The organism is Motiliproteus sp. MSK22-1, assembly GCF_001968815.1.
Lineage (GTDB): Bacteria > Pseudomonadota > Gammaproteobacteria > Pseudomonadales > Balneatricaceae > Motiliproteus.
The window spans coordinates 57,672-115,342 of record NZ_MIEQ01000022.1 but is presented as its reverse complement, the minus strand read 5'-3'; the positions used below and the strand labels follow the sequence as shown (position 1 = coordinate 115,342).

The 57,671-nt window shown below is 47.9% G+C and carries 50 protein-coding genes and 8 tRNA genes (1 of these 58 only partly in view); 15 read left to right on the top strand and 43 right to left on the bottom strand.

The features are described 5' to 3' along the window. Positions 1 to 810: the 5' portion of a phosphodiester glycosidase family protein gene (locus tag BGP75_RS03705; RefSeq protein WP_076715270.1), read on the bottom strand. 15 nt of this gene lie to the left of the window's left edge; only the first 810 of its 825 coding nucleotides appear in the window; the start codon lies at positions 808 to 810; its stop codon lies beyond the left edge, outside the window. A gap of 591 nt (positions 811 to 1,401) precedes the next feature. On the opposite strand from BGP75_RS03705, the gene BGP75_RS03695 reads away from it, so the two are divergent. Then, the gene (locus tag BGP75_RS03695; RefSeq protein ID WP_076715264.1) at positions 1,402 to 1,593 is read left to right on the top strand and encodes a YqaE/Pmp3 family membrane protein; all 192 of its coding nucleotides are present in this window, start codon (positions 1,402 to 1,404) and stop codon (positions 1,591 to 1,593) included. A gap of 118 nt (positions 1,594 to 1,711) precedes the next feature. Here the strand turns inward: BGP75_RS03695 and luxS are convergent, their stop codons facing one another. The 6 genes from luxS to hemA all read right to left on the bottom strand — a co-directional run bounded on the left by luxS (position 1,712) and on the right by hemA (position 6,891). Next, positions 1,712 to 2,224 carry an S-ribosylhomocysteine lyase gene (gene luxS / locus BGP75_RS03690; RefSeq protein ID WP_076715262.1) on the bottom strand — a complete coding sequence of 171 codons (513 nt, stop codon included), beginning with the start codon at positions 2,222 to 2,224 and terminating at the stop codon, positions 1,712 to 1,714. A 61-nt stretch (positions 2,225 to 2,285) separates the two neighbouring features. Then, complete coding sequence (locus BGP75_RS03685; protein ID WP_076715259.1) at positions 2,286 to 2,708, bottom strand: CoA-binding protein; 423 nt, start codon at positions 2,706 to 2,708, stop codon at positions 2,286 to 2,288. A gap of 38 nt (positions 2,709 to 2,746) precedes the next feature. Further along, positions 2,747 to 3,493: a molybdopterin-synthase adenylyltransferase MoeB gene (moeB, locus tag BGP75_RS03680; RefSeq protein WP_076715256.1), complete on the bottom strand. Its 747-nt coding sequence runs from the start codon at positions 3,491 to 3,493 to the stop codon at positions 2,747 to 2,749. Between the two features lie 164 nt (positions 3,494 to 3,657). Beyond that, positions 3,658 to 4,524, bottom strand: coding sequence for a peptide chain release factor N(5)-glutamine methyltransferase (prmC, locus tag BGP75_RS03675; RefSeq protein ID WP_083704604.1), 867 nt, complete (start codon positions 4,522 to 4,524; stop codon positions 3,658 to 3,660). Positions 4,525 to 4,534: 10 nt separating this feature from the next. After that, positions 4,535 to 5,617, bottom strand: a complete 1,083-nt coding sequence (gene prfA, locus BGP75_RS03670) for a peptide chain release factor 1 (RefSeq protein ID WP_076715253.1) — start codon at positions 5,615 to 5,617, stop codon at positions 4,535 to 4,537. Further along, complete coding sequence (gene hemA, locus BGP75_RS03665) at positions 5,617 to 6,891, bottom strand: glutamyl-tRNA reductase (RefSeq protein ID WP_076715251.1); 1,275 nt, start codon at positions 6,889 to 6,891, stop codon at positions 5,617 to 5,619. Before hemA ends, prfA begins: the two co-directional genes overlap by 1 nt. A 369-nt stretch (positions 6,892 to 7,260) precedes the next feature. Here hemA and BGP75_RS03660 point away from each other — a divergent pair, with 369 nt between their 5' ends. The 10 genes from BGP75_RS03660 (at position 7,261) to BGP75_RS03615 (ending at position 15,886) form a co-directional block, all read left to right on the top strand. Further along, on the top strand, positions 7,261 to 8,997 hold the full coding sequence (locus BGP75_RS03660) for a tetratricopeptide repeat protein (RefSeq protein ID WP_143820970.1): 1,737 nt from the start codon (positions 7,261 to 7,263) through the stop codon (positions 8,995 to 8,997). A 222-nt stretch (positions 8,998 to 9,219) separates the two neighbouring features. After that, entirely contained in the window at positions 9,220 to 9,828 is a 609-nt protein-coding gene (lolB, locus tag BGP75_RS03655) for a lipoprotein insertase outer membrane protein LolB (RefSeq protein WP_076715245.1), read from the top strand. A 336-nt stretch (positions 9,829 to 10,164) separates the two neighbouring features. Beyond that, positions 10,165 to 11,106 carry a ribose-phosphate pyrophosphokinase gene (locus tag BGP75_RS03650; RefSeq protein WP_076715242.1) on the top strand — a complete coding sequence of 314 codons (942 nt, stop codon included), beginning with the start codon at positions 10,165 to 10,167 and terminating at the stop codon, positions 11,104 to 11,106. Between the two features lie 111 nt (positions 11,107 to 11,217). Beyond that, positions 11,218 to 11,802, top strand: a complete 585-nt coding sequence (locus BGP75_RS03645) for a 50S ribosomal protein L25/general stress protein Ctc (protein ID WP_076715239.1) — start codon at positions 11,218 to 11,220, stop codon at positions 11,800 to 11,802. Positions 11,803 to 11,926: 124 nt separating this feature from the next. Next, positions 11,927 to 12,514, top strand: a complete 588-nt coding sequence (gene pth, locus BGP75_RS03640; RefSeq protein ID WP_076715236.1) for an aminoacyl-tRNA hydrolase — start codon at positions 11,927 to 11,929, stop codon at positions 12,512 to 12,514. Between the two features lie 23 nt (positions 12,515 to 12,537). After that, a complete protein-coding gene (gene ychF, locus BGP75_RS03635) occupies positions 12,538 to 13,629 on the top strand; it encodes a redox-regulated ATPase YchF (RefSeq protein WP_076715233.1) in 1,092 nt (363 codons plus the stop codon). 63 nt (positions 13,630 to 13,692) lie between these two features. Beyond that, positions 13,693 to 13,769: transfer RNA gene (locus BGP75_RS03630), tRNA-Met, on the top strand. Positions 13,770 to 13,777: 8 nt separating this feature from the next. Further along, positions 13,778 to 13,852 (top strand) — tRNA-Gln (locus tag BGP75_RS03625). A gap of 87 nt (positions 13,853 to 13,939) precedes the next feature. Beyond that, positions 13,940 to 14,014: transfer RNA gene (locus BGP75_RS03620), tRNA-Gln, on the top strand. Positions 14,015 to 14,251: 237 nt separating this feature from the next. After that, the gene (locus BGP75_RS03615; RefSeq protein ID WP_076715230.1) at positions 14,252 to 15,886 is read left to right on the top strand and encodes an EAL domain-containing protein; all 1,635 of its coding nucleotides are present in this window, start codon (positions 14,252 to 14,254) and stop codon (positions 15,884 to 15,886) included. Positions 15,887 to 15,891: 5 nt separating this feature from the next. On the opposite strand, the gene BGP75_RS03610 is transcribed toward BGP75_RS03615, so the two are convergent. From BGP75_RS03610 to BGP75_RS03585, 6 genes are read right to left on the bottom strand one after another with little or no spacing between them, the layout of a single operon-like run. Continuing rightward, on the bottom strand, positions 15,892 to 17,235 hold the full coding sequence (locus BGP75_RS03610; RefSeq protein ID WP_076715228.1) for a DUF58 domain-containing protein: 1,344 nt from the start codon (positions 17,233 to 17,235) through the stop codon (positions 15,892 to 15,894). Then, positions 17,232 to 18,221 (bottom strand): MoxR family ATPase, encoded by a 990-nt coding sequence (locus tag BGP75_RS03605; protein WP_083704603.1) that lies wholly within the window; start codon positions 18,219 to 18,221, stop codon positions 17,232 to 17,234. Before BGP75_RS03605 ends, BGP75_RS03610 begins: the two co-directional genes overlap by 4 nt. Further along, complete coding sequence (locus BGP75_RS03600) at positions 18,218 to 19,546, bottom strand: DUF4350 domain-containing protein (RefSeq protein ID WP_076715225.1); 1,329 nt, start codon at positions 19,544 to 19,546, stop codon at positions 18,218 to 18,220. The genes BGP75_RS03605 and BGP75_RS03600 overlap by 4 nt, the downstream gene beginning before the upstream one ends. A 2-nt stretch (positions 19,547 to 19,548) precedes the next feature. Continuing rightward, entirely contained in the window at positions 19,549 to 20,982 is a 1,434-nt protein-coding gene (locus tag BGP75_RS03595; RefSeq protein ID WP_076715222.1) for a DUF4129 domain-containing protein, read from the bottom strand. Next, positions 20,979 to 21,932: a stage II sporulation protein M gene (locus BGP75_RS03590; protein WP_076715219.1), complete on the bottom strand. Its 954-nt coding sequence runs from the start codon at positions 21,930 to 21,932 to the stop codon at positions 20,979 to 20,981. Before BGP75_RS03590 ends, BGP75_RS03595 begins: the two co-directional genes overlap by 4 nt. Then, the gene (locus tag BGP75_RS03585) at positions 21,929 to 22,612 is read right to left on the bottom strand and encodes an RDD family protein (protein WP_076715217.1); all 684 of its coding nucleotides are present in this window, start codon (positions 22,610 to 22,612) and stop codon (positions 21,929 to 21,931) included. Before BGP75_RS03585 ends, BGP75_RS03590 begins: the two co-directional genes overlap by 4 nt. A 392-nt stretch (positions 22,613 to 23,004) precedes the next feature. Here BGP75_RS03585 and BGP75_RS03580 point away from each other — a divergent pair, with 392 nt between their 5' ends. Next, positions 23,005 to 23,790: a hypothetical protein gene (locus tag BGP75_RS03580; RefSeq protein WP_076715215.1), complete on the top strand. Its 786-nt coding sequence runs from the start codon at positions 23,005 to 23,007 to the stop codon at positions 23,788 to 23,790. Positions 23,791 to 23,945: 155 nt separating this feature from the next. Here the strand turns inward: BGP75_RS03580 and tuf (BGP75_RS03575) are convergent, their stop codons facing one another. The 22 genes from tuf (BGP75_RS03575) to BGP75_RS03470 form a co-directional block, all read right to left on the bottom strand. Continuing rightward, on the bottom strand, positions 23,946 to 25,169 hold the full coding sequence (gene tuf / locus BGP75_RS03575) for an elongation factor Tu (protein ID WP_076715213.1): 1,224 nt from the start codon (positions 25,167 to 25,169) through the stop codon (positions 23,946 to 23,948). A gap of 32 nt (positions 25,170 to 25,201) precedes the next feature. Continuing rightward, on the bottom strand, positions 25,202 to 27,298 hold the full coding sequence (fusA, locus tag BGP75_RS03570) for an elongation factor G (RefSeq protein ID WP_076715210.1): 2,097 nt from the start codon (positions 27,296 to 27,298) through the stop codon (positions 25,202 to 25,204). A 15-nt stretch (positions 27,299 to 27,313) separates the two neighbouring features. Continuing rightward, positions 27,314 to 27,784, bottom strand: a complete 471-nt coding sequence (gene rpsG / locus BGP75_RS03565) for a 30S ribosomal protein S7 (protein WP_076715207.1) — start codon at positions 27,782 to 27,784, stop codon at positions 27,314 to 27,316. Between the two features lie 162 nt (positions 27,785 to 27,946). After that, positions 27,947 to 28,321 carry a 30S ribosomal protein S12 gene (rpsL, locus tag BGP75_RS03560; RefSeq protein ID WP_076715205.1) on the bottom strand — a complete coding sequence of 125 codons (375 nt, stop codon included), beginning with the start codon at positions 28,319 to 28,321 and terminating at the stop codon, positions 27,947 to 27,949. Between the two features lie 213 nt (positions 28,322 to 28,534). Next, positions 28,535 to 32,752: a DNA-directed RNA polymerase subunit beta' gene (rpoC, locus tag BGP75_RS03555; RefSeq protein WP_076715202.1), complete on the bottom strand. Its 4,218-nt coding sequence runs from the start codon at positions 32,750 to 32,752 to the stop codon at positions 28,535 to 28,537. 73 nt (positions 32,753 to 32,825) lie between these two features. Further along, positions 32,826 to 36,905 carry a DNA-directed RNA polymerase subunit beta gene (gene rpoB, locus BGP75_RS03550; protein WP_076715199.1) on the bottom strand — a complete coding sequence of 1,360 codons (4,080 nt, stop codon included), beginning with the start codon at positions 36,903 to 36,905 and terminating at the stop codon, positions 32,826 to 32,828. A gap of 332 nt (positions 36,906 to 37,237) precedes the next feature. Beyond that, the gene (rplL, locus tag BGP75_RS03545) at positions 37,238 to 37,609 is read right to left on the bottom strand and encodes a 50S ribosomal protein L7/L12 (protein WP_076715196.1); all 372 of its coding nucleotides are present in this window, start codon (positions 37,607 to 37,609) and stop codon (positions 37,238 to 37,240) included. A gap of 64 nt (positions 37,610 to 37,673) precedes the next feature. Next, complete coding sequence (gene rplJ, locus BGP75_RS03540) at positions 37,674 to 38,168, bottom strand: 50S ribosomal protein L10 (protein ID WP_076715193.1); 495 nt, start codon at positions 38,166 to 38,168, stop codon at positions 37,674 to 37,676. Positions 38,169 to 38,454: 286 nt separating this feature from the next. Continuing rightward, on the bottom strand, positions 38,455 to 39,150 hold the full coding sequence (gene rplA, locus BGP75_RS03535; RefSeq protein WP_076715190.1) for a 50S ribosomal protein L1: 696 nt from the start codon (positions 39,148 to 39,150) through the stop codon (positions 38,455 to 38,457). Next, complete coding sequence (gene rplK, locus BGP75_RS03530; protein WP_076715187.1) at positions 39,150 to 39,584, bottom strand: 50S ribosomal protein L11; 435 nt, start codon at positions 39,582 to 39,584, stop codon at positions 39,150 to 39,152. The genes rplA and rplK overlap by 1 nt, the downstream gene beginning before the upstream one ends. A gap of 185 nt (positions 39,585 to 39,769) precedes the next feature. Further along, positions 39,770 to 40,303, bottom strand: a complete 534-nt coding sequence (gene nusG / locus BGP75_RS03525) for a transcription termination/antitermination protein NusG (protein ID WP_076715185.1) — start codon at positions 40,301 to 40,303, stop codon at positions 39,770 to 39,772. Between the two features lie 11 nt (positions 40,304 to 40,314). Then, entirely contained in the window at positions 40,315 to 40,683 is a 369-nt protein-coding gene (secE, locus tag BGP75_RS03520) for a preprotein translocase subunit SecE (protein WP_076715182.1), read from the bottom strand. A gap of 128 nt (positions 40,684 to 40,811) precedes the next feature. Then, positions 40,812 to 40,887, bottom strand: a tRNA-Trp gene (locus BGP75_RS03515). Positions 40,888 to 40,967: 80 nt separating this feature from the next. Beyond that, positions 40,968 to 42,191 (bottom strand): elongation factor Tu, encoded by a 1,224-nt coding sequence (tuf, locus tag BGP75_RS03510; protein WP_076715180.1) that lies wholly within the window; start codon positions 42,189 to 42,191, stop codon positions 40,968 to 40,970. Positions 42,192 to 42,356: 165 nt separating this feature from the next. After that, positions 42,357 to 42,431 (bottom strand) — tRNA-Thr (locus BGP75_RS03505). Between the two features lie 21 nt (positions 42,432 to 42,452). Next, positions 42,453 to 42,527 (bottom strand) — tRNA-Gly (locus BGP75_RS03500). A 34-nt stretch (positions 42,528 to 42,561) separates the two neighbouring features. Then, positions 42,562 to 42,645, bottom strand: a tRNA-Tyr gene (locus BGP75_RS03495). Positions 42,646 to 42,703: 58 nt separating this feature from the next. Next, a tRNA-Thr gene (locus BGP75_RS03490) sits at positions 42,704 to 42,779 on the bottom strand. 26 nt (positions 42,780 to 42,805) lie between these two features. Continuing rightward, positions 42,806 to 43,438 (bottom strand): hypothetical protein, encoded by a 633-nt coding sequence (locus BGP75_RS03485; RefSeq protein ID WP_143820969.1) that lies wholly within the window; start codon positions 43,436 to 43,438, stop codon positions 42,806 to 42,808. Positions 43,439 to 43,642: 204 nt separating this feature from the next. Continuing rightward, a complete protein-coding gene (locus BGP75_RS03480) occupies positions 43,643 to 44,410 on the bottom strand; it encodes a type III pantothenate kinase (protein WP_233152832.1) in 768 nt (255 codons plus the stop codon). Further along, positions 44,407 to 45,393 carry a bifunctional biotin--[acetyl-CoA-carboxylase] ligase/biotin operon repressor BirA gene (birA, locus tag BGP75_RS03475; RefSeq protein WP_076715174.1) on the bottom strand — a complete coding sequence of 329 codons (987 nt, stop codon included), beginning with the start codon at positions 45,391 to 45,393 and terminating at the stop codon, positions 44,407 to 44,409. The genes BGP75_RS03480 and birA overlap by 4 nt, the downstream gene beginning before the upstream one ends. After that, complete coding sequence (locus BGP75_RS03470) at positions 45,393 to 45,932, bottom strand: dihydrofolate reductase (RefSeq protein WP_369832097.1); 540 nt, start codon at positions 45,930 to 45,932, stop codon at positions 45,393 to 45,395. Before BGP75_RS03470 ends, birA begins: the two co-directional genes overlap by 1 nt. Positions 45,933 to 46,161: 229 nt before the next feature. On the opposite strand from BGP75_RS03470, the gene BGP75_RS03465 reads away from it, so the two are divergent. After that, positions 46,162 to 46,638, top strand: a complete 477-nt coding sequence (locus tag BGP75_RS03465) for a CDP-archaeol synthase (RefSeq protein WP_076715171.1) — start codon at positions 46,162 to 46,164, stop codon at positions 46,636 to 46,638. A 9-nt stretch (positions 46,639 to 46,647) separates the two neighbouring features. Here the strand turns inward: BGP75_RS03465 and BGP75_RS03460 are convergent, their stop codons facing one another. From BGP75_RS03460 to BGP75_RS03445, 4 genes are all read right to left on the bottom strand, one after another. Beyond that, positions 46,648 to 47,604 carry a metallophosphoesterase gene (locus BGP75_RS03460; RefSeq protein WP_076715169.1) on the bottom strand — a complete coding sequence of 319 codons (957 nt, stop codon included), beginning with the start codon at positions 47,602 to 47,604 and terminating at the stop codon, positions 46,648 to 46,650. A 218-nt stretch (positions 47,605 to 47,822) separates the two neighbouring features. Continuing rightward, positions 47,823 to 48,617, bottom strand: a complete 795-nt coding sequence (locus BGP75_RS03455) for a thymidylate synthase (RefSeq protein WP_076715167.1) — start codon at positions 48,615 to 48,617, stop codon at positions 47,823 to 47,825. A gap of 7 nt (positions 48,618 to 48,624) precedes the next feature. Next, positions 48,625 to 49,440, bottom strand: a complete 816-nt coding sequence (lgt, locus tag BGP75_RS03450; protein WP_076715165.1) for a prolipoprotein diacylglyceryl transferase — start codon at positions 49,438 to 49,440, stop codon at positions 48,625 to 48,627. A gap of 205 nt (positions 49,441 to 49,645) precedes the next feature. Then, complete coding sequence (locus tag BGP75_RS03445; protein ID WP_076715163.1) at positions 49,646 to 50,446, bottom strand: sulfite exporter TauE/SafE family protein; 801 nt, start codon at positions 50,444 to 50,446, stop codon at positions 49,646 to 49,648. Positions 50,447 to 50,619: 173 nt separating this feature from the next. Here BGP75_RS03445 and BGP75_RS03440 point away from each other — a divergent pair, with 173 nt between their 5' ends. Further along, positions 50,620 to 51,456 carry an NRDE family protein gene (locus tag BGP75_RS03440; protein WP_076715161.1) on the top strand — a complete coding sequence of 279 codons (837 nt, stop codon included), beginning with the start codon at positions 50,620 to 50,622 and terminating at the stop codon, positions 51,454 to 51,456. A gap of 3 nt (positions 51,457 to 51,459) precedes the next feature. Here the strand turns inward: BGP75_RS03440 and ptsP are convergent, their stop codons facing one another. Both ptsP and BGP75_RS03430 read right to left on the bottom strand, forming a co-directional pair. Next, on the bottom strand, positions 51,460 to 53,745 hold the full coding sequence (ptsP, locus tag BGP75_RS03435) for a phosphoenolpyruvate--protein phosphotransferase (protein WP_076715159.1): 2,286 nt from the start codon (positions 53,743 to 53,745) through the stop codon (positions 51,460 to 51,462). Between the two features lie 4 nt (positions 53,746 to 53,749). Next, positions 53,750 to 54,298 carry an RNA pyrophosphohydrolase gene (locus BGP75_RS03430; protein WP_076715157.1) on the bottom strand — a complete coding sequence of 183 codons (549 nt, stop codon included), beginning with the start codon at positions 54,296 to 54,298 and terminating at the stop codon, positions 53,750 to 53,752. A 289-nt stretch (positions 54,299 to 54,587) separates the two neighbouring features. On the opposite strand from BGP75_RS03430, the gene BGP75_RS03425 reads away from it, so the two are divergent. After that, the gene (locus tag BGP75_RS03425; protein ID WP_076715155.1) at positions 54,588 to 55,253 is read left to right on the top strand and encodes an HAD family phosphatase; all 666 of its coding nucleotides are present in this window, start codon (positions 54,588 to 54,590) and stop codon (positions 55,251 to 55,253) included. Here the strand turns inward: BGP75_RS03425 and BGP75_RS03420 are convergent. Both BGP75_RS03420 and BGP75_RS03415 read right to left on the bottom strand, forming a co-directional pair. Next, entirely contained in the window at positions 55,250 to 56,287 is a 1,038-nt protein-coding gene (locus BGP75_RS03420; RefSeq protein ID WP_076715153.1) for an NADP(H)-dependent aldo-keto reductase, read from the bottom strand. The genes BGP75_RS03425 and BGP75_RS03420 overlap by 4 nt on opposite strands. 58 nt (positions 56,288 to 56,345) lie before the next feature. Further along, on the bottom strand, positions 56,346 to 57,539 hold the full coding sequence (locus tag BGP75_RS03415; RefSeq protein ID WP_076715151.1) for a class I SAM-dependent rRNA methyltransferase: 1,194 nt from the start codon (positions 57,537 to 57,539) through the stop codon (positions 56,346 to 56,348). Positions 57,540 to 57,671: the final 132 nt, after the last annotated feature.

Below are 57,671 nucleotides of genomic sequence, written 5' to 3'. Positions count from 1 at the left end.
AATACCTACAGTATTGGTCTCGTCTTTGTTCGGGCCTTGGCGAACGTGAAAGAAGCCATTGGCAAAGAGCATCGACGAATCTGAACCATCTAAAAAAACAGCGTTATCGCACCCTAATCGAATAAGTTTACCTTTAATTTCGTCAAAGCTTAGACCAGTAACACCATTAGGTTGAACAATAATAAGCAGCTTTCCAGAAGCTTTACTAGTAGCGATAATAGTCTTTCCTGTCTGCTTGGGTCGCTGCTGCTGGTCCAAATAGGTCAAGTTATTCTTTTGCGTAATGACCTTCTTTTGCTCCTCTGATACTGCACCACTTGGCGGGCAATTTGCCGAAACAGGACACTTATTCCCCACTCCGTACGGAAGTTCGTTGATGATTATCGGTCCCAACCCTCCGATTGCACTCTGGGCTCCCGGTGGTGGGTTGCCATATCCAAATTCGTACCCGTTACGCCCTCTATCTGCGATATAAAACATCAATGGAGCCGATCGGCCAATTTGTCTCCCCGCTTGAAAAATATAGCCATCAGGAGATGTGTGCTCAGGAGAAATGGGATCGTGCCCAATCGCTGCATCAGCCTTCCCCAATGGAGACAACGCATACTGCATAGCATTAACAGCACACAAAAATGAATTCTTCCTATAGGAAGCTCGGATGGTATCTTCAAATAATTCTTCTTTTGTCCTAACTACTGCATTCATTTTTGCAGCAATTGGAAGAACCATGAATTTTAGGGAAGCGCTACTATGTACAATTTTAGGATCAGTGGCTTTTATGAAAAGCTTGGGGTCATCAATGGATAACATTCTATTCTCTAGTTCCTTTAGAAGTAATATCTAAATGTACCTAAACGGGGTCAAAACCCATTGTCCAATTTTTATAAACTCTCAGAGTTTACGATTAGAAAACTCGTGATAAAGTAACCTCCAATGTGGTTTGCCACAAAACATTAGCTGCCGCCTCTGGAATCTGTCCGAATCCAGTGAATACCAAAACGCTAAGAGCTGGGTCAGGTAGAATGACTTCAGGAGCTGGTGGAGATAGAGCCCTTCGGTGCCAGCCTCAATGAATTTCTTTTGAAGTGGCGTTGTCGTGGTTCCCATACTTGAATATCCTTTTCTCAGCTGTCAATCATCCTGATTTTCGAATGTAAAATTCATCAATCCTTTCCATCGGTGTCCAGATCAGGCCACATCAAGGAGCGAAATAACCATTCTAGGATATCTGTTGCAGTGACCAACTGAACCTACAGCGGCCTTTTTTAAAATCTCCAACCAGATCACAATCAGATGCGCCGATAGGGTCATGCAGCACACAAACTGGTTTAACCGGACAAACCTCATTATTATTGAATAATTACGTTGTTATCATTCAACTGTGTTATCGGGAGTTATCCTATGCGTTTGCTTTTAGCCTTGCTTTTCCCCTGGCTGCAATTTTTTACTATTGGTCGACCTTTTGCGGGCATCATCTGCCTGATTTTGCAAATCACCCTGATCGGCTGGATACCCGCTGCAATCTGGTCTGTCTACGCATTAAGCCAGTATAAGACTGATCAGAAGATTGAAGATGCCTTCAAAAACCGCTGATTAAAAATCACTTTTCAGTGCAATCAGATACATAAAAGCAGCTTTTCAGAAGCTGCTTTTAAGGTCCGCAGCCGTTATCACTCGCCGTAAATTAAGCCGCAACGGGACCGGTCTGTGTTTATGAATGTTCTTGCAAGAATTTTGGATCCAGATTCAATTCCTGATTGCTATTAACTCCCACGCCCTGATTCTTGATGTTAGTGGCAATCTCCTGAGCCTCCTCCAGGGAATGCATTTTATAGGTACCGCACTGGTAGAGATTTAATTCAGGAATATCTTTCTGGTCCTTCACCCCCAGAACATCCTCCATCGCCGCCAGCCAGGCATCTGCAACACGTTTTTCATCTGGCGTACCAATAAGGCTCATGTAGAAACCCGTGCGACACCCCATTGGTGATACATCAATAATCTCGACTCCGTCACCATTCAAATGATCCCTGATAAACCCTGCAAACAGATGCTCAAGCGTATGAATACCCTTCTCACTAAGGATACTGTCATTAGGTCGACAGAAGCGCAGGTCAAAAACTGTAATGGTATCTCCTCCTGGAGTGGTCATCGTCTTAGCCACTCTGACCGCTGGAGCATTCATTCTAGTGTGATCTACTGTAAAACTATCCAACAAAGGCATTGCCTTGTCCTCTTATAATTAATGATCGACATCATGCGTGGTCAATTAAGGAGTCTGATTTTCAGTCCAACCCAAGTCGAGGTATCTCAATTTTCGGGCAGCGATCCATAACAACCTGTAAGCCATATTCAGATGCACGTCGAGCAGCTGCTCCGTTTATCACACCCAACTGCATCCAGATCGACTTTGCGCCGATCCGAATAGCCTCCTCACAGACCTCGCCCGCCGCTTGAGAGTTTCGAAAGATATCCACCATATCCACATGCCCGGGAATATCTTCGAGTTTGCTGTAGACATGCTCACCCAGCAAGACCTCACCACCGATTCTGGGATTAACAGGAATAACCTTATAGCCACGAGCTTGAAGATAAGCCATTACTCGATGGCTGTCCCGATGAGGTTTAGGACTAGCACCAACCAGCGCTATGACCTGGGTCTGGGTTAATATTTGCTTAAGGTACTCATCATCGTATTGCAAATGCATTCCATTCTCCTACCCGCGAGGCATCAGCATTTTTATAGCTAATGATGACCACATTCGGGGCATTGCGGATCCCGCCTGAGTTTAAGACTACGCCACTCCAGATTCTTAGCATCCAACAATAATAAACGGCCCACCAGTGGTTTGCCAAAACCTATCAGTATTTTCAGAGTTTCCATAGCCTGAGTAGTTCCAATCATTCCGACTAAGGGCGCAATCACACCGCTTTCTGAACAGGTCAACTGAGCATCATCACCTTCTTGATAGAGACAGCGATAGCAAGGGCTTTCAGGGTTACGGCTATCATAGACAGCTACCTGACCTTCCAGACGAATGGCAGCCCCGGAGATCAATGGCGTTTTTTGCCGGACACAGGCGGCGTTCAGTGCAAATCGAATTGAAAAATTATCAGTGCAATCAACGACTGCGTCTGCCAGCCTGACTTGTTCTTCCAGCGCATCTTTCTCCAGTACTTCGTTGATGGTGGTCACTTCAATCTGCGGATTAATTGCCAGCAAGTTATCTTTAGCTGAGAGAACCTTGGGACGGTTAATGTCCGCCGTACGGTGGACAATCTGGCGTTGTAAATTAGAGAGATCAACGCTGTCAAAATCTGCCAGCACCAAATGCCCGACCCCAGCCGCCGCCAAATAGACAGAGACAGGCGAGCCCAATCCACCCAACCCCAAGATCAAAACACGGGATGACAGCAGTTTTTCCTGGCCATCAATATCGACATCCGGCAACATAATCTGACGGCTGTATCGAAGTAACTGCTCATCTTTCATTTCCCGTCTCCTTCTGTGCTTTCTGATCGCAACTTATCACCAACCCGGTCCAGACTTGTTACTCCGCCGGTTAACACTGTTGAATATCAGTTCTAACCACTGACTAACCATAGTAAAGGTTAATCAAATAACTATTATTAAGAAAAGTCTTTTGAGGACGAAGATTAAAAGGGCCTGCGCCCCTGAGTAACACGGTCCTGCCCTCCAAGATCAACAAAGGTTTCCACTTCCAGATAGCTATGTTCAATCAGAGTATCCCTGACCCGCTCACCCTGATCATAACCATGTTCAAGCAATAACCAGCCACCTTTTTTCAGGTAGTCAACAGCCTGTAGAGCAATCAGCTCAATATCAGCCATACCGGAATGATCAGCAACCAGAGCAGAATGTGGTTCAAAGCGCACATCTCCCTGTTTAAGGTGGGGGTCCGCTGGGTCAATATAGGGCGGGTTACTGACGATCATATCCAGTGGTTCAGCACTCAGAGTCTGCAGCGGCTCACACCAACTGCCTACCTGTAACCTGACGTTCGGGATGTTTAATCGCTGCCGGTTTTGCTCGGCCAGTCGCACAGCATCTTCGAGGCGGTCAGTAGCATAGAGCATCCACCTTGGCCGCTCAGAGGCAAGTGATAAAGCGATGGCACCCGTACCTGTCCCCAGGTCAGCAACATGATAGGGCCCATCAGCAACTCGCTCTAGAGCCAGCTCAACCAGACGTTCAGTATCAGGTCGGGGAATCAAGGTAGTTGCATTGACGGCTAATGAAAGTGTCCAGAAATCTCGATAACCCAGTATATGAGCCACCGGTTCGCCCGCCTGACGACGCCTGAGCATATCCATGAAAGCAGCTTGTTGCTGCTCGGTAAGTTTACGCTCTGGCCAGGTATACAGATAGCTACCAGGTTTTTCTAACACCTGTTCGAGCAGCAACTGAACATCCAACTGAGGACTGTCAGATATCTGCTGCAAAGACTCGGCTTCGGCCAGAGCCTGTGTGATATTGATCATCGAATCATTGTCGGAGGCCATTTCGGGCTGATCAATCGCTCATAGTGGCCAGGAGTTCAGCCTGATGCTCTTGTATCAGCGGTTCTATTATCACGTTTACATCCCCTTCCATGACTTCCGCAAGCTTGTAAAGGGTAAGATTTATACGATGGTCAGTCACACGACCCTGAGGATAGTTATAGGTACGAATTCTCTCTGAGCGATCACCACTACCGACCAGGCTCTTCCGCGCGTCTGCCTGCTCAGCGGCCTGTTTCTCCTGAACTCCGGCAAGGATACGTGAAGCCAGTAGCGACATTGCCTTGGCCCGATTCTTATGCTGAGAACGCTCTTCCTGACATTCCACGACAATACCCGTCGGAATATGCGTCAGGCGGATAGCTGAATCCGTTTTGTTGACGTGCTGACCTCCGGCACCGGAAGCCCGAAACGTATCGACCCTCAAGTCAGCCTTTTTAATATCTATTTCTTCAGTGGTTTCGACTTCCGGCATGACCGCAACGGTACAGGCAGATGTATGAATTCGACCTTGTGACTCAGTTTCCGGCACTCGCTGCACCCGATGAGCACCCGACTCAAACTTAAGGCGCGAATAGACATCCTGCCCCACAACCCGGGTAATGACCTCCTTGTAACCACCGTGTTCGCCCGAGTTTTCACTAATCAATTCAATACGCCATCCCTGTTTCTCAGCATACTTGGAATACATGCGAAACAGGTCACCGGCAAAAATGGCCGCTTCATCACCGCCGGTACCGGCACGGATTTCCAGGAAGGTATTATGAGTATCGTTAGGATCTTTAGGGAGGAGTAGCTTTTGCAGCTCCAGCTCCATTTCTTCACGGCTTCCTTCTGCGGTCTTCAGTTCTTCTTCAGCCATCTCCCGCATATCGGCGTCGCCATCCTGAAGCATGTCGTTGGCTTCAGCAATATCATCCATAATTTCGAGATAGCGGCCAAAGTGCTGAACCACAGGTTCAAGTTCTGCGTATTCTTTCGAATAATTACGAAAGCGATCCTGATCACTGATTACTTCAGCATCACCAAGCAAGGCCGCCAGTTCCTCGTAACGGTCTTTGAGGGTATCCAGTTTGGCAAGTATAGAGGGTTTCATCAGGAATCATCTTCTGTATCGTTGGGAGCCAATTCAAATAGCTCCTGAGTCAGCTGCAATAAATCGCCCCGGCCCATGGCCGAAGCTTTCTTCATCTGTACGCTGGGTGAGTGGATCAGTTTATTGGTCAATCCACGTGCCAATTGTTGTAAAACGTCTTCAACAGACTTTCCTTTATTGAGCATTTTGAATGCTTTTTCAAGCTCTTGATCGCGAGTTTTTTCCGCTTTTTGCCGCAATGTGCGCAAAGTGCCTACTGCATCCAGCGAACGCATTTGCTGCATAAACTCGCTGGTACCATGATTGATCAGATATTCAGCTTCCTCTGCTGCATCCTGGCGCGACTTTACGTTCTCTTCTATCACTTCCCGCAGGTCATCTACCGTATACAGATATACATCAGAAAGCTCTTCGACTTCTGCTTCAATATCCCGGGGTACGGCAATATCAACCATGAACATAGGTCGGTGTTTGCGCTGTTTTAATGCTCGTTCAACAGCACCTTTACCAAGTATAGGTAATTGGCTGGCAGTGGATGAAATAACAATATCTGCACTGGCTAGTACCTCTGGAATATCCGACAACAACACCGCTTCAGCGCCAAACTGACTGGCCAGGGCCTGAGCCCGCTCCAGCGTCCGATTAGCAACCGTAATTTTTTTAACACCATTTTGTACCAAATGACGGGCGACTAAGTCGATTGTCTCACCGGCTCCAATCAGCAATGCACTGCTCTGACTGACGTCCGCAAAGATATGCTGAGCCAAACTGACCGCAGCGTAAGCCACTGATACTGGATTCTCACCGATTGCAGTCTGAGTCCGCACTTGCTTAGCGACTGAAAAAGCCTGCTGGAACAATCGACCCAGATCGGAACGAATGGACTTTGCCGATTGGGCAACAGCATAGGAGGATTTCAGCTGCCCCAGTATCTGTGGCTCCCCTAACACCAGAGAGTCCAACCCGCAGGCGACTCTCATCATATGACGAGCGGCATCAGCATCCAGGTGCTGATAACTACAGGACTGCAGATCCTCCAGCGGTAACTGGTGATATTCACTCATCCACTGCAATAAGGTCTCGCCACCGTTGCTGGCGCTAGAACAGTATAGCTCAGTGCGATTACAGGTAGACAGTATTGCGACCTCATGAACACCAGAGAGCTGGCAGGCCTGCATTAAAGCATCCTCAACCTGCTCTGGCGCAAATGCAACTTTTTCGCGTACAGCTACCGATGCGGTCTTGTGATTGATTCCCAGTGCCAACAGCGCCATAGGATTTTCTACGTCTCCAGAACAGGCCAGCGCGTAATGATACATTTAACCCGAATTTTTCACAAAGTACTTAGAACCAGCGGGTAAAATATTGTGTCGTACCAAAGGCGTTAGCTGTTTTTACGATATATGCACTAACCAGCGACACCATCAATAGCGGCTGATAGTCTATAAAGAACAGTTACTTGACAAATTATTTCGATTAATTGAGCAATTATTGAAAACAGCTGTCTATTTTTATTAACCGATAGCTCTTTTGCCTTGATGCAGGACATTTTCTAATTGATATCTGATTGCTCCTGACTTCTTCGCAATTCATGCTTATAGTTGTTCTATACTCTATCTATAGGATTCCATGTGCTGCTTTTTATGACAAAATTTCGCATAGCTCCCACAATTTTGGTGCTTCTGATCACTTTTATCAGTGGCTGCGCCAGTCAACAATCCCTGGAATCTGCGGACACAGTCGGAAATGCGACTTCTGAAACACCACAAAACGCTGCAGCCCCTATCGAGAAAGCCAGTTTCAGACCATCAACATTGTACGCTCTGCTTGTAGCAGAAATGGCAGCTCACAGAGGTCTTCCCCGCGTAACTCTGCACAACTACCTGCAAGAAGCTAAAAGAACTCGTGACCCTGGTATTGTTCGGCGAGCAGTCCAACTGGCTGGACAGTTGCGTGACGCAAATTCATTGCTAAAAGCCTCCTTGCTCTGGACTGAAGTCGAGCCCACAAACCCTCTGCCTCTTCGCATCGCCACTCGAGAGCTTATCCGTCGTGGCGAAGCCGACTATGCGCTGCCTCTTCTCGAAAAGGCATTAGCCCAAAACAGTATTGAGGTGGTCGATGCATTGGCCAGCCGCGCTCAAAAAATGTCTGAAAAAGAACGCCAAAGCTATCTGGAGCTATTAGATCGCTTATTAGAATCCCAGCCAGATGAAGCTCATCTGTTATATGCAAAAGCCTCTCTTGTTGTTTATCAGCAGCAACTGGATTTGGCATTGCAGCTGACCAAGAAAGCACTCGACTCAGCACCGGATTTTGATCGTGCTGTATTACTGGAAGCAGACCTTCAAAGCCGCACCGGCCATCTGGATACCGCGCTGGGTCATCTAAGAGAAGAGCTGGAGCAACGGGATCACAAACAGATGCGAACACTGTACACCCGATTACTATTAGAGAAAAAGCAATATCCACTAGCAGATCAGCAAGGACAGCTACTGACCGATAAATACCCTAACGACTATAACTTACAGTTCTATTTAGGCGTTCTAACCTTAGAGCATAGCCGCCTGGATTCAAGTGAAGTCTATTTTCGCAGGTTGTCTGACACCATTGGCAACAATAGTGCTCTGAGCTATTACCACGGCCGGATCGCTCAACTGCGAGATCAGCAAGAAGCAGCGATGGAGCATTACCTGCAAGTCAAAGATGCACCCTACCTGCTGGCAAGCTTTACCGAAGTCAGTCGAATGTTAGGTAAAAGTGAAGACCAAAAGCGTCTTGCCAGTATATTCTCTCAAGGGCGTAATAGATTTACCGACGCCAGCCCCGCACTTTATGCGCTTGAAGCGGCCTGGCTGACCGAGCGCTCATTCGATATTCAGGCCATGTTACTGCTGGATCAAGCGATTACCGACCATCCGGATAACACCCGTCTGCGCTACAGTCGCGCGATGCTTGGTGAGAAACAGGGCAATATGGAGTTACTCGAAAGCGACCTTCGCTATGTACTCAGGCTCGAACCAGATAATGCAACAGTGCTTAATGCCTTGGGCTACAGCCTGACGGATAATACGGACCGCCATACTGAAGCACTGGAATTAATTGAAAAAGCGTTGGCACTGAAGCCAGATGATCCTGCGATCCTCGATAGCATGGGCTGGGCTCACTACCATCTTGGCAATCTCTCCTTGGCTATTCAATTTCTGGAGCGAGCCTACAAAGGCTTTCCAGATGCTGAAATTGCCGCACACCTGGGAACAGTTTACTGGGCGGTAGGCGATGTAGAAAAGGCCCGTTTAATCTGGGAGCAAGCCCTTGAGCTTGATCCAGATAGCCAGCTAATCAAGGATGCCATCAGCACAATCCAAAAAGACATATAGTTTCAAACAGACATACAGTCACAAAAAACATAACCATAAAATTAAGGTTACTTTTGTTATGCCGGCTCATCCCATTGGCACACCACTATTCTAATCGCATTAAGGCTCACTAACCGAAACCAAACTGGGGAAACTCAGTAATGTCTGATTAGCACTATTTCTCATTAAGCCTTCGATATAACATGCGATATAACAGTCTAGGTAAATTCTGGAAGCTCCCACATGCGTCATCTGCTACTCGGCATTCTGCTAATCTCGGTTATTAGCGGCTGTACATCCCTTCCCCCTGTGCCCGAAACCCAGGCACCTGTCCGTTCCTGGCAGGAAAACACTCAATGGCTGGAACAACAAACAGAATGGGCCATTAAAGGAAAGATAGGTATACGCCAGGACCAGCAGGTGACATCCGCTAACCTAAGCTGGGAGCAACAATACAATGACTATCGAATATTCATGTCAGGTCCGTTTGGGCAAGGAGCCGTAGATATACGAGGCAATGAGCAAGGCATTGTCCTCAAAATCAGTGGCGATGAAACCTATTACGCCACTTCTCCTGAAGCGTTACTCCAGGATCAGCTGGGCTGGTCTCTTCCACTCAGCAATCTAGACTACTGGGTTAAAGGGCTCCCTGCCCCGACAGAACCCTATATAAAAACGCTTGATGAACGAAATTTACTCAAAACACTGGAGCAAAATAGCTGGAAAATTCAATACCGTAGCTATCACTGGGACCAAACGGTTCCCCTTCCTCACAAAATCATTCTGACCCAGGGACAGTTTCTAAAAGTAACCTTAGTCGTCAAAGAATGGAGCCTAAATAATCAAATCTAGCCGGAAAAAGACAATAATAAGACTAGTATTTGACTTATAGTCTGGCTTCAACGAAAATGTCGCGTCGAAATTCTGGCTCGATCTATGGCTAGTCGATTCTGATAGTGGGCAAAAGTTTGATGTGTAAAGGAAGGCACTTTTTTCTTGCTAGTCAGTAAGCGGAAAAGCAACGAGTTTTAATCTCCCAGTGCGTAGGTTCAAATACAGCCGATAGCCATAGAAAGAACAAGATTGCATACGAATTATGATGCTCAAATTTCCCGTCGATAGTTTTCATCAGAACAGATGAGAAACTATTCAGAAACATCGTCACTCCATCACCTAAAGGTACCTCGCGTGTCCAAGCTAATGGTTTTCACCGGCAACGCTAACCCGGAATTGGCTAAAAAGGTCGGCAAGAAGCTCTGCATCTCTCTGGGGAATGTCACCGTCGGTCGTTTCAGCGACGGGGAAATAGCTATAGAGCTGAACGAAAATGTCCGTGGTAAGGATGTTTTTATTATTCAGTCCACCTCCGCCCCAACCAATGACCACCTGATGGAGTTGATCTTGATGGCTGACGCCTTGCGTCGCGCATCAGCCACTCGTATCACGGCGGTTGTGCCCTATTTTGGTTATGCTCGCCAGGATCGCCGCCCCCGTTCGGCACGAGTACCCATCAGTGCCAAAGTAGCAGCAGGCATGATGGCCTCTGTTGGCATCGACCGAGTTCTAACCGTCGACCTTCACGCCGACCAGATCCAGGGATTCTTTGATATCCCTGTAGATAACGTTTATGGCTCACCGGTACTGCTGGAAGAGATTAGCAACCAGCAATATGACAATCCCATCATCGTATCTCCAGATGTAGGTGGTGTTGTCCGTGCTCGTGCTATTGCCAAGCAACTTAACACCGACCTGGCAATTATCGACAAGCGTCGTGAAAAGGCTAATGAAGCTCAGGTCATGCATATCATCGGTGATGTTTCTGACCGTACCTGCATCCTGGTAGACGACATGTGCGACACAGCGGGTACCCTGTGTAAAGCAGCAGATGCGTTAAAAGAGCACGGTGCATATAAAGTGGTTGCCTATGCAACCCATCCGGTACTGTCTGGAAATGCCCTGCGCAACATTGAAAATTCAAGTCTTGATGAGCTGGTTGTTACCGACACCATCCCATTAAGCCCGGAAATAGCAGCCTGCGAACGTGTTCGCCAGCTGACACTTTCCGACCTGTTGGCAGAATCTATCCGCAGAGTCTGCAACGAAGAGTCCATCAGCGCGATGTTTTTGTAGCAGCCAATCGGCTCTCCTGCTTCGCACTGATTTATCTGCCCTTAGGGGCTTTACCAATGCAGCAAATTCCTGGTCGCAAGGATTTGCTGCTTTTGTTTAAAGGAAGACATTATGTCTAATTTTGTAGTTAACGCCGTCGCCCGCGCCGACATGGGGAAAGGTGCGAGCCGCCGCCTGCGTCGCGAAGAAGGCAACATTCCTGCCATCCTGTTTGGTGGTGATAAGGACCCTCAGCCGCTGACTCTGGTCCACAAGGACCTGTTCAAGCAGCTTGAAAACGAAGCATTCTTCTCTAGCATCCTGACTATTAATGTTGATGGCACTGAAGAAAAGGCAATCCTGAAAGACTTGCAGCGTCACCCTGCCAAAAACATCGTTCTGCACGCTGATTTCCTACGTGTAAAGGAAGGTGTTCAAATTAAAATCACGGTTCCTCTTCACTTCACTAACGAAGACAAGAGCTCTGCCCTTAAGCTAGGCGGAAAGGTTTCCCACACCATGAACCAGGTTGCTATCGTCTGTAATCCTGAGAACCTACCTCCATTCCTGGAAGTAGACATGCAGAACGTCAAAGTGGATGAGATCGTTCACTTGTCTGACATCATCCTGCCAGAAGGTGTTGAAATCGCCGCCCTGCGTCTGGGTGCAGATCATGACCAAGCCGTTGCCAACATCACTGGCAAGCGTGGCAGCTAAAAATAGTCAATTCTTTCATGCTCAAGCTGATTAAGGGTTGTAAACACACAACCCTTACGGAGGCCGTTGGCAGCAGGCTGCCAACGGCCCCGAGTATGAAGAACTGACAGAAAGAGGCCTCTTAGTGACTGAACAGGTAAAGTTGATCGTTGGCTTAGGTAATCCAGGCCAGCAATACGAACAAACCCGTCACAACGCAGGGGCCGATTTTTTACAGCAATTGGCGCAACAGCACCACTGCTCACTCCATCCCGAAAAACGCTTTCACGGCTTATATGGTAAGGCTCGAATAGGCAGCCAAGAGATCCACTTTCTGATTCCGACAACCTTTATGAATCTTAGCGGTCAGTCCGTTCAGGCATTGGCAAGCTATTATAAGATTCCAGTCGAGGGCATCCTTGTCGCTCATGACGAACTGGATCTGCCCCCTGGCACTGCGCGATTCAAACAAGGCGGTGGCCATGGTGGTCACAACGGCCTCAGGGACATTATTGCCAAGTTTGGTGGCAACAAAATGTTCTTTCGCCTAAGGCTCGGTATCGGCCATCCCGGTAATGCCAAGCAGGTAGCCAGTTTTGTGTTGAAAAAAGCACCTCAGAACGAACGCGAACTTACACAGAACTCCATCGATCATGCGCTTTATTCGCTTCCCGATCTACTGAATGGAAACTTGCAGAAAGCGATGAACGATCTGCATAGCCATAAAGCTTAATATCTACAGCATAGGACTCCCCCATGGGTTTTAATTGCGGAATTGTCGGCCTTCCCAACGTAGGCAAATCGACACTGTTTAATGCCTTGACCAAGGCCGGTATCGATGCGGAAAACTTTCCATTTTGCACCATCGAACCTAATGCTGGCGTTGTGGCAATGCCAGATCCTCGTCTGGACAAACTGGCAGATATTGTCAAACCACAGAAAATCCTGCCAACAACCATGGAATTCGTTGATATCGCCGGCCTGGTAGCGGGAGCATCGAAAGGGGAAGGTTTAGGCAATCAGTTCTTGGCAAATATTCGTGAAACCGAAGCGATTGCCCATGTAGTGCGCTGTTTTGAGGATGACAATGTAATCCATGTGGCCAATACCATTGACCCCCTGGCTGATATTGAAGTTATTAATACAGAACTCGCTCTTGCAGACATGGAGTCTGTAGAAAAACAGCTGCAAAAAGTCGTTAGAGTCGCTAAAAGCGGGGATAAAGAGGCGATAAAGACCAAAGCCTTATTAGAAAAAATACTCCCTCATCTGGACCAAGGACTACCCGCACGCTCGCTGGAGCTTTCCGATGATGAACAGAAGCAGATTCGCCAGCTTAATTTATTGACTTCCAAACCCACGATGTACATTGCCAACGTCGATGAAGATGGATTTGAGAACAATCCGCATCTCGACAAGGTTACCGCCCTGGCTGCCAAAGAAGGCGCTGAAATAGTGGCAATATGTAATAAGCTGGAAGCAGAAATTGCAGAACTGGATGATGAAGAACGAACCGAATTCTTAGCAGATCTTGGTATGGAAGAGCCAGGGCTAGACCGAGTGATACGAGCGGGTTACCGCCTTCTCGGCCTACAGACGTACTTTACCGCCGGTGTTAAAGAGGTCAGAGCCTGGACCGTAAAGCAGAACGCGACAGCGCCACAGGCAGCAGGGGTCATTCATACAGACTTCGAAAAAGGATTCATCCGTGCTGAAGTCACCTCCTATGACGATTTTATAGCGTTCAACGGCGAGCAAGGCGCAAAAGAAGCAGGAAAATGGCGCTTGGAAGGGAAGGAGTATCGCGTTAAGGACGGCGATGTTATCCACTTTAGATTTAACGTATAAAAATACGATCTGAGGTGTTGACAGATTCTCTAAAAAAGAGAATAATTCGCGCCTCAATACGGCGGCTATGTAGCTCAGTTGGTTAGAGCACATCACTCATAATGATGGGGTCACTAGTTCGAATCTAGTCATAGCCACCATTCCCTGTTGGGGTGTAGCCAAGCGGTAAGGCAGCGGGTTTTGATCCCGTCACGCGCAGGTTCGAATCCTGCCACCCCAGCCATCTAATTTTTATTCGTTTAGAGCTAAGCTCTGCTCTTAGTGAATAAGGTGGTCATTAGTTTCAGTCTAATTACAGCCACCATCCTGTTGGGGTGTAGCCAAGCGGTAAGGCAGCGGGTTTTGATCCCGTCACGCGCAGGTTCGAATCCTGCCACCCCAGCCATCTTACTTAATTGAACTGCCAGCCAAAGTCGAAAGATCAGCCGGAATCTTATCATTATTCCATCGCACCCAATATCCTTCGCCTTATACTACAAAATGGATATAACAGCATACAATGTTTAGCTTACTGCTCCGTTAAGCCCTCCAAGTCCTTGAGGCATCGTGATAAATCGCCTATAAAGTAGTCTTATAGAGCATATTAAGCTAGTTATGAAAGGTATTTGGACGTCAGGAGCCTATGCAAAAACAGCGGCAGAGCCTTAATATTATTTTTATCGGTGTTTCCTCCAAGGATTCTGAACCGCTTATGTCGCTGCTTAGAACTGCACGCCTGGCCCCAAGAGCCGAGCAGGCTGACAACGAGGAGAACCTGGAGCAAGTATTCAATCAGCATTCCGGTGATGTAGTCATCTATCGGCAGGACTGCGATGTAACCTTTTCAAAAGTAGCTGAACAGCTGAAAAACAACAATAAGGACATGCCGGTTATCGTCCTTGCCCCAGACGCCTCCCCCGAACACGTCATCAAAGGTTTAAAACAAAAAGCCAGCGCAGTTGTACCCATTGCCGAAAAGGAGCTGCTGGTAATGGTAATCCGCCGGGAGCTGTTTCATCGAGAAAACCGACGTCGACGAAGACAGGCGGAATTTCATCTGTCTGAAGCAGAGAAACGCTGCCGGGAGCTACTACAGTCCTCTAAAGAGGCAATAGCCTATTTAAACAGGGAGAGTCAATTCATCTTCCTAAACCCAGCATTTCTCGAGTTTATTGGCCACACCAGCGGCACCGAAATACTAGGTCATTCTATCGTTGATCTTGCTGAACATGAATCCCAAAGGCTCTTCGCGGACTTTGTTAAAAACTACCGGCAGGACACCAGCATTGATCAAGACACTGGTTTGAACATAGTCCGAAAGGACGGCAGCGTATTTACTGGAATGTTATATTTCGGTAGCTCACGATTTGAACGAACGCCTTGCACACAAGTAATCTTGAAACGCCCTCCAGAAGGGAGTGAAACAGTCGTTCTCAGCGAACAAAGCCCGACAAAAGACTTAAGCAGCCAGCAGGAAAGTACAATCAGCCCTGATACCGGCAAACAGACAGAAGTCGGAAAAGAAATGGTCTCAGTTAAGAAATTAAGAAAGGCAATTGAAAAAGACCAACTGAAATTGCTCTTTCAACCCGTAGTCAGCCTGAGAGGAGAACAAGCAAATATTTATGAAGTTCTCCTTCGTTTGATCGATACCAATGCTAATGAAGTCTCACCCAACATGTTCTTAACCATGCTAGACCATGCCGAAGTAAGCGCAGATTTAGACCGGTGGGTTATTTCCGAGAGCATACGGCAGCTTGCTATTGAGCAGAAAAGAGGTAAAAACAATCGCCTGTTTATCAACATAACAGGTCGTTCATTAGAAGATCAGGGGCTACTGCAGTGGCTGCGTGAACAGCTTCAGGAACATCAGTTATCAGGCAGCAGCCTAATTTTCCAATTCAGTGAAGCAGATGCTTCCAGCCATATCAAACACGCCAACATTTTTTCTCAGAGTCTCAAACAGCTTAATGCCAGTACTTGTATCAAGCATTACGGCAGCTCCATTGATTCAGACAACGTTTTAAGGCATGTTCCGGCAGAATACGTCAAACTGGATGGCTCCTTTGTTCAGGAGCTTGAAGACCCGGATAAACACGAGGCATTCGATAAACTGATAGAACCTCTCACCGATGAGAACAAGGTTATCGTTGCCCCTTTGGTCGAAGGGACCAATGTAATGAGTAAACTGTGGAAATCAGGAATTCACTATATTCAGGGGTTCTACCTGCAAGCCCCCAGAGAGCGGATGGATTACGATTTCTTTAATGAAAGTTAACTCTATTAGAGACGCCCTGCTGCCTTTACTGCCAAATAAGCCTCGCTAAGACGAAACAGCAGCCCCTGTGGCGGGGTATCTACCAGAATCACCCCACTGTTTCGAAGCCGCTCTTGAGTATGCTGACGACCTTGTTGATATTCAGCTATGCTGCACCAACCCAGAGCGTCATCCAGATCTTCTATCGGTTTTTTTGACTTTTCCAACAAAGATGGCTCATTTAGATTGGCAACCATCACCAGGTGATGCTTCTGCAGTAGTCGAATAGCCGGGGCCAGCTCCTCAGGAGAGTCATCCTGCAGATTAGTAACCAAGACAACCAGAGCCCGCTTTCGATAGCGCTGTATAAGAGACTCCGCGGCGACAATATAGTCTGAAGCGACAGGCTGAGGCTGCAGATCATAAAACCCGTTCAGCAGCCGTCCAATATTCAAGACTCCTTTAACGGGTGCAACCCATCGATTCTCGCCACCAAAGCTCATCATGGCCACAGCATCTCCCTGCTTAAGAGCAACATGCGCCACCATTAACAGGGCATTTAAAGCATGGTCAAAGTGGCTCAATTGATCATCCTGATCTAATAACCGACGCCCGGCATCAAGCATAAAAATGATCTGCTGATCTCGTTCATCCTGATACTCTCGTGAGATCAGTTGCAGACGCCTTGAAGTAGCCCGCCAATCTATCTGCCGCAGAGAATCTCCCTGGCGATATTCTCTCAGCTGATGGAAATCCAATCCAGAGCCCCGTTTGGGACGTTTTCGAATACCGCTGTTCTTATAATTACTCTTGCTACTGGGGCGAAGCTCCGAACGCAAGCGAGCAAAATCAGGGAAAACTTTGACCGAAGTCTGGAGCGGCAAACGCTGCTGAAGATGCCAGAAACGCCAAAACGAGTTACACCGAAGACTAAGGCCATCAAAAAGAAAATCGCCTCGTTCCAAAGGGGTCCATTGGTATCTGACTTCAACTGCTCGACCGGCTTCGGTCGTGCAAGGTATCGCAGATGCAGAACTACTCCCCTCCCTTGGATAATGGTCCTGAACCAACCAGCGTTCAGATATCTTCGCCGTCGGAATCAGACAAAGCTCAACGGTCGCCGGACGGTTTAATGCCAGGCTCTGTGGCAAGCGACGCCTGAGTTCTGGCGCAGGCCGCCGCAAACTGACCAAGGCATCCAACAATGCCCACCCCAGCATCACGACAGCTAAAGCAATCAGCGCATTTCCGGCATTATCCAACGCTTCATGCCACTCAGAAAATACGCGAAGCCCGGCAATCACCGCAGCAAGCACAGCGATCAATGCCAGAGCGAAAAAACTACTGCGACCCGGTACCAGCAATCTCATTGACGAGGAGCATCCACAGTGTCCAGTAACCCTTGCAGCACCTGATCTGCGTTATACCCTTCTATTTCACGATCAGCCGTCAGTTGCACTCTATGACGAAGTACTGGCAACGCCATCGATTTGATATCATCGGGTGTCACAAAATCGCGCCCATCCAACAACGCTCTTGCCCGTGCGGCCTGAATCAAATTGATACTGGCCCTGGGTCCCGCACCACGCTCCAATCCGTCCCAGTCACGACTTGCACGACATAGCCGAACACCATAAGTAAAAACTTCCTGGTCGACAGCAATTTCTCCTAATTGGTCTTGCAGATCCGCAATTTGGTCTGCATTGAGAATGGGGTCAATACATTCAACGCCCCAGGGCGCATCACCGAGCCCGGTAACAGACCGAACAAGAGCTTCTTCATCCTCTTGATCAGGGTAATCAATCTGCACTTTCAGCATAAAGCGATCCAGCTCAGCTTCTGGCAACGGGTAGGTTCCCTCTTGTTCAATCGGATTCTGAGTTGCCAATACCATAAAGGGAGTATCCACCGGGAAAGTACTTCCCTCGATGGTGACCTGTTGTTCCTGCATAACTTCAAGTAGAGCAGCCTGAGTTTTCGCTGGGGCTCTGTTAATTTCATCGGCAAGTAGCAGGTTGGTAAATATTGGACCTTTGCGGGTTTCAAATTTTTGTTGTGCCATGTTGAACAATGTATGACCGGTCACATCAGCTGGCATAAGGTCTGGAGTAAACTGAATCCGACTGAACTGACCCGAGAATGTTGCAGCCAGACTTCGTACCAATAATGTCTTACCTAATCCAGGAACGCCTTCAATCAACACATGCCCACGAGCCAAAAGAGCAACCAAGACCTGGTCAACAACCGGACCCTGACCTATCAGAACCTGATTTAATACTTCTCGAATGCGCTGTAAAGCAGCTCCGTCTGGAGCCTCTGAAAACTCAGTAGAAGTACTACCGCCCATCTGATTCATAACGATTCCCTTATTTGTTTCAGTATTCGCGTAGCGCTCTGAAAATCTGTTGCAGATAACGCTGTTTTTGATTCCATCGCGATCTGAATATCACCTTCCGGCACCCCTGTATGCTCCGCCAATAATCGATAATGCTGTCGCTGATTATCAGCCCTAAACCCATCTAACCGCTGAATCGCTCGCTGACGAATATCGTCACGTAACGGTGCCAGTAACGATGAATGGTGCCCGGCCCGAAACCGAAAGCGCGCCGATGACTGAAGATGCTCGAAAAAGTGACGGCGAAACCTCTGTCGATGCTGATCAGCCGGTCCCAACCGGACTCCCCTTCGCCACAGCCAAAATACCAACATCAGTAACAATGAAGTAACCAGTTCAGGGAGATAGAAAAAAAGAAGCTCACTCAAGGATGCCTGCTTGCGATTGAGCAGGAAAAAAACCTTCGTCTGTTCTCCCAGCAAATATTCAAGAAAGAAAGCATGATCCCGGCATGCCACCCGGCTGTTCGTCCATATTCCACCATCACTCAGCAACGTCACTTTGCCTCTTCCCTGGTCGAACTGAAGAATCACCGGCAATCCACGACTGTCTACCACCTTGCGATATGCCTGTTGCTCATTTAATAAGCTTAAGTGAACTCTGGTACGGAACTCCAGCTCAATATCTTGCTGTGAATCAAGTAGAGCCAGCTGAACCGGATTGCGATCATCACACCGACGAATATCCCGAAAAGATGCAAGTTCTTCAATCAATGAAGGTACGGTTTCTTCTGCCACTGTGTCAGATTCCAGAAACTCAGCAGCATCAGAATGACTGTCCCTGCGTTGCTCAGTCTCTGAAAAAGATGTTTCTGATTCACTATCGCTCTGGCTAGACTCTTGATACTCTGAATAGTCTTCCTCTTCATCAGACGAGCGCCACCCCAACTCAAGAGCGACTCCCAGTTGTTCAAAAAGCAAATCTTGTTTTAACTCAGCAAAGCCTGGCCTGGCATTTTCAGGAGATAAGATGAGGTGCCCTCCTCTTCTCACCCAGTCAAGTACATCAGTCAGCTGTCGCTCAGCTAACACCCCATACCCGCCGAGCAACACAACTGCATCCTTATCCTGAAAAAAGTCCGGGGCTTTCATTGGTGCCAAAGAGCGGGCGGTATCTGCATCTATATCTTGCTGCTCGAGGTAACGAATAATTGCAAAGAAAGGGTCACTACCCGCCTCTTTACTCGGACCTGCATCATACCGGATCTCTTTCCACTCAGCGTTCCATAAAGCCAGACCTGAAAAAACAAGGAAAACCAGGGCTAACAGGCCCAATAGCTTCTTCACCGCTAGCCCTCCTGACTAAGATTCTTCAGCGGCTCAAAATGAGCCGACCACAGGGGTAACAGTTGATGAATATCGGTGATATCCGGCAACCGATGACCATAGGCAGCTTGGATCCATAATTGGGTCAACTGAGAAAAATAGCCATAGAGATCAGGTTGTGCTGAACCTTTCACAACCCCCAGGCAATCCCCTTCTGTATAACCTGCCAGTAAACGGAGCCCGTAGCGGCCAACAAGTCGGGAGAGAGAGGCCCGGTATAATAGTGCTAGAGCAGCTCTGACATCTCCATCCTGTAACAGGCTCTCAACCTGAACAGTCACATTCTCAGGTAAGCTATCCTCCCTGATATTCAGCCCGGCCACTGTTGTTGCCAGCTCTTGCCGGTCAGAAAAGAGCTCGCTTGGCGATCTAATCTTCATCAACAACCATCCCTGATAAACCAGCCAGACAACTGCAGCAAGAGCCACCACCCAAAGAAAAATTTCAAGAACGCTGGCAATCTCCAGATCAGCCCCCTTATCCTTGGAATCATCCAGCCAGTCCCAATCGAAGGACCAATTCTCCAGAAAGTCGGGATACTTCTGCACTTCGATCTGGTGAAAATCCTCACTTTCAATCACTCTCAGAATATCTTCCCGAGCTTCTTCTGGTGTAGATGCCATAGCAGGTGTTGAATTAATACTACTGACAGATATCACTGCCAGTAGGATCACCATCGCAAATGAGCTCCGCTTAGTCAGAATACGACGAAACCCCTGCTCAATATCCCAGCCTTCCAGCCAAATTCTGCGGTTAAGGTACAAACAGAAGCCACAACTCACATAACAGGGAGCCACTATCCCAATGACAAGATAGACAAGACACGCCTGAATCCACTCTGCTTCACCGCTAATCAGTTCCGTTCCAAACTCCCAGCTGTCTGCCGGCATAAACAACATGATCAGTCCATAGAAACTAAATATCAGCGCCGATTCCAAATGCAACAGAATAATTGTCAGCCATGACGAAACGCTATCGTTACGCAAAACTCGAATGCGTTCTCCTCGGGCTTTACCATTCATACCCTCTAACTGACCAATGGGCTGGAGAAATGATCTTGACAAGCTAAAGCGACGCCAGGTCAACCAGGAGAACCACTGGGTTTTTAGCAATCCGGGAAAAGCTCGCAGCGTCTCAACAACCTCTGGAGGATTATTAAACACGGCACGACCGAGAAAGAATAACAGCGGTCTTTCCAGCAAGGGCTTAACCCACCAGACAACCGCTGCTGCCCAGACCGGACCAACCACAAGCAGCGCGACTAAAAATAGCAGAAAGCTGGACAGAAACCATATGAGGTATAACTGGGGCCACCATCGCCTTACAAGCACAAGCCCCAGATCGGCGGCTTCCCAAGGGTTGCGGGGGCGGAGATTAATTACCAGATTTGTCTTCATCGACTACGTCCCACTCGGACGAAATACAGGGCCACCAAAAACCAGAATAGTGCCCCTACAGCGTAACGAACCTCAGCCCCCAAGCTCACTGTTGAAGACCAGAACGCTTCCAGAAAGGCCGCTATCACTAGCATCACTGTTGCACCGATCATCAAAGTGATGGCCGCAGTAGAACTGCGCTTAAGCGCTTCCAGACGACTATAGCGCCCAGGTGCCAGCACTGCCCATCCCAGCATTATGCCAGCCGCACCGGATATACAGATACCATTAAGTTCAAATGCACCGTGACCAATGACAAAAGGAAACAAAGTGTTCTGATAACCAACATTTAAAAGATGAGCAAATACAGCCCCTATGGTTAGACCGTTAAAAACAAGAAAAAACAAACTACCTAATGTTAGTAAAAGACCAGAAGCAAAGGTTTGAAAAGCGATGCCGATATTGTGCTGGATATAGAACCCAAACATCATAAAATCTGTATCTGAACTTCGCTCTCGACCGGTTTTAGCGTTACTGGGGTCGTACATTTGCTCCATATTCAGTACGCTGTCAATATCAAGCAAGGTGTAGACTGCGGCAGGTTGCAACCATACCCACAACATTGTCAGTAGCATGACGCCATAAAACAGCCCAAAAGAGATCAAGACATAACGCCAGTTCTGCCGCACTGCTTGAGGAAAGCGCCGAAGCAGGAATTGTGGGATTTTTGGCAGCACCGGATAGCGGCGCAGATACAATTGCTGATGTGCCCGCATCACCAGATCATCTAAAAAGGAAACCAGCTGAGGTCCATATCCCCGACTCTGTGACAAAGCTAAATGCTGGCAGATAATCCTATAGTGCTTGGGAAACTGATCTTCACCGGACTTATTGCTCTCCAGGTCCTTTAGCTGTTGCTCGAAATTCTGCCAAAGAGGACGGTGCTTTGATTCAAATGAACTTTGTTTCATCGCTGGGCCAGAACCCCGTAAGCAATGGAGCTAAGGTATTCAACCTCATTTCGCTGTTGATTGGATGATTCCAATAAAGGCCTGAGAATGGCTGCTAATTCCTGCTGTCTTTCTTCACTCAGTTGGTCTTTACGTTCAACAAACGCGATAAGTAAACGTTGCTCCTCAATACTCAGGGGAAATGGCGACGGCAAAGCGTCACCCAGCTCTATCTCTTGATGCTTATTTCTAAACTGATGAATCACCAAAGTCCCCGCTACTAAGTCTCCTAATCGCTTGGAATCCTTATTCACCAGCATTGAGAACATTCCCAAACCATATAGAAAAGGCAGAAAATCAACGGCTCGAATAAGATTTCGCGTTAGCGATGCACCGAAATCCACAGGTGTCCCGTCGTCAAAGGTCACCCGCAGACCCATGGCTTTCTTTCCTGGTGTCGCTCCTTGGAAGAAGACCTCAAACAAAACGGGATACCACCATTCAAGCAGAAACCAGATCAATAACAATAATCCTGATCCAACCTCTCCCAGAACTGAGGTAACATAGCCACAAATAATCATAATGACTAAACGGATTGCCAAATCGATTGCAAAGGCGGCCGCACGAACCGGAATCCCGGCCGGAGAAAGTGTAAATGACACCCCTTCAGGGGCTTCTAATTGAATTCGTGTGTCCAGCATCCGTCAGGTCACAATCACTTGTTGGAGGGTTATCAGGCTGGCAGTGATAGAGCGCAGTCGCATCCTTTCGGCCTTAAAATCTTGCACCCTGCAACTATAACGGTAGCCGATACAGCCGGTCAAATACTTAATTTAGCGATACTTTTTCTTAGGATTAATACTGAGTAGCCTGGCTAGTCCCATTAATAAACTGGCTAGAAATGGAACCCATGGCTGTGTGTATGCACTAACACTATATGGATCCCTTGCCCTGTTGACTTAAATTCAGTCAGTAACAGGCTTAGGCGATGCTGAGTTTTACACCTTAGCAATGACACTTTCAGAAATAGCTGCACAGGTGAAGTCTTAGTTTAACGGGCTGTGAATGGGACTCCCCTGGCAGGAAAGAAACCATGTTCAGATTCCGGGTAATTATTACATCTATTCTGCTGCTTTCTTCACTACCCAGCTCTGCGCAGATGAGCCAGGAATTATTTAACTTCATCGTTAATACAACGGCCTCCCACTACCAGCAGGAGTTCCTGCGGCAGCAGCAAAAATTAAGCATTGTTGCTGCTTGGCACAACGATAATATTTATGCAAATGCCTGGAAAATGGAAGATGCTAAGGGAGAAACAGGGCTAGTCCAGATATCAGGTGGTTTTGCACGCCATCCGTATATTACAGCTGATGCTTTTGCACTTATTCTTTGTCATGAAGTAGGACACCATATTGCAGGACCACCTAAAATATGGAAATTTTCTGCGGAAGGTCAAGCCGATTACTTTGCAGCTTCTGATTGCCTTAGAAAACTATTCAGACAGCCAGAATTCCCCTGGAAACCCAAGTATGTGCCTAGAGTTGTTCGTTTAGCCTGCATTGACGCTTTTGAAAAAAAGGCAGAGCAACTGATATGCGCTCGCATTGCCCTCGCAGGAGCCAGCTTAGCAGGTTATTTTGCTCAAAAACGTGATTTGTTAATGCCACTTCTCGCACGTCAGGACAATACAATTGTAGAGCAAACAACACTAATCCCTGCCAGCCCACAATGTCGTCTTGATACCTATTTCGCAGCCGCATTGTGTAATAGCAACACAGATCTAAACTCTGTTGACCGACCCTGGTTGTGCCACTCAATTAAAAACCGCAGTAAATCGAACAGGCCACCATGCTGGTTTAAGGAAACGGCAGCGGATTAGGTGATCGAAGATCGGACCTCAATCTGATGTTAAAAAAGCCTGGAGCAAGGGAAAGCATGTATATTCTAGAAATAAAAAAAGACCATCTCCTCTCGAAGATGGTCTTTTATTCATTATTTACAGCTACTTAGATAGCTGAGGTATTGTAAGTAAGATTACTTAAGAACCTTAGCAACAACACCTGCACCAACGGTACGACCACCTTCACGGATTGCGAAGCGCAGACCTTCGTCCATAGCGATAGGAGCGATAAGACTCACAGTCATCTGGACGTTATCACCCGGCATAACCATCTCAACGCCTTCTGGAAGCTCACAAGCACCAGTTACGTCAGTAGTACGGAAGTAGAACTGAGGACGGTAGCCTTTGAAGAATGGAGTGTGACGTCCACCTTCATCTTTACCCAGAACATAAACTTCAGCTTCAAAGTCAGTGTGAGGAGTGATGGAACCTGGAGCAGCCAGTACCTGACCACGCTCTACTTCGTCACGCTTAGTACCACGCAGCAGAACACCAACGTTCTCACCAGCACGGCCTTCGTCAAGAAGCTTACGGAACATCTCAACACCAGTACAAGTCGTCTTGGTAGTGTCTTTGATACCTACGATTTCAACTTCTTCACCAACCTTAACGATACCGCGCTCAACACGACCGGTTACAACAGTACCACGACCCTGAATAGAGAACACATCTTCAATAGGCATGATGAATGCGCCGTCGATTGCACGCTCAGGCTCAGGAATATAGCTGTCCAGAGTCTCAACAAGCTTCTTAACAGCTGTTGTACCCATTTCGTTGTCGTCCTGACCGTTCAGAGCCATCAGAGCAGATCCTGGGATGATTGGAGTGTCATCACCTGGGAATTCGTACTCAGACAACAGATCACGCAGCTCCATGTCAACCAGCTCAAGCATTTCTGCATACTCTTCGCTGTCAGCACCGCCACAGTCTTCAGCCAGCAGGTCTGCTTTGTTCAGGAAGACAACGATGTAAGGTACACCAACCTGACGGGATAGCAGGATGTGCTCACGAGTCTGAGGCATCGGGCCATCAGTCGCGCCACAAACCAGGATAGCGCCGTCCATCTGTGCAGCACCGGTGATCATGTTCTTAACATAATCGGCGTGTCCTGGGCAGTCTACGTGCGCGTAGTGACGATCAGGAGAATCATACTCAACATGAGAAGTCGCGATGGTGATACCACGCTCACGCTCTTCAGGAGCATTATCAATCTGAGCAAAGTCTTTCAACTCGCCACCCCAAGCTTCTGCACAGACGCGAGTCAGAGCAGCAGTCAGAGTAGTTTTACCATGGTCAACGTGTCCAATTGTACCTACGTTGACATGGGGTTTGTTACGTTCGAATGTTTCCTTAGCCACGGCTATAAACCTCTTAATTAGGCGTTCTAAAATTAACCTTCAGCGTTAATAACTGCATCGGCAATGTTTTGGGGAGCTGCTGAGTACTTCTCAAACTCCATGGTGAAAGTAGCTCGCCCCTGACTTGCAGAGCGAAGATCGGTTGCATAACCGAACATCTCTCCAAGAGGAACTTCGGCTCGAATAATCTTGCCAGACGGACTATCTTCCATTCCCTGTACCAGGCCGCGACGGCGGTTCAGGTCACCCATAACATCACCCATGTAATCTTCTGGTGTCACCACCTCAACCTTCATCATAGGTTCAAGAAGACAGGGATCTGCTTGTTGGGCATATTTCTTCAATGCTTGTGAAGCGGCTATTTTGAAGGCCATCTCATTGGAGTCGACTTCATGGAAAGAGCCATCATACAGACGCGCTTTCAGACCCAACAGCGGATAACCACCAATAACACCGTTCTGCATTTGTTCGGTGATACCTTTTTCAATCGCAGGGATATATTCCTTCGGAATAGCGCCACCTACAATTTCATTGATAAATTCCAACCCGTCATTCTCTGAGGGTGAGAACTCAATAACAACATGACCGTACTGACCACGACCACCGGACTGGCGTGCAAACTTATGGTTAGCATCTACAGAAGCTCGAATTTTTTCACGGTAAGATACACGTGGTTTACCCACTGCAGCATCCACCTTGAATTCACGCTTCATTCGATCCACAAGAATATCCAGATGTAACTCACCCATTCCAGAGATAATTGTCTGACCGGTTTCTTCGTCAGTTTCGACACGGAAAGAAGGATCTTCCTGAGCAAGCTTGCCCAGTGCAACACCCATTTTTTCCTGATCAGCCTTAGTCTTAGGCTCAACCGCGACGGAAATTACCGGCTCCGGAAACTCCATGCGCTCCAGAACAATAACATTGTCCTGAGAACATAAAGTGTCACCGGTGGTAACATCTTTAAGACCAATCGTTGCGGCAATATCACCAGCACGAACTTCTTTAATCTCTTCACGGTTGTTTGAGTGCATTTGCACCATACGACCAACACGTTCTTTTTTCTGTTTAACGGAGTTATAAACACCGTCACCAGAATTCAGAGTACCGGAGTACACACGAATAAACGTCAGAGTGCCAACGAAAGGATCAGTCGCGATTTTAAAAGCAAGCGCTGCAAAAGGAGCATCGTCATCAGCGGGACGCGTAGCTACAGTCTCTTTGCCATCGTCCAGGATGCCTTCGATCGCTTTAACTTCCTTCGGAGAAGGCATATATTCGATCACCGCATCCAATACGGCCTGAACCCCCTTGTTCTTAAAGGCGGAACCCGCCAGCATCAGAACAATCTCATTCTCCAAGGATCGCTTACGTAATCCCAGCTTGATCTCATCGTTGGATAACTCACCTTCATTCAGGTACTTATCCATTAACTCTTCGGTGGCTTCTGCCGCGGACTCCACCATCAGTTCGCGAAGCTCTTCAGCCTTGTCTTGAAGCTCAGCAGGAATACCTGCTTCTTCATAGGTCATACCCTGGTCGTCTTCATTCCAGAGAATGGCCTTCATTCTGATTAAGTCGACGACACCCTTGAAGTTCTCTTCAGCACCAATCGGGAAATTGATCGGAACAGCAACAGCTCCCAAGCGTTCTTTTAGTTGCTCAACAACCATAAAGAAATCAGCGCCAGCACGGTCCATCTTATTAACAAAGACCATACGGGGAACTTCATATTTGTTAGCCTGGCGCCAAACGGTTTCAGTCTGAGGCTGAACACCGGAAGAGGCACAAAGAACAACAACGGCACCGTCCAGAACACGTAAAGAACGCTCCACTTCAATCGTGAAATCTACGTGTCCTGGTGTATCAATAATATTGACACGGTGTTGATCAAACTGTTGGCTCATACCGGACCAGAAACAAGTTGTCGCGGCGGAAGTGATGGTTATCCCACGCTCTTGCTCTTGCTCCATCCAATCCATGGTCGCTGCACCGTCATGAACTTCACCGATTTTATGGGACATACCGGTATAGAACAAAACACGTTCAGTCGTGGTCGTTTTACCAGCATCGACGTGAGCACAAATACCAATGTTGCGATATCTGTCAATAGGTGTCTGACGGGCCACAGTTTAATCCTCTTCTTAGAAGCGGTAGTGGGAGAAAGCTTTGTTAGCTTCTGCCATGCGGTGAACATCTTCACGCTTCTTAACCGCAGCGCCGCGACCTTCAGCAGCGTCTGCCAATTCGCCAGCCAGGCGTAATGCCATGGACTTTTCGCCACGCTTACGAGCCGCATCTACCAACCAGCGCATAGCCAGGGCACCGCGACGAGCAGGGCGAACTTCTACAGGCACCTGATAAGTGGCACCACCAACACGGCGAGACTTAACCTCAACCATTGGCTGTACTGATTCAAGTGCCTTTGTGAATACTTCCAGAGGATCTTTGCCGGTACGCTCCTGGACTTTGTCCATGGCGCCGTAAACAATACTCTCGGCTACAGATTTCTTACCGCTGACCATCACGTGGTTCATGAATTTTGCCAGCGTTTGGTTGCCAAATTTAGGATCTGGCAGGATTTCGCGTTTCGCGACAACTCTTCTTCTAGGCATGATAAGCCCCTTATTTAGGTCTTCAGGATAGTTCAGGATGCACCTACAGGGCACCTGACCTTACTCTTATCGTCAGTAGCAGCTACATTTTATATCTGTGTACTAAAATCAAGCTCACATCAACAACAGTGCAAATCTACGTCAGAGCACAGCAGGTTAAGCTTATCCCTTAGGACGCTTAGTACCGTACTTGGAACGACCTTGCTTACGATCACTAACACCAGAAGTATCCAACGCACCACGAACAGTGTGATAACGAACACCCGGCAAGTCTTTTACTCGTCCACCACGGATCAGAACAACAGAGTGCTCTTGAAGGTTGTGACCTTCACCGCCGATGTAAGATGTTACTTCAAAACCATTTGTCAGACGTACACGACATACCTTCCGCAAAGCCGAGTTAGGCTTCTTGGGGGTAGTGGTGTAAACCCGAGTGCAAACACCGCGACGCTGAGGACAAGCCTGCAGAGCAGGAACATCACTTTTAGCGACCTGGCGCTTACGAGGCTTACGAACCAATTGGTTAATTGTAGCCATTCAGCTTACTCCACGCTTTTGTTAAAAAAGCTCATAACAAAGACAGGATCAAATTAGACCCTGCCACGAAGGGGCGAAATTTTAATCATCTCACCCACGATAGTCAACAAGATACGAGCGCTTTGTTAGCTAAAAGCCAAGTATCAGCGGTTCTTGTTGAAAAAAGCAGGGGCAAGTACAAAGTACTTGCCCCAAACAGCCATAAACCAGAAATTAACGCTCTGAATTCAGGGCCTCTGCCAATGCTTGCTGTATCTCTTCTGCACTGACAGTCGGTGTTGTTGCTTCCTGTTGGGAATCCTTACGCTTACGCTTGCGATCCGCATGATAAGCCAGACCGGTACCGGCCGGAATCAAGCGCCCAACAACAACGTTTTCTTTCAGTCCGCGCAGGTAATCCTTCTTACCGGTAACCGCGCCTTCTGTCAGAACACGAGTAGTCTCTTGGAAAGAGGCCGCCGAAATAAAGGATTCAGTCGCCAGCGATGCCTTGGTAATACCCAACAATACCCGCTCGTACTGAGCTTGCATCTTGTCTTCGGCAAGCGCTTGTTCGTTGGCTTCCAGCATCCGATTATATTCAACCTGCTCGCCCTTGATCAGGACAGTGTCGCCACCAGCAGTGATATCAACCTTTCTAAGCATCTGACGAACAATCACTTCGATATGTTTATCGTTAATGATTACACCCTGAAGGCGGTATACGTCTTGAATCTCAGAGGTGATGTAGTTGGACAAAGCTTCTACACCAAGAATCCGGAGAATATCGTGAGGGTTATAAGGTCCATCAGAGACTATTTCACCCTTGTTGACTTGCTCTCCTTCAAACACGTTCATGGTACGCCATTTGTGAATAAGCAGCTCATAAACGTCGCCTTCACTCGGAGTTATAACCAGACGACGCTTACCTTTAGTCTCCTTACCGAAACTAACGGTACCGGATATTTCAGCCAGAATCGCGGGTTCTTTTGGCTTACGCGCTTCGAACAAATCGGCAACACGAGGCAAACCACCGGTGATATCCTTGTTACCAGCGCTCTCTTGAGGAATACGAGCGATAACATCACCCACTTCCACATTCGCGCCACTCTCAACATTCAACAATGCTGAAGCAGGCATCAGGTATTGTGCAGGACTACCAGAACCTGAAAGTGTCAGCTCATCACCGTTGCCGTCAACAAAAGAGACCATTGGACGCAGATCTTTACCCGCAGCAGGGCGATCTTTTGGATCCAGAACTTCAATGTTGCTAAGTCCTGTCAACTCATCCGTTTTACGGTTGATGGTGATGCCATCTTCCATTCCGGTAAATACAGCCTTACCACTGACTTCGGTAATGATAGGATGCGTATGCGGATCCCAGTTTGCAACAATATCGCCGGCATTTACACTGGAACCATCCTTAACGCTCAGCACTGAACCATAGGGCAGTTTATAACGCTCACGCTCACGTCCGTGCTCATCGGTTACACCAAGCTCACCGGAACGGGAAGTGGCAACCAGTGAACCATCCTTGCGCTCTACAAACTTGAGGTTATGAAGTCGGATAACTCCGCCATTTTTTACCTGAATATTGTCAACAGCTGCCGCCCGCGATGCCGCACCACCGATGTGGAAAGTACGCATGGTCAGCTGGGTACCAGGCTCACCAATCGACTGAGCAGCGATAACCCCAACGGCTTCACCTTGGTTAACCAGGTGTCCACGACCCAGATCACGACCATAGCAGCTAGCACAGACACCATGACGAGTTTCACAGGTGATGGCTGAGCGCACCAGAATTTCATCCACTGAAGAGAGCGTCTCGTCTTTTTCAAGACGCTCAACCCAGGACTCATCAATCAGTGTTCCGGCAGGAATAAGAGTTTCGTCCGTAACAGGATCGACAACATCACCCGCTACCACACGACCCAGAACCCGTTGTCCCAAAGGTACAACTACGTCACCACCTTCGATTAAAGGAGCAATGGTCAAACCCTGATCAGTACCACAATCAACCTGAGTGATAACCAAATCCTGTGCAACGTCTACAAGACGACGAGTCAAGTATCCGGAGTTGGCGGTTTTCAGAGCGGTATCAGCCAAACCTTTACGAGCGCCGTGAGTCGAAATAAAGTACTGAAGTACGTTAAGACCTTCACGGAAGTTCGCAACAATCGGCGTTTCGATGATCGAGCCATCCGGCTTCGCCATCAGTCCACGCATACCACCTAACTGACGCATCTGAGCCGCACTACCCCGTGCTCCGGAGTCAGCCATCATATAAACCGAGTTGAATGACTCATGCTCGACATCATTACCATCTTTGTCTTGAACAATATCGACCTTAAGCTCAGACATCATCGCTTCGGTAACCTTCTCATTGGCACGGGACCAAAGGTCAATCACCTTGTTGTACTTTTCGCCTTGAGTTACCAGACCTTCAGAGTACTGAGTTTCAATCTCTTTAACTTCAGCATCAGCTTCGCTAATAATGGCTTTTTTAGCTTCAGGAATAACAAAGTCATTAACACCAACAGAAGCACCGGAGCGAGTTGCGAAAGCAAATCCCATATACATCAACTGATCGGCAAAAATAACCGTTTCCTTCAGACCACAACGACGATAGGCTTCGTTCAGCAGTCTGGAAATAGCCTTCTTCTTCATTGGCTGGTTTACCATATCAAACGGTAAGCCAGCAGGAACGATCTCAAACAATAAGGCCCGGCCAACAGTCGTATCGACAATTCGAGTAGACTGACTGGAACCACCATGAATACCGTGTACGGTTTCACTGATGCGAACTTTAATCTTGGCCTGCAGATCGACTTGTTTAGCCCCGTAAGCACGATGCACTTCATCGATATCAGAGAAGGCGATGCCTTCACCTTTCGCACCAATGCGCTCACGAGTGGTAAAGTATAAGCCCAGTACAACGTCCTGAGACGGAACAATAATTGGCTCGCCGTTGGCTGGTGAAAGGATGTTGTTGGTAGACATCATCAATGCACGAGCTTCTAACTGGGCTTCCAGCGTCAGGGGTACGTGTACCGCCATCTGGTCACCGTCAAAGTCAGCGTTGTAAGCGGCACAGACCAATGGATGGAGCTGAATAGCCTTACCTTCAATCAGCACTGGCTCAAATGCCTGGATGCCCAGACGGTGAAGCGTCGGTGCCCGGTTCAGCATCACTGGATGCTCACGGATAACTTCAGCCAGGATATCCCAGACTTCAGCTGTTTCCCGCTCGACCATTTTCTTGGCAGCCTTGATCGTAGTCGCCAGACCACGCAATTCCAGCTTGGAGAAAATAAAAGGCTTAAACAGTTCCAGCGCCATCTTCTTTGGCAGACCACACTGATGCAAACGCAAGTAAGGCCCTACTACGATAACCGAACGTCCGGAGTAGTCGACTCGCTTACCCAACAGATTCTGACGGAAACGACCCTGCTTACCCTTGATCATGTCTGCCAAAGATTTCAGAGGACGCTTGTTCGAGCCCGTTATTGCACGTCCACGACGGCCGTTATCCAACAGGGCGTCAACAGATTCTTGTAACATCCGCTTTTCATTACGGACAATAATATCTGGAGCACTCAGCTCCAACAGACGCTTAAGACGGTTATTACGGTTGATCACTCGACGATAAAGGTCGTTAAGGTCAGAGGTCGCAAAACGTCCACCGTCCAAAGGTACCAATGGTCGTAAATCGGGTGGAAGAACCGGCAGCACTTCCATAATCATCCACTCTGGCTTGTTGCCGGAGTTGACAAACGCTTCCATTAGTTTCAGACGCTTGGAAACCTTCTTAATCTTGGTTTCCGAACTGGTGTTAGGAATTTCTTCCCGCATGCGTGCTATTTCACCATCAAGGTCCAGAGCCAACAAAAGCCCTTGGACTGCTTCAGCACCCATTTTTGCGTCAAACTCATCGCCAAACTCTTCAAGCGCTTCAAAATACTCTTCATCGTTCAGAAGCTGACCCTTTTCCAGAGTCGTCATGCCTGGCTCAACCACTACGAACGACTCGAAGTAAAGCACACGCTCGATATCCCTTAGGGTCATATCCAACAATAGACCAATACGGGAAGGGAGTGACTTCAGGAACCAAATATGAGCAACCGGACTGGCAAGCTCAATATGCCCCATACGTTCACGACGAACTTTCGCCAGTGCAACTTCAACGCCACACTTCTCACAGATTACACCACGGTGCTTCAGGCGCTTATATTTACCGCAGAGGCATTCATAATCTTTTACCGGGCCAAAAATTTTGGCACAGAACAGGCCTTCACGCTCAGGCTTGAAGGTCCGGTAGTTGATAGTCTCAGGCTTTTTAACTTCGCCGTAGGACCAGGAACGGATCATTTCCGGCGAAGCCAGTCCTATACGAATAGAGTCAAACTCTTTCGTTTGACCTTGTGACTTCAACAGGTTAAGTAAATCTTTCATCGGCTGCAGCTCCTTACGGAGTTATCTGAATGAGGAGCCCAGGGGCTCCTCAACCACGGGATAACTATGACGCTTATTCGTTTTCCAGTTCAATATCGATGCCGAGTGAACGGATCTCTTTGACCAGTACATTGAAGGATTCGGGCATACCCGGCTCCATGCGATGATCGCCATCCACGATGTTTTTATACATCTTGGTTCGACCATTCACGTCGTCCGACTTAACGGTGAGCATTTCCTGTAGGGTATAAGCGGCACCATATGCTTCCAGTGCCCACACTTCCATCTCTCCGAAGCGCTGACCACCAAACTGGGCTTTACCACCCAATGGCTGCTGAGTAACCAAACTATAAGAACCAGTTGAACGGGCATGCATCTTGTCGTCAACCAAGTGGTTCAGCTTCAGCATGTACATGTAACCAACCGTTACCGGGCGATCAAATGCGTCACCTGTGCGTCCATCGTACAAGGTTACTTGACCACTTTCGTCGATTCCGCCCATAGCCAAGAGCTTCTTGATCTCGACCTCAGAAGCACCATCAAAAGCAGGTGTGGCCATTGGCACACCATTACGCAGATTACCTGCAAGCTCCAGGAACTCAGTGTCATTCAACGCATCAAGATCTTCTTTTCTACCATCGCCGACTTCATTATAAATTTCATGAAGTAGCTCTCGGATTTTTCGAACTTCAGCCTGAGCTTCAAGCATCTCGTTGATGCGATCACCCAATCCTTTGGCTGCGGCGCCAAAGTGAGTTTCCAAAACCTGGCCAACGTTCATTCGAGAAGGAACACCCAGTGGGTTCAGTACGATATCAACAGGACGCCCCTTCTCATCGTAAGGCATATCTTCCACCGGCATAATCGCGGAGATGACACCTTTGTTACCGTGACGTCCAGCCATTTTGTCACCCGGCTGAATTCGACGCTTAACGGCAACATACACTTTAACAATTTTCAGAACACCTGGTGCCAGGTCATCACCTTGCTGCAGCTTACGCTTCTTATCTTCGTACTTGTCATCCAATTGCTGACGACGCTCTGCCAACTGTTCTTGCGCACGATCAAGCTGTTCCAGCAACGCTTCATCCGCGACACGGATCTTGAACCATTCAGAGTGCTGCAACCCCTGCAGATAATCTTCCGTAAGGACATCTCCCTTACCCAGATTAGGACCACCGTTGACGGTTGCCCCTACAAGAGCTCTTTGCAAGCGCTCAAACGTCGCAGTTTCAACAATACGGAACTCATCATTAAGGTCTTTACGAACGGATGTCAGCTGCTCTTCTTCAATCTGAATCGCACGCTTGTCCTTTTCAACACCATCTCGAGTAAAGACTTGCACGTCAATAACAGTACCCTTGGTACCCGTTTTGACTCGTAGAGATGTATCTTTTACATCAGAGGCTTTTTCACCAAAGATAGCACGTAACAGCTTTTCTTCCGGCGTCAGTTGAGTTTCACCTTTTGGTGTTACCTTACCTACCAGAATATCACCAGGACCAACTTCTGCCCCAATGTAGACAACACCAGATTCATCGAGTTTTGACAGCGCACCCTCACCGACATTAGGAATATCAGAGGTAATCTCTTCTGATCCCAGTTTGGTATCACGAGCAACACAGGTCAATTCTTGAATGTGGATAGTTGTGAAACGGTCTTCTTCAACAACACGCTCAGAAATAAGGATAGAATCCTCAAAGTTGTACCCATGCCAAGGCATAAAGGCAATACGCATGTTTTGACCCAAGGCCAACTCACCCATATCTACAGAAGGACCATCAGCCATGATGTCATTGCGTTCAACCAAATCACCAACTTTCACCAACGGACGCTGATTGATACAGGTGTTCTGGTTGGAACGGACATATTTGGTCAGGTTGTAAATATCAACACCTGCCTCACCGGCTTGTAACTCTTCATCTCTGACTCGAACAACAATTCGGCCTGCGTCAACAGATTCGACTTCACCGCCACGACGAGCAACCACACAAACCCCGGAGTCACGAGCTACGTTACGCTCCATACCAGTACCCACGAGTGGCTTCTGAGCCTTCAGCGTTGGTACCGCCTGACGTTGCATGTTTGATCCCATCAAGGCCCGGTTTGCATCATCGTGCTCCAGAAATGGAATCAGAGATGCCGCAACCGAAACGACCTGACGAGGAGATACGTCCATATAGTTGACGCGCTCTGGAGCCATTACGGTAAATTCGTTCAAATAACGAACGGCAACCAGATCTTCAATTAATTTGTTATCGGCATCCAACGTGGAGTTGGCTTGCGCGATAACGCGCTCGGCTTCATCGATGGCAGACAGATATTCGATATCGTCGGTTACCACACCATCCACAACCTTACGGTATGGACTTTCCAGGAAGCCATAACTGTTTGTCCGGGCATAGGTTGCCAGGGAGTTGATTAAACCGATGTTTGGACCTTCAGGTGTCTCGATTGGACAAACACGACCATAATGAGTCGGGTGTACGTCTCGAACTTCAAAACCGGCACGCTCACGAGTCAATCCACCAGGCCCTAACGCAGATACCCGGCGCTTGTGAGTAATCTCGGACAACGGGTTATTCTGGTCCATAAACTGAGACAACTGGCTGGAACCAAAGAACTCTTTAACGGCTGCTGCGACAGGCTTGGCATTGATCAGATCCTGAGGCATAAGACCGTCTGATTCAGCCATGGACAGACGCTCACGAACAGCCCTTTCTACCCGAACAAGACCTACTCGGAACTGGTTTTCAGCCATTTCACCAACGGAACGGACACGACGGTTACCCAAGTGATCGATATCATCAACGATCCCCTGACCATTGCGGATCCCAATAAGGGTTTTCAGAACTTCGATAATGTCGTCGCGATCCAGAGTCCCCTCGCCAACAATATCTTCCCGTCCAAGACGACGGTTAAACTTCATTCGTCCTACTTCGGACAGGTCATAACGATCAAGACTGAAGAACAGGTTATTGAATAGTGCTTCGGCTGACTCTTTGGTTGGTGGCTCACCAGGACGCATCATCCGGTAGATTTCCACCAATGCCTCCAGTTGATTGCTAGTTGGGTCGATGCGCAGAGTAGAAGACATAAACGGACCGCAATCAAGATCGTTTACATAGAGAGTCTGCAATGATTCAAAGCCGGCATCGAACAGGCTGTCCAAAATTTCCTGAGTAATTTCAGCATTGGACTCAACGATAATCTCGCCGGTAGCCGGATGCACCATATCTGAAGCCAGTGTCTTGCCAACAAGATACTCGCGCGGTACCTCCAACTCGGTAATATTTGCCTTTTCAAGGCTACGAATATGGCGGGCAGTAATACGACGGCTTTCTTCAACGACAACATTGCCATCGGTATCTTTCAGGTCAAAGCTGGCTGTCTCACCACGCAAACGCGCCGCAACCAGTTTCAAATGAACCTTATCTCCCTTTATAAAGAAGCTGTCGGTATCGAAAAATGTATCCAGCATATCTTGAGCCGTCAGGCCCAGAGCACGAAGCAGGATTGTCGCAGGTAATTTACGGCGACGGTCAATACGGACAAAAACGTTGTCTTTAGGATCAAATTCAAAATCCAACCACGAACCACGATAGGGGATTACGCGGGCAGAATGGAGTAACTTACCGGAGGAGTGAGTCTTGCCCTTATCATGATCAAAGAACACACCCGGAGAACGGTGAAGCTGAGAAACGATAACACGCTCGGTACCATTGATTACGAAAGTACCGTTATCAGTCATCAGGGGCATTTCGCCCATGTAAACTTCTTGTTCCTTGATGTCCTTAACCGCTTTTGTGGAAGAATCGCGATCATAAATAATCAAGCGAACCTTTACGCGCAGCGGGGCAGCATAGGTAACACCACGCAACTGACACTCTTTCACATCAAAAGCTGGCTCACCTAAACGGTAACCCACATATTCCAATGCTGCGTTTCCTGAATATGAAACAATCGGAAATACGGATTTGAACGCAGCGTGTAAACCGACTTCTTTCTTATCATCTGCTGATGTCGTACCGGTTTGTAAAAACTTGCGGTACGAATCGATCTGGATGGCCAGCAGGTAAGGCACATCCATTACGTGAGGCAATTTACCGAAATCCTTTCGGATACGCTTTTTCTCTGTGAACGTGTAAGCCATCAGCATTCCCCAGCTTGTGCACCGATTTTGAAGATAACATGCAAATTCATGCGATCGTTACCAGAAACCAGATTTGGTTTCTCATACAAGGCTTAAAATAAGCCTTTAACTTAATAGCCCGCGATAAAAAACCGCCAGGACTCTTTTTCTTGACCGTTAGCGTAACCTGAGATAAAGACTTCTATTAAACCTTCGGGTTCAACAAAAAACTTCCTTTATTTCTTAGTAGGTTACCTATTGTATAACGGCAAAAAGGCCGGTGATCTAGAATCACCGGCCATCCGCGTAATTTTAACTATTACGCTGTGCTGTGCGCCATAAGCGCGAAGCCACTATTTAACTTCAACAGTCGCGCCAGCTTCTTCCAGAGCTGTCTTAAGCTCTTCAGCTTCTTCTTTGCTAACGCCTTCCTTAACAGGAGCAGGAGCGCCGTCAACAACACCTTTGGCTTCTTTCAAGCCCAGGCCAGTTGCTGCACGAACAGCCTTGATAACGTTAACTTTCTTGTCACCAACAGAGGCAAGAATAACGTCAAATTCAGTTTGTTCTTCAGCAGCAGCACCGCCTTCAGCACCACCGGCAACAGCAACAGCTGCAGCAGCAGAAACGCCGAACTTTTCTTCCATAGCGGAAACCAGCTCAGCAACATCCATTACAGACATTTCAGCGATAGCGTTGATGATATCTTCTTTAGTCAGAGACATGATTTAAATCCTGATATTCTATAGAGCCAATAGCTCGTTAAAATCTTTAACCAAACGGCCTGAATTAGGCTGCTTGCTGTTCTTTGTCGTCGCGAACGGCCGCAAGTGTGCGAACCAGCTTGCCAGCGGAAGCTTCTTTCATAACGCTCATCAGCTTGGCGATAGCTTCATCGTAAGTCGGCAGGCTTGCCAATACTGCGATATCAACTTTTTCGCCTTCGAAAGCAGCCGCTTTCAGCTCAAGCTTTTCATTTCCCTTAGCGAACGCCTTCAGGATGCGCGCACCGGCACCTGGGTGTTCTTTAGAGAAAGCTATAATGCTAGGACCTACAAAAGTGTCTTGCAGACATTCGTAGGTAGTGCCATCAAGCGCACGACGTGCCAAGGTGTTACGAACAACTCGCAACCACACACCGTTTTCACGCGCTTGTTTACGTAGCTCTGTCATATCAGTAACAGTTACGCCACGAGAGTCAGCTACAACAGCTGACAGAGCACCTTTAGCAGCTTCCTGGACTTCAGCGACGATCGCTTTTTTGTCTTCGAGTCCTAATGCCACGATATACTCCTGGATTCAAGCTGAAACTCTATTGAGTCAAACAGCTTCATTACCTTTTTCCCCTCCTTAGTCAGGAGAGAACCAAGCACGATGCAGGATCCAGCAAAAAAATCTGAATCGGGTCACCGTCTGCGCAGGAAATTAAGAAAATCGCTCCTGTAAAGAAGCAATATCACCTGCGGTCTTTGACAGTCTTCGCTAAAACGAAGACCCCAAAGTTTTTGGCAGTGGTTTTGCCAGATTTGGCAAAACCACTCCGAGCCCCTGCCGAAGCCGGGACTAATAATTAGATATTCAGTGAAGACTGATCAACAATGATCCCAGGCCCCATTGTCGTGGAGAGGGTCACTTTTTTCAGATAAACACCTTTGGAAGAAGCTGGCTTCAGCTTTTTAAGATCAGCAACCAGAGCTTCCAGATTCTGCTGAACAGCAGCAGCATCAAAACCAACCTTACCCAAAGAACCGTGAACAATACCGTTCTTATCAGTACGAAAACGAACCTGACCGGCCTTAGCATTTTTAACAGCAGTCGCCACATCAGGAGTTACAGTACCAACCTTAGGGTTAGGCATAAGTCCACGAGGTCCTAGAATCTGACCCAGTTGACCAACTACACGCATAGCGTCAGGCGTAGCAATAACAACGTCAAAGTTCAGATCACCACCTTTAACCTGCTCGGCCAGATCATCAAAACCGACAACATCTGCCCCAGCAGCCGTTGCAGCTTCTGCATTTGCGCCCTGTGCGAAAACAGCTACACGGACATCTTTACCAGTACCGTTTGGCAGTACGGTAGAACCACGTACAACCTGATCTGATTTACGAGGATCAACACCCAGATTTACAGAAACGTCGATGGACTCTTTAAATTTAACCGTAGAGATTTCAGTCAGCAGATTTACTGCTTCGTCAACGGAATACTGCTTGCCAAGCTCAACTTTTTCAGCGATAGCCTTGGCACGTTTAGTCAACTTAGCCATTACTCTACACCCTCCACGTTCAAGCCCATGCTACGAGCACTTCCAGCGATAGTACGAACAGCCGCATCCATGTCGGATGCAGTCAGGTCAGCCATCTTCGTGGTAGCAATTTCTTCTAGCTGAGCACGGCTCACAGTTCCAACCTTTTCAGTATTGGGACGGCTGGAACCACTCTTCAGGCCTGCTGATTTCAACAACAAAACAGACGCTGGAGGAGTCTTGGTAATAAATGTAAAGCTGCGATCAGAATAAACAGTGATCACAACAGGAATTGGCATACCTGCTTCCATGGATTGTGTAGCCGCATTAAATGCTTTGCAGAATTCCATGATATTGACACCATGCTGACCCAATGCTGGACCAACTGGAGGACTTGGGTTTGCTTTACCAGCTGCAACCTGCAGCTTGATATAAGCTTCTACTTTCTTAGCCATAACACTCTCCAAATGGGTGCAAACGCCTTTCAGCTCCCCGTTAACACTATCTATCTAAAAACAAGCTATAAAACTATCAATCTACAGCACTATCCATTCAGGACAATAGCGATCAAAACAAAATACTGGCTACGACAAAACAGCAGATGGCATCAGCTATCTACTGTCCTTGTCCAATCAGACAACTAGTCTTTCTCTACCTGAATAAAATCCAGCTCAACCGGGGTAGAACGACCAAAAATCAACACTGCCACTTGCAGGCGACTCTTCTCGTAATTAACTTCTTCAACAACACCACTAAAGTCAGCAAAAGGCCCATCAATAACACGAACCATTTCACCCGCTTCAAACAATGTTTTCGGCCGTGGCTTATCAACACCAGCTTCAACGCGCTGCAAAATAGCATCAGCTTCTTTTTCAGTAATCGGCGCCGGCTTATCTGCTGTACCACCAATAAAGCCTAATACCCGGGTAGTACCCTTGACCAAATGCCATGAAGCGTCATTCATCTCCATCTGCACCAGGACATAACCAGGGTAAAACTTACGCTCGCTCTTACGCTTTTGCCCTTCGCGCATTTCAACAACCTCTTCGGTAGGCACTAAAATATCACCGAAAAGATCCTGCATTTCATGCAGTTCAATACGTTCCTTCAGCGAACGCATTACATGCTTTTCATAGCCTGAATAAGCATGAACGACATACCAACGTTTGCTCACGAAAGAACCCCTTAGCCTATAACACCTGAAACCAACCAGCTCAACAATGAGTCAATTGCCCAAAGCAATATACCCACGATTAAGACAACCACAACAACAATAGCTGTTGTCTGAACCGTCTCTTGCCGGGTCGGCCAGACGACCTTACGAATTTCTGTTTTGGCTTCTTTGAACATGTCAAAGAATGCCTTTCCTTTAGTTGTTTGCAGCGCCAATAAACCAGCCACAGCAGCAACAACCAACAAAGCCAGCACGCGATACAACAGCGACTGGTCTGAATAATAAGAATTACCTATGACGCCAGCAGCAACTAGCAGCGCCACTACAATCCATTTCAATGAATCAAGCTTGGATTCACTGGAATCAGCTTTCGCATTCATGCGACGGGGCCTCTATACAGACAGAGCCGACAGAAATATCGACTCTAGGACGGTTGCCAACTTATCCCCTGAAGCCTTACCCAGAAACCTTTCCTCAAGCATCCAGCTAAAACTTGCGACTAATAAGTTGGCAGGCCAGGAGGGACTCGAACCCCCAACCTGCGGTTTTGGAGACCGCTGCTCTGCCAATTGAGCCACTGGCCTGTCACAATGGGACGCAGATTATAGCCACGCCCCATACTCATTGCAACAGTCTTTTTCAGACCATCGCAAAAAACCCCTATTTACTCAACAATCTTAGCGACCACACCTGCACCAACGGTACGACCACCTTCACGGATTGCGAAGCGCAACCCCTCATCCATGGCGATAGGAGCGATAAGATTCACAGTCATCTGGACGTTATCACCCGGCATAACCATCTCAACGCCTTCTGGAAGCTCACAAGCACCGGTTACGTCAGTAGTACGGAAGTAGAACTGAGGACGATAGCCTTTGAAGAATGGAGTGTGACGCCCACCTTCATCCTTACCCAGAACATAAACCTCAGCCTCAAAATGAGTGTGAGGCGTGATGGAACCTGGAGCAGCCAGTACCTGACCACGCTCTACTTCGTCACGCTTAGTACCACGCAGCAGAACACCAACGTTCTCACCAGCACGGCCTTCGTCAAGAAGCTTACGGAACATCTCAACACCAGTACAGGTCGTCTTGGTAGTGTCTTTGATACCTACGATTTCAACTTCTTCACCAACCTTAACGATACCGCGCTCAACACGACCGGTTACAACAGTACCACGACCCTGAATAGAGAACACATCTTCAATAGGCATGATGAATGCGCCGTCGATTGCACGCTCAGGCTCAGGAATGTAGCTGTCCAGAGTCTCAACAAGCTTCTTAACAGCTGTTGTACCCATTTCGTTGTCGTCCTGACCGTTCAGAGCCATCAGAGCAGATCCTGGGATGATTGGAGTGTCATCACCTGGGAATTCGTACTCAGACAACAGATCACGCAGCTCCATGTCAACCAGCTCAAGCATTTCTGCGTACTCTTCGCTGTCAGCACCGCCACAGTCTTCAGCCAGCAGGTCTGCTTTGTTCAGGAAGACAACGATGTAAGGTACACCAACCTGACGGGATAGCAGGATGTGCTCACGAGTCTGAGGCATCGGGCCATCAGTCGCGCCACAAACCAGGATAGCGCCGTCCATCTGTGCAGCACCGGTGATCATGTTCTTAACATAATCGGCGTGTCCTGGGCAGTCTACGTGCGCGTAGTGACGATCAGGAGAATCATACTCAACATGAGAAGTCGCGATGGTGATACCACGCTCACGCTCTTCAGGAGCATTATCAATCTGAGCAAAGTCTTTCATCTCACCACCCCAGACTTCCGCACATACGCGAGTCAGAGCAGCAGTCAGAGTAGTTTTACCATGGTCAACGTGTCCAATTGTACCTACGTTGACATGGGGCTTATTACGTTCGAATGTTTCCTTAGCCATAACATCTCTCCGAAAAAATGAAGACAATATTCAATTAAAACGAAACCTTTTATCAGCACCGCGCAAAGAACATCAAATGCCACAACGCCAGATACAGCAACGTCAGATGCAACAAAGGGCAGATATATTGCTATATCTGCCCTTATAAAATCACTGCCTATGGAATGGAGCTCCAGGGCGGAATTGAACCGCCGACCTCACCCTTACCAAGGGTGTGCTCTACCCCTGAGCTACTGGAGCACAATTCCGTAGATAGCGTACTGGAGCGGGTAGGGGGAATCGAACCCCCATCATCAGCTTGGAAGGCTGAGGTGATAGCCATTATACCATACCCGCATTGACTCGATAAAAACCGAACCTGATTGACCAATGGTGGTGAGGGGTGGATTCGAACCACCGAAGCTTGCGCGTCAGATTTACAGTCTGATCCCTTTGGCCACTCGGGAACCTCACCAAGCCGTTGATCATATGAGCCTTTGATTTCAAAAACAAGACTCAACCTAACTATAAGATGGTGCCGGCACCAAGAGTCGAACTCGGGACCTACTGATTACAAGTCAGTTGCTCTACCAACTGAGCTATGCCGGCACTGCCTAAGTCAGGAGGCCGAAATCTTACTCAGGGTCCTCTGCGGATGCAACCCCTTTACACACTTTTTTTTCACTTTTTAGCTCTGGGTTGGTCGCTATGAGTTCGCCAATCGAACTATCACTGAGAGCCCGCGAGCCATTATGGCTCACTTCAATTACAAAAACCGAAGATTTATAGCTGACTTCAAAAATCTTTGCGGGGTGATTTTGCTCCAGCAATGCACTCAATAAGGCCTGCGCTAACTCCTTATTTGAGTAGCGCCCCAGTGACAGCTCGCCCTTGAGCTCTCCCCGCTTAATCAACGATACTTCCAAACCACTATTACGCAACTCTGCCTGAAGCCCCTGACGCTGCTGAAGATCCTCTGGTGACTTTACATAAACCCAGTAGTCAGGCTCATTCCGCTCAACGGATCTAATGCTGGACTCCACACCGTCAGGTAACCTGGCCTGCTGGAATCGTACAGCCGCTGATTTATTACTAAAATCACCAATCCGGAAACAAGCCTGTTCAAGCTCAGCTCCCACTTGCTCCGTCACACCGGGAGCTGGGCTCGACTTTCGCTGTCGCAGCTTAACAGGGATTTCAGATAACAATTTTACTGGCTTTACATCCACACCAGCCAATTCAGAGCGACCAGACAAGCGATCGCGCATATTCAACTCTTGCTGAAACCATGCAAAAAGCGCCAAATTCACTAGCAGCAGTATTAAGAAGAACCAGCGCAACAATTTATCTCCCTTGGATTTGTACTGGAGCAGCCTTCCACTCTTTCTTTCGAAGACAACATCTTATACCGGAACCAGTTAAGTTTAGAATCTATATAATCAAGAACTCGCCGGACTCAGAGCGTTTTCCCATCATGGCAATACATAAGAAAGACCTTCAATAACCAGATCCTGCCTTAACTGCCCCACCCCAGCAGCCGCTATAAACTCCGCACCGTCACCACCAGCAACAATCAGTTGTGACTGCTCCCCCAGCACCAAACGATAATCCTTGCGGACACGCTCAGCCAACGCACACAACAACAGACAAACTCCATGCTCAACCGACTCATCCGTACCGATTCCAGGTGCACAGTTACCCCAGCCACCATTGGGATTGTCAACCAGAATACGCTCGGTGTTGCTAAGCAATCCCTGCCGCATAAGGCGCTTGCCAGGCATAATATAGCCACCTAGATGAGCCCCATTATCGTCCACATAATCAATGGTAATAGCACTGCCACAATCAACGATACAGCAGGAACTCTGATGGAGGTTATAGCCTGCAATCATTGCCAGCCAGCGATCGATTCCCATCCGGCTTGGATCCTCATAGCTATTACTAACCCCTGCTGCCTGCGCAACGGTTCGTGCCACTTCCACTGTTACCCCCCAGGAATCCAGACTCCATTCGGAAATCGCAACTTCCTGCTCCTGCCCTGCCACTGAGGCCAGACGGACCCGAGCCGGAGGCTGCTCACCACAGCAACCCAAGAACAGCTGCCGGTCCAACTCTGCGGTTGGAATTCGTCCCTTATTCGTCCCATAGCGCCATTTTACAAAGGTATTACCAATATCCAGATCCAAGGATTGATCAGCGGCTACTTTTACGGAGCGATTTTTTTTTACATTTTTTATCACTGCTGTAATCTCAAACTAAGCTCGCCACCATGAAAGGCCTGAATACCATCCTCTGTTTTTAGTTGCAGCGCCCCTTTTTCATCCACCCCCTGCTCAACCCCCTGCAATTGCTGGTTTTGAGTCTGCAAAACAACTTTTTGACCCAAAAATGCATCTCGCTTCATCCAGTTCTCACGAAACGGCTCAAACCCCTGGACTGAAAACCGCTGAAGAGCGGGGATCAATTCATTTAGAATTTCTGCCAACAGATAATTACGATCCGCAGATTCACTGGCCGGAATGCTCATCGCCCTCTTAACGTCTGTCCATGGCTGATCAATGCGATCGGCGTCATTATCTGACATTGATACGTTGATACCGGCACCAATCACTACCTGACAGACTCCCGATGCATCCCCAGTCATCTCCAGTAACACACCGGCTAGCTTTTTCCTGTCATGCAATAAGTCGTTAGGCCACTTCAACGTAACATCCTGAACTCCATAGTTTTCCAATCCCTTACTTATCGCCAGACCAACAGCCAGACTCAGCCCTTCAAGAGCTGCGGCACCTTCTGTAAAGGTCCAGCTCAGTGAAAAGTAGAGATTGCGTGCAAAAGGACTAACCCAGCTCCGACCCCGACGCCCTCGACCGGCCGTCTGACATTCCGCCAAGTATAAGTTACCCTGCTTTCGCCCCTGAGAAACCCCATCCAGTGCCAGGGCATTTGTCGATCCAGTGCTAAGCTGTAACTCAACCGTTTGCAGCTCGGCTGCGGCCTTTCCACTCAGATGACTCGCAAGCCGCTGTGTGCAGAGTAAATCAAGCCCTCCGGGCACCCGATACCCCCGACCCTTGACTGAGTAATGATCAACACCAATTTCTTGCAACTTCTTCAATTGCTTCCAGACAGCGCTACGACTGACTCCCATTTGGGATCCCAACTGCTCACCTGAGTGAAACTCACCGTCGGAAAGAATTTCGAGTAATTGCTGAAGACTCATTAAGCCGTGCTCTTTCGATTAAATACAAGAAAGCTGTAATTATAGGGATTGACATCATCGGATTTGAAACTCTTAGATCCAACCTGTTCCCAATCCTGACTATTTAACGCCGGAAAGTAAGCGTCTCCATCCACTTGATGATGGACCTGAGTTAAATAAAGCCGTTCTGTTAAGGGTAGCGCCTGCTCATACAACTGAGAGCCACCGATAACCAGGGCCTCATTCCAACCATTGATAATCGATAAAGATTCAGCTTTCTCGATTGCTGCCTGCAGATCATGCACGACGTCAACCCCATTGAACGAATATTCCAAATTACGAGTCACAACGATGTTGGTCCGTCCGGGAAGCGGGCGGCCAATAGACTCAAATGTCTTGCGTCCCATAATAATCACTTTTCCCATTGTGACGGATTTGAAGTATTTAAGATCTTCAGGCAAGTGCCAGGGAAGTTTATTATTACGTCCAATCACACGGTTTTCAGATTGCGCGACAATCAATGCCAGTTTCATGTTTTTCCCAATTTTATTTGTACTCACCACCAGGATCCTAAGCACATAACAACACTTAAGGGCTGCGACACCTAAACTTCGCAGTGTATTCGCTTCAACAGGTTCCTGGCAACGACTGATCTCGTAACAATCAGTTGGCAGTAACCAGCCTGGCAAAACAGCGGGAGAATTCGAACACTATACTCAAGTAAGTGTCCAACTTCTTATCAACGTCTCTTCGAGAGCAATAGTCCAGTGGACTGACTGCGGACAATTTATGCTGGAACTTCAGCTTTTAGCGCTGCTTCTGATTACCAATGGCTTACCCATTCTGGGTAACTATATCCTCGGTCCCTGGAACAGTCCTCTGGATAGTGGCTATCGATTAATAGATGGACAATATTTATTGGGTCCATCAAAATCCTGGGGTGGCCTCCTGTTCTCCATAAGCCTGACACCCTTGGCGGCCTCGATCATGGGGCACGGGGTGCTGTTTGGATTATATTTTGCCTTGGCGGCTATGGCTGGAGACCTTATTTCCAGTTTCTTAAAACGACGATTGAAACTCCCCTCCAGCGCCAGATGCTATGGCATCGATCAGATCCCAGAGTCCTTTCTACCACTCATTGTCAGCTGCTATTACATGAAAATAAACAGTCATCAGGTTGTCCTGATAATGCTTATATTCATTATTGCAGCGGTATTGCTATCACGGCTTCTCTATCTGCTCAATATAAAAAACAGGCCCTATTAGTTCGCCGGATCATGAAAACTCGCTCTTGGTTTCTATAAGGCTCAGTCGGTGAAGAGTGATTTCCGGAGGGCAGTTAAAACGAACGGGAAGTATGGAAGTTCCAACACCTCTGGAGGTGTAACCCTGCATACCACCATAAGACCAGCTTCCTCTACCAAGTGTACGAGGGCAATGAGCTTCAAGAATAATGGGGACCCCTCCCGGCAGGCATATTTGACCGCCATGAGTATGACCACAAAACATAACCCTGAATCCCGCGTGAGTTGCCTGACGGTAGATTTCCGGTGTATGGGATAACAAAATGCTAAAAGATCCCTTAGGGATATCCTCTGCAGCTTTCTCAAGATTATCGACCCGGTAGTAATGCGCATCGTCAATCCCTGCAATACTGAGCTGCTGCTCATTTCGTTGCAGACACACAGACTCATTTAACAACATTCGAATTCCCAGAGATTCCATCACTGATACCATCCGTATACTGTCATGATTGCCAAGCACTGCATAAACAGGAGCTGTCAGCACACCCGCCAAACGCTCCATCATAGGAAACAGCTGATCAATGGGGCCAGAGGTTGAAGCCCTGTAATCTCCGGTTAACACGCAAACGTCATAATCAAGATCAGCTATTGCCTCAATCATCTGCTCTGAAGCCTGAGGATCCATATCCAAGTGCAGGTCGCTCAGGTGCAATAGCGTGACTCCATCAAAGGAACTCGGCAGGTTATCAAAATAAAACTGATTACGTACGACCTTCAGATCCCTTGCATTCCTATTGCCACGACCATAAAGCCCGCTTATCTTTAAGCCGAGCTTTAGCAACTGATAGACATAAGGGGAATTTTCCAAATGGAGGAAATTTAAACCACCGCCAAAAACTCGCTGAGGAGGCCCTTCGATACCAAGACGCAGCTTAAGATGCATCCGCCCAATGCGCTCTTCAAGGGGTTTTATATTGGAACCGTCCATTCTGATCCTACCTCAAACCACGCAATAAAAGGTTTCCGCAACAATCTGAGATCAACACTTACAGGGGTAAGTATAATGGGAGAATAGAAGGAGGATGACGATATCCTCACTATTATTGAAAATAACTTGCGAACAGAAAGTCAGCTCAGTCAGTCTGGTCTCAGGACGCTGGATCAGACTGACTGCTGAAAGATTCCGGTAGGAAGAGAAATCCGAACCTAAACCGCTATTGGAGCCGATATATGAGGATGGGATTGATACCCCTGAAGATCGAAATCCTCAAAACGAAAGGCAAAAATATCCTTTACCTCAGGATTAATATTCATCACCGGCAACGGATACGGCTCTCGGCTTAATTGCAGGTTTGCCTGATCCAAGTGATTTGAATAAAGATGCGCATCGCCAAAGGTATGAATAAAGTCTCCTGACTTTAAATCGCAAACTTGCGCAATCATCATCGTCAACAGCGCATATGAAGCAATATTAAACGGCACCCCTAAAAACACGTCTGCACTGCGTTGATAAAGCTGGCAGGATAGATGCCCATCAGCTACATAAAACTGAAACAGAGTATGGCAGGGAGGTAAGGCCATTTTATTAACTTCTGGCACATTCCAGGCACTGACGATCAAACGACGGGAATCGGGGGAGTTTTTTATCTGCTCGATAAGTAAGCTGATCTGGTCAATGGCTTCACCTTCAGGTGTCGGCCAGGATCTCCATTGGTGTCCATAAACAGGTCCCAGATCACCATTCTCATCGGCCCATTCATTCCAGATATTGACCCCGTGATCCTTCAGGTACTTGATATTAGTATCACCCTGCAGAAACCATAAGAGTTCATGAATAATGGACTTCAGGTGACACTTTTTGGTGGTGACTAGAGGAAACCCCTGTCGAAGATCGAAACGCAGCTGATGGCCAAAAACACTCACCGTTCCCGTACCAGTTCGATCACCTTTGAATACACCGTTATCACGCACGTGACGCATTAAATCCAGGTATTGCTGCATAAGCGCGTTACTCCTTCTCACTTTTAGGCTGAGTTTCACCTTCTGAATGCCGGTTAAAAGCTAACCACAGCAATATAAGCCCAATGATAATCATTGGCATTGACAGCAGCTGCCCCATCGACAGCCAATCAAATGCGATAAAGCCCAAGTGTTGGTCAGGCTCTCTGAAAAACTCGATAAAGAAGCGGAAACAACCATAAGCTAAAAGAAACAAGCCAGATACAGCCATAGCTGGTCGAGGCTTACTGGAGAACAACCACAGCAAAACAAACAGCGCAACACCCTCAAGAGCAAACTGGTACAGCTGCGATGGGTGGCGGACAAGGCCATCTGCACGAGGGAATACCATCCCCCATGGTACCTCTGTCGTCCTCCCCCAAAGCTCACCACCAATAAAATTACCTATTCGCCCGGCACCCAGACCGATAGGAACCAGTGGTGCGGCAAAATCAGCCACCTCAAACAATCCTTTGTTGTGCTTTCGGGAAAACAGGGCAAAGGCTGCGATCACACCCAACAAACCTCCGTGGAATGCCATACCGCCTTCCCAGATGGCAAACAACCAAAGTGGGTCTTGCAGAAACTGATCGAAGTTGTAAAACAACACCGACCCCAGGCGTCCACCCAGAATAACCCCGACAGCTGCGTAAAAAATAAGGTCTGAGACTTGCTCCCGATTCCAACCAGAACCTGGACGACCCGCTCGGTAGTTTGCAAGCCACCAGGCACCGGCAAAACCTACCAGATACATTAATCCGTACCAGTGAATCTTCAGTGGCCCTAACTGCAAGGCAACGGGATCAATTTGTGGATAAGTTAACATCGAAACGCAAAGTCCTCATAAGTATCGCCGCTATCTATTTTGGTATTTTCTCAGCAGAGTCTATCTCAGCTAAATCACTATTTAATAGAGATCGATTGTTAGTTAAGGAACCGATTTTCGACAGACAACCAGTATGCCTGTAATCGTTGCCTTGATCTCTAATTGCTCTGAATACCACAGGCCGAAGAGACTTGTTCATAGGTTCTTAGTTGTAGTTGGCGAGCAAAAACCGCACACCAACAACAAATAGCAATAAAGCAAAAACTCGTTTCAGTATGTCCGCAGGCAACCGATGAGCCAACAGGGCACCAAATCGTGCAAAGACAGCGCTGGTCAGTACAATGCCGCAGAACGCAGGCAGGTAGACGTAACCCAGACTCCAGTCCATCAATTTCGGATGCCCCCAGCCTTCCTGAATATTGGTCAACGCTCCCATCACCGCTATCGGTAAACCACAGGCTGCAGCGGTTCCCACCGCTTTTTGCATATTCACGTTATTCCAGCTCAAATAGGGAACTGTCAAAGAGCCTCCGCCAATTCCAAAAAGAGCAGAACCCCATCCAATAATACCGCCAACAACACCAAGCGAAGGTCGCCCCGGCACAGTCCGAGTCGGTTTAGGTTTCAACCCCAACGCCATCTGAACAGCAATAACGATTGCAAAACAACCAATGGCCATCTGCAGACTAGCACCACTAAGACTTCCGGCTGTTTTAGCTCCAGCAATAGCACCCAAACAGATACCAGCCGCCAAAGGCCAAAAAACTGGCCAAAGTACCCCCTCTTTTTTATGGTGGGTACGAATACTGCTGATTGAGGTAACAATAATCGTTGCTAATGAGGTGCCAACCGCAACATGGGTCAAGACTTCTGGAGCCATACCCTGAGCTTCAAAGCTAAACACCAATACCGGCACGATAATAATGCCACCACCAAGACCAAAAAGTCCGGCTATCAAACCCGCGCAAGCACCTAACAATAAGTATGAAACAAGTAGAGTTAACAATAGAAAACCTATTATTGAGCGACTTTCAAGAGCCCGGTATTATCCATCAAGCGTCCACTAAAAACGAGAACAAATCACCTATCATGGTTAAACATGCTAAAGACAGAGATTAAGACAACCGTGACACTCATAAGAAGAAGAGCCAGTAAGCGAAAGGTTCTGAGGAGATCACCATGTGCCTGATTTTAATCGCCTACCATGTACACCCTGATTATCCATTGATTGTCGCAGCCAATCGCGACGAGTTTTACCACAGACCCACCAAGCCAGCCCATATCTGGCCCGACTCATCTCAGGTGCTAGCAGGCTTAGATATGCAACAGGGTGGAACCTGGCTCGGAGTCACCCGGATGGGCCGTTTTGCGGCAGTCACTAATGTTCGCAACGGCTTTGCAGAAAAAAACCCCCAACACCTTTCCCGAGGCCTACTGACCAGAAACTTTCTCACCCAAGAGTGCAGTCCTAGTGACTATATTAAGCAATTAACCGCAGACCGCTATGCTGGTTTTAACCTGCTACTGGCAGATGCCAATTCACTGCATTACTTTACAAATCAGGCAACGGCAGATCCTGGAAAGATCCGCCAGGTTGTTTCTGAGCCAAACAGCACAATTATCGATCAGACCCGTTCACAGCTACAGCCCGGGATTTATGGGCTAAGCAATGCGGCACTTGATACCTCCTGGCCAAAACTGGAAAGAGCAAAAGCCCGCTTAGCAAACATCTGCACTCAAACAACACCAAGCCAGGAACAGCTATTTTGTTTGCTGCAGGATCGTTATGTAGCCGCTGATGATCAACTACCAGATACCGGTATCAGTATTGAATGGGAGCGAAAACTGGCCCCGGGGTTTATTCAAAGCAGCGACTACGGCACCCGTGCCTCTACTCTGGTAATGATACACCGCAGTGGAATCATTGAGTTTATTGAGCAAAATTTCGACAATCAGGGACCTACTGACCTAATTACGCTCAGAATGAAAAGCAACTCAGATGATCATCAGCTCTAAATACTAGCGGGGTGCATTTGATACCGTCGAACGAACCAGCCGCCCCAGCCCGGAATCATGCAGCATCTCAGCAATGAGGGATTTAATCTCCTCCGGGTTATCCTTTTGCAAAACATCTTCAAGTAACTGAGCTGCTTGCTTGGTAGTTACACCACGCACAGCCGACTTGACCCTGGGTAAATTTGTTGAATTCATTGACAACACATCATAGCCCATCGCCATGAGTAGCAATGCTCCACCTGGATCACCGGCCATTTCACCACAGATACTGACTTGTACATGTTCTTTATGGGCTTCACTGACAACAAACTGCAACGCTTGTAAAACTGATGGGTGATAAGAATAATAAAGGCCTGCGACCCTCGGGTTATTGCGATCCACTGCGAGCATATACTGAGTCAGATCATTACTCCCCACTGAAATGAAATCCACCCGGCGAGCAAAGGCCCGCACTTGAAAAGCCGCAGCGGGCACCTCCACCATCACGCCAATATCAGGCTTGATAATTTCATGGCCTTCATCAATCAACTCTGCATGCGCCTGATTGACCAACGCTACACCCTCATCAATTTCCATCACATTAGAAACCATGGGTAACATGATACGGAGATTATCCAGTCCCTCACTGGCTAACAACATGGCTCGAACCTGCACCAGGAATATTTCCGGGTGGTCCAGCGTCACCCGTATCCCCCGCCATCCCAATGAAGGGTTTTCTTCTTCAATAGGGAAATAAGGTAATGCCTTATCACCACCTATATCCAACGTGCGCATGGTCACAACTCGCGGCGCAAAGGGCTCAAGTTGCTTTCGATAACTAATCTGCTGTTCCATTTCGCTGGGGAAAAATTGCTTGATCATAAAGGGCACTTCAGTCCGGTAGAGACCGATACCCTCAGCGCCTCGATCTAAAGACAGCGCAACATCGGTTGCCAGACCAGTATTGACCCAGAGAGGCATAACATGGCCATCTTCAGTCACTGATGGCAAATCACGAATTGCCTCCAACCCTTTACTGAGCTGCTGCTCCTCACGCAGAATATCGTCGTAAAAGCTGCGCATATCCGTAGAAGGGTTGGCAAAAACCCGACCTGAATAGCCATCCAGGATAATATGCTTGCCATGAATTCTGGTGGCGGGAAGATCCACAACTCCCATCACCGTAGGAATGCCCATGGATCGTGCAAGAATAGCAGCATGGGAGTTTCCAGAACCTAAAATGGAAACCAGGCCGATCAGTTTATCTGTAGGCACTTCCCCAAGCATGGCTGGCGTAATCTCTTCGGCCACCAGAATGGTGTCATCTGGATAAGAAACCGGCGTGGATGCGCACTCCTGCTGCATATTAGCCAATACACGACGACCAAGGTCACGTATATCAGTTGCTCTCTCCCGCAAGTAAGGATCATCCATCATCTCAAATTGCTGTACGTGACTCTGCACCACCTGTCGCAGAGCCCCTGGAGCCCACTGTCCCTGATGAATAACCTCTTCGACCTCTCCTGCCAATGCATTGTCATCCAGCATTCGCAGATAAACATCAAATAGCGCCTGGTCTTCGCCTTTTAAGCGCTGAGCCAAACTTCGAGCCACAACCCTAATATCATTTCTGACTTTTTCCAGCGCATGGCGAAAATGGGATAGCTCACCTTCAATATTATCACTGAGTTGATCGGGAACAGCGTCAAGATCAGCAGGTGGGGCAATGACAATGGCCGTTCCTATAGCAACACCGGGAGCTCCGGCAACACCGTCAAACTTGGCGTCATTCCTAACCTTAGAAGTATCCGAACCGACGTTAATTCCGCCAGTCACTTCAGCATGTGCGATAACACCGGCCAACTGAGCAGACATGGTGACCAAAAAAGCCTCTTCACCCTCATCAAAACGACGGCGAGTGGTCTGCTGCACCACCAGCACACCCAGTATTTTACGCTGGTGAATAATGGGAACGCCGAGGAATGCATGAAACTGCTCTTCACCGGTTTCCATCACATAATGGTAAGAAGGGTGTACAGTGGCATCTTCAAGATTAATCGGTTCGGCCCGATCAACGATTTTGCCGACAACCCCTTCAGAAGGAGAAAGACTGACCTCACCAACAGCGTTGGGGTTAAGGCCCTCAGTAGCCATCAGTACATAGTGTTCAGTTTTTGGATCAAATAAATATACGGAACAGACCTGAGTTTTCATTGCACGCTGAATCCTGCGCACAATAATGTTCAGAGCCCCATCCAAGTCCTTAGCAGCATTAACCTCTTGAACGATCTTCCGCAATATATCCAGCATCGGTTTATCCTGATTCCTTAAAACCTGACTCTCGCACACTAGATTCTTGCAGCCCTGAATCTTGCAGAGAGTTAAGCGTCAACCTCACGTGACGTGCCACCAGTTCCTTCAGTGCACTGCGATAAACTTCTCGTTTAAATGAGACCACCTGCCCCAGAGGATACCAGTAACTCACCCATCTCCACCCATCAAACTCTGGTTTTTCCGATTGGTCGACTGCAACCGAATTATCTGCTGCCAATAAGCGTAACAAAAACCACTTTTGCTTCTGTCCAATGCAGATAGGATGGGAATTGTACCGAATCATCCGCCTCGGTAACCGATAACGCAGCCATCCTCGCGTACAGGATACAATCTCTACGTCTTCGGGCTCCAACCCAACCTCCTCCTTCAGTTCACGAAAGAGAGCTTGCTCTGGAGTCTCATCATCATTAATACCACCTTGCGGGAATTGCCAAGCGTTCTGGCCGATGCGGCGCGCCCACAACACCTGTCCCTGACCGTTGGTCAGGATAATACCGACATTTGGACGAAAACCGTCTGAATCAATCACGTAGCTATATCCAGGTTACAATACCACCTATTGTTCCATACTTTTCAGGATTCACCAATCGTGACTTTTGACGACGGGTATTTGAAGCATGCTCCACCCCATCTAATCAGGGTTTCAGAGCACTTATATACCGTACTCTGAACCAGGATCGCATAACAATGAATAAATCCTTGCATTATCAATGCGACAACATTGTCAGCCCGTATGGCAAACATTATGCTGTCCGCAATAGCTGTTAAATACAACATTGGCCCATGCGCTTTTATTACACACACAGGGAGTAACACTTTTGAGTCTCGCGATTTTTGATCTGGACAATACCCTAATAGCTGGTGACAGCGATCATGCCTGGGGTGAGTTTCTGATCGAACAAGGCATTGTCGATGCCCAAAGTTACAAGCAGGCTAACGATCTCTTTTACCAACAATACCAAAGGGGTGAGTTAGATATTTATGCCTATTTATCTTTTGCTTTAGAGCCGTTGACGCAGTTCAGTTTGACGCATTTGGAATCCCTTCATCAACAGTTTATGAAGGACAAGATTGATCCGTTACTGCTACCCAAAGCCTTTGATTTACTTAAAAAACATCGCGACCAGGGAGACTACCTGTTAATTATCACAGCGACCAATCGCTTTATCACGGGTCCGATTGCTGAACGACTCGGTGTCGATGATATATTGGCTTCAGAGCCAGAAATCGTTGATGGTAAATACACTGGACGCATTAGTGGTATTCCCTGTTATCAGGCAGGAAAAGTAGAACGACTTAATCAATGGTTCCAGGACCACGATCAGGATCTAAGGGACAGTTATTTCTATAGCGACTCCCATAACGACATCCCGCTGCTGGAGCAGGTTGATCATCCTGTCGTCGTCGACGCTGATGAGCAACTACTGTCTCACGCAAAGAAGCAGGGCTGGACCATCATAAGTCTGCGGAACCAGGCACGCTAAGGGCAAGGATTGGGACGAGACAAATGTATTGTCTCGATTTCCTTCAATAGATCCGGTGACAATGTCAGCTCAATGCTTGCCAGATTACTCTTTAACTGCTCCAGATTAGTCGCGCCAATAATGTTAGCACCGACAAACCGTCGGCTATTTACAAATGCCAGCGCCATCTGATTTGGAGCCAGGCCATGTTCCTTAGCCAGATCCACATAGCGCTGGGTAGCATACTGCCCGGCATCAGTTAAGTAGCGCGCATAATGAGGAAACAGCGTCAAACGGGCTCCTGCTGGCCGCTGATCACCCAGATATTTTCCCGTCAGTGTACCGAACGCAAGAGGTGAATAAGCCAGCAGATCGACATTCTCTCTTTGCATCACCTCGGTTAACCCCACCTCCAGAGTTCGATTTAACAGACTGTAGGGGTTTTGCACAGAAACCAAAGCAGGCAAGCGGTATTTCTCTGCCAGTGACATGTACTTCATCACCCCCCAAGGGGATTCATTGGATACACCTATTTGACGAACGAGCCCATCTTTGACCAGCTCTGAAAGAGCTTCGAGGGACTCCAGCAAGGGCGTACCGTCTTTTTCCGGTTGATGCTGATAATCATGCTGGCCAAAAAAGTTCACCACCCGATCAGGCCAGTGCAACTGATAGAGATCGATATAATCAGTCCCCAACCGCTGCAGGCTTCCTTCAATTGCAGCGCGAATATTACGTCGGTCCAGATGTATATTGTCCCGAATGTGAGATACGAATGCCCCAGGCCCGGTCACCTTAGAAGCAATAACAACCTGATCCCGGTTGTTATGCTTTTTCAGCCAGCTTCCAATATAGCGTTCCGTCCGCCCCTGAGTCTCAGAATGAGCAGGAATCGGATACATCTCAGCGGTATCCAGAAAGTTCAGTCCGCGAGAAAAAGCATAATCAAGCTGCTGATGCGCCTCTTCTTCAGAGTTCTGTCCACCCCAGGTCATAGTCCCCAAGCAGACTCGGCTGACCTTAAGATCACTGTTTCCTAGCTGACGATATTTCATATCCTTTCCTACCAGACCTGTATAGATTAAAAGATAGCCCTGACATCAGAATCAATTATCAGGCGGGCAGTACCCTCACAAACATTGATTTCAGATAATCTGTTTCTGGAATAGCTGGATGCACCGGGTGATCCGGTCCCTGATGACCCTGTTCTATGATTTGTGCCTGACGATCCAGCTTACGACTGCCGGCACGGATAATATCCACCAGTCTATCCCGCTGCAGATGCATGGAACAGGAGGCTGAAACCAGAATTCCGTCTTTTTCCAACAACCTCATGGCCAACTGGTTGATTCGTTCATAAGCTTTTTCACCATTACGAATATCCTTACGCTTCTGGATAAATGCAGGAGGGTCTATCACTACCACATCAAAACGCTGTTGATCTGCTTTGAGGTCACGTAAGGTATCAAAGGCATCCCCCTGCAAACAATGCACTCTTTCTTGCAGATCATTGATTGTTGCGGCTTCAGAAACAACATCCAACGCTTGCTGAGATGCATCAACACAGGTTACCTCGGCAGCACCGGCATTAGCCGCCTGCAACCCCCAGCCACCCACATAGCTGAAAACATCCAATACCCTTTTTCCTTGAGCATAATGTTGCAGACGGGCGCGATTCATCCGATGATCGTAGAACCAGCCTGTTTTTTGGCCGCTCAGGACCGGTGCCAATAAACAGGTTCCGTTCTCAATCAAAGGTACCAACGCAGGAACATCCCCCAACGCCACTTCCACATAACTTTCCAGATCCTCGGCGCTGCGCATCTTGCCATCATTCTTGATCAAGATTGCATCAGGCTTTAGCACTTGCTCCAGAGCCGCTATTATTTCAGACTTTAACAGTTCCATACCTGCTGTAGAGATTTGGACAACCAAAATCGCGTCAAAACGATCAACCACCAACCCTGGCAAGCCATCACTATCACCAAAAACCAGTCTGTAATAGGGCTCAGAAAAACATCTCTGACGTAACGATAATGCGATTTTCAATCGATGAACCAGTAGAGATTTATCCAACAAAACGGCAGAATCACGGCTGACCAAGCGACCGCAGATCAGATTATTCGGATTCAGGTACGCCACTCCCAGAGACTTTCCACCTGCCTGCTCAACAACAACCTGCTCTCCTTTTGAAAACTGTTTCAACGGAGTTTGCTGAATATCGATCTCATTACTGTAGATCCACACGTGACCGGCACGCAGGCGCTTGTCGGCTTTTGGTTTCAGCCGCAGAGTTTGAAGTAACATAGGATAGCTCTAAAAAATTCAGATGGGGCAGTTAGGGGACCGTCAAAATTAATCCAGAAGGGCTGTTGGAAAACAACCCTTCTGACTAATGCAACAACCTTGCGGCCGCAAGCCCTGAGGCGACCACTGGCA

What these genes read in the sequence shown, in the direction of transcription:
- rpoB (WP_076715199.1), bottom strand. Translation starts at nt 36,905, where the DNA reads ATGGCTTACACGTTCACAGAGAAAAAGCGTATCCGAAAGGATTTCGGT.
- moeB (WP_076715256.1), bottom strand. Translation starts at nt 3,493, where the DNA reads ATGAAAGATGAGCAGTTACTTCGATACAGCCGTCAGATTATGTTGCCG.
- lolB (WP_076715245.1), top strand. Translation starts at nt 9,220, where the DNA reads ATGCGTCATCTGCTACTCGGCATTCTGCTAATCTCGGTTATTAGCGGC.
- tuf (WP_076715180.1), bottom strand. Translation starts at nt 42,191, where the DNA reads ATGGCTAAGGAAACATTCGAACGTAATAAGCCCCATGTCAACGTAGGT.
- BGP75_RS03485 (WP_143820969.1), bottom strand. Translation starts at nt 43,438, where the DNA reads ATGCGCGATCGCTTGTCTGGTCGCTCTGAATTGGCTGGTGTGGATGTA.
- rpsG (WP_076715207.1), bottom strand. Translation starts at nt 27,784, where the DNA reads ATGCCTAGAAGAAGAGTTGTCGCGAAACGCGAAATCCTGCCAGATCCT.
- rpoC (WP_076715202.1), bottom strand. Translation starts at nt 32,752, where the DNA reads ATGAAAGATTTACTTAACCTGTTGAAGTCACAAGGTCAAACGAAAGAG.
- BGP75_RS03440 (WP_076715161.1), top strand. Translation starts at nt 50,620, where the DNA reads ATGTGCCTGATTTTAATCGCCTACCATGTACACCCTGATTATCCATTG.
- birA (WP_076715174.1), bottom strand. Translation starts at nt 45,393, where the DNA reads ATGAGTCTTCAGCAATTACTCGAAATTCTTTCCGACGGTGAGTTTCAC.
- hemA (WP_076715251.1), bottom strand. Translation starts at nt 6,891, where the DNA reads ATGGCGCTGTTGGCACTGGGAATCAATCACAAGACCGCATCGGTAGCT.
- BGP75_RS03610 (WP_076715228.1), bottom strand. Translation starts at nt 17,235, where the DNA reads ATGAGATTGCTGGTACCGGGTCGCAGTAGTTTTTTCGCTCTGGCATTG.
- BGP75_RS03595 (WP_076715222.1), bottom strand. Translation starts at nt 20,982, where the DNA reads ATGAAGACAAATCTGGTAATTAATCTCCGCCCCCGCAACCCTTGGGAA.
- BGP75_RS03455 (WP_076715167.1), bottom strand. Translation starts at nt 48,617, where the DNA reads ATGCAGCAATACCTGGATTTAATGCGTCACGTGCGTGATAACGGTGTA.
- BGP75_RS03420 (WP_076715153.1), bottom strand. Translation starts at nt 56,287, where the DNA reads ATGAAATATCGTCAGCTAGGAAACAGTGATCTTAAGGTCAGCCGAGTC.
- lgt (WP_076715165.1), bottom strand. Translation starts at nt 49,440, where the DNA reads ATGTTAACTTATCCACAAATTGATCCCGTTGCCTTGCAGTTAGGGCCA.
- BGP75_RS03590 (WP_076715219.1), bottom strand. Translation starts at nt 21,932, where the DNA reads ATGAAACAAAGTTCATTTGAATCAAAGCACCGTCCTCTTTGGCAGAAT.
- ptsP (WP_076715159.1), bottom strand. Translation starts at nt 53,745, where the DNA reads ATGCTGGATATATTGCGGAAGATCGTTCAAGAGGTTAATGCTGCTAAG.
- BGP75_RS03465 (WP_076715171.1), top strand. Translation starts at nt 46,162, where the DNA reads ATGCTGGAACTTCAGCTTTTAGCGCTGCTTCTGATTACCAATGGCTTA.
- BGP75_RS03645 (WP_076715239.1), top strand. Translation starts at nt 11,218, where the DNA reads ATGTCTAATTTTGTAGTTAACGCCGTCGCCCGCGCCGACATGGGGAAA.
- rplK (WP_076715187.1), bottom strand. Translation starts at nt 39,584, where the DNA reads ATGGCTAAGAAAGTAGAAGCTTATATCAAGCTGCAGGTTGCAGCTGGT.
- ychF (WP_076715233.1), top strand. Translation starts at nt 12,538, where the DNA reads ATGGGTTTTAATTGCGGAATTGTCGGCCTTCCCAACGTAGGCAAATCG.
- BGP75_RS03415 (WP_076715151.1), bottom strand. Translation starts at nt 57,539, where the DNA reads ATGTTACTTCAAACTCTGCGGCTGAAACCAAAAGCCGACAAGCGCCTG.
- secE (WP_076715182.1), bottom strand. Translation starts at nt 40,683, where the DNA reads ATGAATGCGAAAGCTGATTCCAGTGAATCCAAGCTTGATTCATTGAAA.
- rplL (WP_076715196.1), bottom strand. Translation starts at nt 37,609, where the DNA reads ATGTCTCTGACTAAAGAAGATATCATCAACGCTATCGCTGAAATGTCT.
- luxS (WP_076715262.1), bottom strand. Translation starts at nt 2,224, where the DNA reads ATGCCTTTGTTGGATAGTTTTACAGTAGATCACACTAGAATGAATGCT.
- prmC (WP_083704604.1), bottom strand. Translation starts at nt 4,524, where the DNA reads ATGGCCTCCGACAATGATTCGATGATCAATATCACACAGGCTCTGGCC.
- rpsL (WP_076715205.1), bottom strand. Translation starts at nt 28,321, where the DNA reads ATGGCTACAATTAACCAATTGGTTCGTAAGCCTCGTAAGCGCCAGGTC.
- prfA (WP_076715253.1), bottom strand. Translation starts at nt 5,617, where the DNA reads ATGAAACCCTCTATACTTGCCAAACTGGATACCCTCAAAGACCGTTAC.
- BGP75_RS03585 (WP_076715217.1), bottom strand. Translation starts at nt 22,612, where the DNA reads ATGCTGGACACACGAATTCAATTAGAAGCCCCTGAAGGGGTGTCATTT.
- BGP75_RS03580 (WP_076715215.1), top strand. Translation starts at nt 23,005, where the DNA reads ATGTTCAGATTCCGGGTAATTATTACATCTATTCTGCTGCTTTCTTCA.
- BGP75_RS03660 (WP_143820970.1), top strand. Translation starts at nt 7,261, where the DNA reads ATGACAAAATTTCGCATAGCTCCCACAATTTTGGTGCTTCTGATCACT.
- BGP75_RS03695 (WP_076715264.1), top strand. Translation starts at nt 1,402, where the DNA reads ATGCGTTTGCTTTTAGCCTTGCTTTTCCCCTGGCTGCAATTTTTTACT.
- BGP75_RS03605 (WP_083704603.1), bottom strand. Translation starts at nt 18,221, where the DNA reads ATGAATCAGATGGGCGGTAGTACTTCTACTGAGTTTTCAGAGGCTCCA.
- rplA (WP_076715190.1), bottom strand. Translation starts at nt 39,150, where the DNA reads ATGGCTAAGTTGACTAAACGTGCCAAGGCTATCGCTGAAAAAGTTGAG.
- BGP75_RS03615 (WP_076715230.1), top strand. Translation starts at nt 14,252, where the DNA reads ATGCAAAAACAGCGGCAGAGCCTTAATATTATTTTTATCGGTGTTTCC.
- BGP75_RS03460 (WP_076715169.1), bottom strand. Translation starts at nt 47,604, where the DNA reads ATGGACGGTTCCAATATAAAACCCCTTGAAGAGCGCATTGGGCGGATG.
- BGP75_RS03685 (WP_076715259.1), bottom strand. Translation starts at nt 2,708, where the DNA reads ATGCATTTGCAATACGATGATGAGTACCTTAAGCAAATATTAACCCAG.